The sequence below is a fragment of the Comamonas sp. C24C genome (assembly GCF_053345995.1).
The window spans coordinates 245,331-300,741 of record NZ_JBKFBC010000002.1; the positions used below are offsets into that span (position 1 = coordinate 245,331).

The 55,411-nt window shown below is 62.2% G+C and carries 55 protein-coding genes, 1 tRNA gene and 1 other RNA gene (1 of these 57 running past the window's edge); 35 read left to right on the plus strand and 22 right to left on the minus strand.

Features of this window, described 5'->3' with window-relative positions; translation table 11 throughout:
* The first annotated feature begins 213 nt into the window (after positions 1 to 213).
* From gspN to ACLBXN_RS04810, 5 genes are all read left to right on the plus strand, one after another.
* On the plus strand, positions 214 to 1,005 hold the full coding sequence (gspN, locus tag ACLBXN_RS04790; RefSeq protein ID WP_447611343.1) for a type II secretion system protein N: 792 nt from the start codon (positions 214 to 216) through the stop codon (positions 1,003 to 1,005).
* 3 nt (positions 1,006 to 1,008) lie between these two features.
* Positions 1,009 to 1,443 (plus strand): YbaN family protein, encoded by a 435-nt coding sequence (locus ACLBXN_RS04795; protein WP_447611344.1) that lies wholly within the window; start codon positions 1,009 to 1,011, stop codon positions 1,441 to 1,443.
* Between the two features lie 50 nt (positions 1,444 to 1,493).
* On the plus strand, positions 1,494 to 2,030 hold the full coding sequence (gene rrtA / locus ACLBXN_RS04800) for a rhombosortase (RefSeq protein ID WP_447611345.1): 537 nt from the start codon (positions 1,494 to 1,496) through the stop codon (positions 2,028 to 2,030).
* Between the two features lie 192 nt (positions 2,031 to 2,222).
* The gene (locus tag ACLBXN_RS04805; RefSeq protein ID WP_447611346.1) at positions 2,223 to 3,203 is read left to right on the plus strand and encodes an alpha/beta hydrolase fold domain-containing protein; all 981 of its coding nucleotides are present in this window, start codon (positions 2,223 to 2,225) and stop codon (positions 3,201 to 3,203) included.
* Positions 3,204 to 3,219: 16 nt separating this feature from the next.
* A complete protein-coding gene (locus tag ACLBXN_RS04810) occupies positions 3,220 to 4,077 on the plus strand; it encodes a GNAT family N-acetyltransferase (protein ID WP_003056855.1) in 858 nt (285 codons plus the stop codon).
* 310 nt (positions 4,078 to 4,387) lie between these two features.
* Here ACLBXN_RS04810 and ACLBXN_RS04815 read toward each other — a convergent pair whose 3' ends face one another.
* The 4 genes from ACLBXN_RS04815 to ygfZ all read right to left on the minus strand — a co-directional run bounded on the left by ACLBXN_RS04815 (position 4,388) and on the right by ygfZ (position 8,093).
* Entirely contained in the window at positions 4,388 to 4,879 is a 492-nt protein-coding gene (locus ACLBXN_RS04815; RefSeq protein WP_043007546.1) for a GlcG/HbpS family heme-binding protein, read from the minus strand.
* A gap of 119 nt (positions 4,880 to 4,998) precedes the next feature.
* Positions 4,999 to 5,580, minus strand: coding sequence for a response regulator transcription factor (locus tag ACLBXN_RS04820; RefSeq protein WP_447611347.1), 582 nt, complete (start codon positions 5,578 to 5,580; stop codon positions 4,999 to 5,001).
* Positions 5,577 to 7,070 (minus strand): sensor histidine kinase, encoded by a 1,494-nt coding sequence (locus ACLBXN_RS04825; protein WP_447611348.1) that lies wholly within the window; start codon positions 7,068 to 7,070, stop codon positions 5,577 to 5,579. Before ACLBXN_RS04825 ends, ACLBXN_RS04820 begins: the two co-directional genes overlap by 4 nt.
* A 66-nt stretch (positions 7,071 to 7,136) precedes the next feature.
* Positions 7,137 to 8,093: a CAF17-like 4Fe-4S cluster assembly/insertion protein YgfZ gene (ygfZ, locus tag ACLBXN_RS04830; RefSeq protein ID WP_447611349.1), complete on the minus strand. Its 957-nt coding sequence runs from the start codon at positions 8,091 to 8,093 to the stop codon at positions 7,137 to 7,139.
* A 44-nt stretch (positions 8,094 to 8,137) separates the two neighbouring features.
* On the opposite strand from ygfZ, the gene mltG reads away from it, so the two are divergent.
* From mltG to ACLBXN_RS04860, 6 genes are all read left to right on the plus strand, one after another.
* Entirely contained in the window at positions 8,138 to 9,130 is a 993-nt protein-coding gene (mltG, locus tag ACLBXN_RS04835; protein WP_043007538.1) for an endolytic transglycosylase MltG, read from the plus strand.
* 89 nt (positions 9,131 to 9,219) lie between these two features.
* Positions 9,220 to 9,909: a dTMP kinase gene (gene tmk / locus ACLBXN_RS04840; RefSeq protein WP_447611350.1), complete on the plus strand. Its 690-nt coding sequence runs from the start codon at positions 9,220 to 9,222 to the stop codon at positions 9,907 to 9,909.
* Positions 9,906 to 10,931: a DNA polymerase III subunit delta' gene (locus tag ACLBXN_RS04845; protein ID WP_447611351.1), complete on the plus strand. Its 1,026-nt coding sequence runs from the start codon at positions 9,906 to 9,908 to the stop codon at positions 10,929 to 10,931. Before tmk ends, ACLBXN_RS04845 begins: the two co-directional genes overlap by 4 nt.
* Positions 10,932 to 11,020: 89 nt before the next feature.
* A complete protein-coding gene (locus ACLBXN_RS04850; protein ID WP_003056839.1) occupies positions 11,021 to 11,377 on the plus strand; it encodes a PilZ domain-containing protein in 357 nt (118 codons plus the stop codon).
* Between the two features lie 202 nt (positions 11,378 to 11,579).
* Positions 11,580 to 12,410: a TatD family hydrolase gene (locus tag ACLBXN_RS04855; protein WP_211455796.1), complete on the plus strand. Its 831-nt coding sequence runs from the start codon at positions 11,580 to 11,582 to the stop codon at positions 12,408 to 12,410.
* Positions 12,407 to 13,135 carry an ankyrin repeat domain-containing protein gene (locus ACLBXN_RS04860; RefSeq protein ID WP_043007531.1) on the plus strand — a complete coding sequence of 243 codons (729 nt, stop codon included), beginning with the start codon at positions 12,407 to 12,409 and terminating at the stop codon, positions 13,133 to 13,135. The genes ACLBXN_RS04855 and ACLBXN_RS04860 overlap by 4 nt, the downstream gene beginning before the upstream one ends.
* A 111-nt stretch (positions 13,136 to 13,246) precedes the next feature.
* On the opposite strand, the gene msbA is transcribed toward ACLBXN_RS04860, so the two are convergent.
* On the minus strand, positions 13,247 to 15,103 hold the full coding sequence (gene msbA / locus ACLBXN_RS04865; RefSeq protein WP_343677794.1) for a lipid A export permease/ATP-binding protein MsbA: 1,857 nt from the start codon (positions 15,101 to 15,103) through the stop codon (positions 13,247 to 13,249).
* A gap of 300 nt (positions 15,104 to 15,403) precedes the next feature.
* Here msbA and tolB point away from each other — a divergent pair, with 300 nt between their 5' ends.
* The 5 genes from tolB (at position 15,404) to ACLBXN_RS04890 (ending at position 19,087) form a co-directional block, all read left to right on the plus strand.
* The gene (gene tolB, locus ACLBXN_RS04870) at positions 15,404 to 16,723 is read left to right on the plus strand and encodes a Tol-Pal system beta propeller repeat protein TolB (protein WP_167010709.1); all 1,320 of its coding nucleotides are present in this window, start codon (positions 15,404 to 15,406) and stop codon (positions 16,721 to 16,723) included.
* A 67-nt stretch (positions 16,724 to 16,790) separates the two neighbouring features.
* On the plus strand, positions 16,791 to 17,318 hold the full coding sequence (gene pal, locus ACLBXN_RS04875) for a peptidoglycan-associated lipoprotein Pal (protein ID WP_034356711.1): 528 nt from the start codon (positions 16,791 to 16,793) through the stop codon (positions 17,316 to 17,318).
* Positions 17,318 to 18,079, plus strand: a complete 762-nt coding sequence (gene ybgF / locus ACLBXN_RS04880; protein WP_043007525.1) for a tol-pal system protein YbgF — start codon at positions 17,318 to 17,320, stop codon at positions 18,077 to 18,079. Before pal ends, ybgF begins: the two co-directional genes overlap by 1 nt.
* A complete protein-coding gene (locus ACLBXN_RS04885) occupies positions 18,079 to 18,903 on the plus strand; it encodes a tRNA threonylcarbamoyladenosine dehydratase (protein WP_447611352.1) in 825 nt (274 codons plus the stop codon). The genes ybgF and ACLBXN_RS04885 overlap by 1 nt, the downstream gene beginning before the upstream one ends.
* A 108-nt stretch (positions 18,904 to 19,011) precedes the next feature.
* Positions 19,012 to 19,087: transfer RNA gene (locus ACLBXN_RS04890), tRNA-Lys, on the plus strand.
* A gap of 406 nt (positions 19,088 to 19,493) precedes the next feature.
* Here ACLBXN_RS04890 and ACLBXN_RS04895 read toward each other — a convergent pair.
* Positions 19,494 to 19,679 (minus strand): hypothetical protein, encoded by a 186-nt coding sequence (locus ACLBXN_RS04895; RefSeq protein WP_003056699.1) that lies wholly within the window; start codon positions 19,677 to 19,679, stop codon positions 19,494 to 19,496.
* A 464-nt stretch (positions 19,680 to 20,143) separates the two neighbouring features.
* Between ACLBXN_RS04895 and ACLBXN_RS04900 the strand changes: the two genes are divergently transcribed.
* The 4 genes from ACLBXN_RS04900 to rimO all read left to right on the plus strand — a co-directional run bounded on the left by ACLBXN_RS04900 (position 20,144) and on the right by rimO (position 25,456).
* Positions 20,144 to 20,578, plus strand: a complete 435-nt coding sequence (locus ACLBXN_RS04900) for a lipocalin family protein (RefSeq protein WP_447611353.1) — start codon at positions 20,144 to 20,146, stop codon at positions 20,576 to 20,578.
* A gap of 741 nt (positions 20,579 to 21,319) precedes the next feature.
* Positions 21,320 to 22,555 (plus strand): sensor domain-containing phosphodiesterase, encoded by a 1,236-nt coding sequence (locus ACLBXN_RS04905; protein ID WP_447611354.1) that lies wholly within the window; start codon positions 21,320 to 21,322, stop codon positions 22,553 to 22,555.
* A gap of 695 nt (positions 22,556 to 23,250) precedes the next feature.
* Entirely contained in the window at positions 23,251 to 23,583 is a 333-nt protein-coding gene (locus tag ACLBXN_RS04910) for a hypothetical protein (RefSeq protein WP_003056688.1), read from the plus strand.
* A gap of 466 nt (positions 23,584 to 24,049) precedes the next feature.
* Positions 24,050 to 25,456: a 30S ribosomal protein S12 methylthiotransferase RimO gene (gene rimO / locus ACLBXN_RS04915; protein WP_447611355.1), complete on the plus strand. Its 1,407-nt coding sequence runs from the start codon at positions 24,050 to 24,052 to the stop codon at positions 25,454 to 25,456.
* A 298-nt stretch (positions 25,457 to 25,754) separates the two neighbouring features.
* Here the strand turns inward: rimO and ffs are convergent.
* An RNA gene (gene ffs / locus ACLBXN_RS04920) (signal recognition particle sRNA small type) lies at positions 25,755 to 25,850 on the minus strand.
* 103 nt (positions 25,851 to 25,953) lie between these two features.
* Between ffs and dnaX the strand changes: the two genes are divergently transcribed.
* The 3 genes from dnaX to recR all read left to right on the plus strand — a co-directional run bounded on the left by dnaX (position 25,954) and on the right by recR (position 29,240).
* On the plus strand, positions 25,954 to 28,125 hold the full coding sequence (dnaX, locus tag ACLBXN_RS04925; protein ID WP_447611356.1) for a DNA polymerase III subunit gamma/tau: 2,172 nt from the start codon (positions 25,954 to 25,956) through the stop codon (positions 28,123 to 28,125).
* 27 nt (positions 28,126 to 28,152) lie between these two features.
* The gene (locus ACLBXN_RS04930) at positions 28,153 to 28,485 is read left to right on the plus strand and encodes a YbaB/EbfC family nucleoid-associated protein (protein ID WP_003056681.1); all 333 of its coding nucleotides are present in this window, start codon (positions 28,153 to 28,155) and stop codon (positions 28,483 to 28,485) included.
* A 164-nt stretch (positions 28,486 to 28,649) separates the two neighbouring features.
* On the plus strand, positions 28,650 to 29,240 hold the full coding sequence (recR, locus tag ACLBXN_RS04935) for a recombination mediator RecR (protein ID WP_043007509.1): 591 nt from the start codon (positions 28,650 to 28,652) through the stop codon (positions 29,238 to 29,240).
* 126 nt (positions 29,241 to 29,366) lie between these two features.
* Here recR and ACLBXN_RS04940 read toward each other — a convergent pair whose 3' ends face one another.
* Positions 29,367 to 30,890, minus strand: a complete 1,524-nt coding sequence (locus ACLBXN_RS04940) for a transglycosylase SLT domain-containing protein (protein WP_447611357.1) — start codon at positions 30,888 to 30,890, stop codon at positions 29,367 to 29,369.
* Entirely contained in the window at positions 30,890 to 31,663 is a 774-nt protein-coding gene (gloB, locus tag ACLBXN_RS04945; RefSeq protein ID WP_447611358.1) for a hydroxyacylglutathione hydrolase, read from the minus strand. The genes ACLBXN_RS04940 and gloB overlap by 1 nt, the downstream gene beginning before the upstream one ends.
* Before the next feature lie 19 nt (positions 31,664 to 31,682).
* Between gloB and ACLBXN_RS04950 the strand changes: the two genes are divergently transcribed.
* Positions 31,683 to 32,516, plus strand: coding sequence for a class I SAM-dependent methyltransferase (locus tag ACLBXN_RS04950; RefSeq protein WP_447611610.1), 834 nt, complete (start codon positions 31,683 to 31,685; stop codon positions 32,514 to 32,516).
* Complete coding sequence (gene rnhA / locus ACLBXN_RS04955; protein ID WP_003066200.1) at positions 32,513 to 32,962, plus strand: ribonuclease HI; 450 nt, start codon at positions 32,513 to 32,515, stop codon at positions 32,960 to 32,962. Before ACLBXN_RS04950 ends, rnhA begins: the two co-directional genes overlap by 4 nt.
* Positions 32,963 to 32,990: 28 nt before the next feature.
* On the opposite strand, the gene ACLBXN_RS04960 is transcribed toward rnhA, so the two are convergent.
* From ACLBXN_RS04960 to ACLBXN_RS04985, 6 genes are all read right to left on the minus strand, one after another.
* Positions 32,991 to 33,317 (minus strand): thioredoxin family protein, encoded by a 327-nt coding sequence (locus ACLBXN_RS04960; protein WP_447611359.1) that lies wholly within the window; start codon positions 33,315 to 33,317, stop codon positions 32,991 to 32,993.
* Between the two features lie 53 nt (positions 33,318 to 33,370).
* Positions 33,371 to 34,744, minus strand: a complete 1,374-nt coding sequence (moeA, locus tag ACLBXN_RS04965; protein ID WP_447611360.1) for a molybdopterin molybdotransferase MoeA — start codon at positions 34,742 to 34,744, stop codon at positions 33,371 to 33,373.
* A gap of 86 nt (positions 34,745 to 34,830) precedes the next feature.
* Positions 34,831 to 35,496: a molybdenum cofactor guanylyltransferase MobA gene (gene mobA / locus ACLBXN_RS04970; protein WP_447611361.1), complete on the minus strand. Its 666-nt coding sequence runs from the start codon at positions 35,494 to 35,496 to the stop codon at positions 34,831 to 34,833.
* On the minus strand, positions 35,489 to 36,631 hold the full coding sequence (moaA, locus tag ACLBXN_RS04975) for a GTP 3',8-cyclase MoaA (protein ID WP_447611362.1): 1,143 nt from the start codon (positions 36,629 to 36,631) through the stop codon (positions 35,489 to 35,491). The genes mobA and moaA overlap by 8 nt, the downstream gene beginning before the upstream one ends.
* Before the next feature lie 97 nt (positions 36,632 to 36,728).
* A complete protein-coding gene (locus tag ACLBXN_RS04980) occupies positions 36,729 to 37,313 on the minus strand; it encodes a DUF2889 domain-containing protein (protein WP_043007603.1) in 585 nt (194 codons plus the stop codon).
* A 184-nt stretch (positions 37,314 to 37,497) separates the two neighbouring features.
* Positions 37,498 to 38,310, minus strand: coding sequence for a Crp/Fnr family transcriptional regulator (locus ACLBXN_RS04985; protein WP_447611363.1), 813 nt, complete (start codon positions 38,308 to 38,310; stop codon positions 37,498 to 37,500).
* Between the two features lie 61 nt (positions 38,311 to 38,371).
* Between ACLBXN_RS04985 and ACLBXN_RS04990 the strand changes: the two genes are divergently transcribed.
* From ACLBXN_RS04990 to ACLBXN_RS05005, 4 genes are all read left to right on the plus strand, one after another.
* The gene (locus ACLBXN_RS04990) at positions 38,372 to 38,896 is read left to right on the plus strand and encodes an Mpo1 family 2-hydroxy fatty acid dioxygenase (RefSeq protein ID WP_447611364.1); all 525 of its coding nucleotides are present in this window, start codon (positions 38,372 to 38,374) and stop codon (positions 38,894 to 38,896) included.
* A 223-nt stretch (positions 38,897 to 39,119) separates the two neighbouring features.
* A complete protein-coding gene (gene ppa / locus ACLBXN_RS04995; protein WP_003056663.1) occupies positions 39,120 to 39,647 on the plus strand; it encodes an inorganic diphosphatase in 528 nt (175 codons plus the stop codon).
* Between the two features lie 138 nt (positions 39,648 to 39,785).
* A complete protein-coding gene (locus tag ACLBXN_RS05000) occupies positions 39,786 to 41,540 on the plus strand; it encodes a methyl-accepting chemotaxis protein (RefSeq protein WP_447611365.1) in 1,755 nt (584 codons plus the stop codon).
* Between the two features lie 431 nt (positions 41,541 to 41,971).
* The gene (locus ACLBXN_RS05005) at positions 41,972 to 43,741 is read left to right on the plus strand and encodes a methyl-accepting chemotaxis protein (protein ID WP_447611366.1); all 1,770 of its coding nucleotides are present in this window, start codon (positions 41,972 to 41,974) and stop codon (positions 43,739 to 43,741) included.
* 59 nt (positions 43,742 to 43,800) lie between these two features.
* Here ACLBXN_RS05005 and ACLBXN_RS05010 read toward each other — a convergent pair whose 3' ends face one another.
* Entirely contained in the window at positions 43,801 to 45,162 is a 1,362-nt protein-coding gene (locus ACLBXN_RS05010; protein ID WP_447611367.1) for a GNAT family N-acetyltransferase, read from the minus strand.
* Between ACLBXN_RS05010 and ACLBXN_RS05015 the strand changes: the two genes are divergently transcribed.
* Together ACLBXN_RS05015 and ACLBXN_RS05020 are read left to right on the plus strand one after the other, a co-directional pair.
* Complete coding sequence (locus tag ACLBXN_RS05015) at positions 45,161 to 46,807, plus strand: NAD+ synthase (protein ID WP_447611368.1); 1,647 nt, start codon at positions 45,161 to 45,163, stop codon at positions 46,805 to 46,807. The genes ACLBXN_RS05010 and ACLBXN_RS05015 overlap by 2 nt on opposite strands.
* A 51-nt stretch (positions 46,808 to 46,858) precedes the next feature.
* Positions 46,859 to 47,197: a P-II family nitrogen regulator gene (locus ACLBXN_RS05020; RefSeq protein ID WP_003056652.1), complete on the plus strand. Its 339-nt coding sequence runs from the start codon at positions 46,859 to 46,861 to the stop codon at positions 47,195 to 47,197.
* A 142-nt stretch (positions 47,198 to 47,339) separates the two neighbouring features.
* Here the strand turns inward: ACLBXN_RS05020 and ACLBXN_RS05025 are convergent, their stop codons facing one another.
* From ACLBXN_RS05025 to ACLBXN_RS05050, 6 genes are all read right to left on the minus strand, one after another.
* Positions 47,340 to 47,933, minus strand: a complete 594-nt coding sequence (locus ACLBXN_RS05025; protein WP_447611369.1) for an LOG family protein — start codon at positions 47,931 to 47,933, stop codon at positions 47,340 to 47,342.
* Entirely contained in the window at positions 47,930 to 48,328 is a 399-nt protein-coding gene (locus tag ACLBXN_RS05030) for a diacylglycerol kinase (protein ID WP_447611370.1), read from the minus strand. The genes ACLBXN_RS05025 and ACLBXN_RS05030 overlap by 4 nt, the downstream gene beginning before the upstream one ends.
* A gap of 12 nt (positions 48,329 to 48,340) precedes the next feature.
* Entirely contained in the window at positions 48,341 to 48,805 is a 465-nt protein-coding gene (locus ACLBXN_RS05035) for an RDD family protein (RefSeq protein ID WP_249333717.1), read from the minus strand.
* Positions 48,806 to 48,932: 127 nt separating this feature from the next.
* A complete protein-coding gene (locus ACLBXN_RS05040) occupies positions 48,933 to 49,748 on the minus strand; it encodes a DUF3106 domain-containing protein (RefSeq protein ID WP_043007482.1) in 816 nt (271 codons plus the stop codon).
* 21 nt (positions 49,749 to 49,769) lie between these two features.
* Positions 49,770 to 50,225 carry a DUF3619 family protein gene (locus ACLBXN_RS05045; RefSeq protein WP_447611371.1) on the minus strand — a complete coding sequence of 152 codons (456 nt, stop codon included), beginning with the start codon at positions 50,223 to 50,225 and terminating at the stop codon, positions 49,770 to 49,772.
* The gene (locus ACLBXN_RS05050; protein ID WP_447611372.1) at positions 50,222 to 50,791 is read right to left on the minus strand and encodes an RNA polymerase sigma factor; all 570 of its coding nucleotides are present in this window, start codon (positions 50,789 to 50,791) and stop codon (positions 50,222 to 50,224) included. The genes ACLBXN_RS05045 and ACLBXN_RS05050 overlap by 4 nt, the downstream gene beginning before the upstream one ends.
* A gap of 265 nt (positions 50,792 to 51,056) precedes the next feature.
* Here ACLBXN_RS05050 and ACLBXN_RS05055 point away from each other — a divergent pair, with 265 nt between their 5' ends.
* The 4 genes from ACLBXN_RS05055 to pssA all read left to right on the plus strand — a co-directional run.
* Positions 51,057 to 52,844 (plus strand): acetolactate synthase 3 catalytic subunit, encoded by a 1,788-nt coding sequence (locus ACLBXN_RS05055; protein WP_003066236.1) that lies wholly within the window; start codon positions 51,057 to 51,059, stop codon positions 52,842 to 52,844.
* Positions 52,845 to 53,002: 158 nt separating this feature from the next.
* Entirely contained in the window at positions 53,003 to 53,494 is a 492-nt protein-coding gene (ilvN, locus tag ACLBXN_RS05060; RefSeq protein ID WP_003056638.1) for an acetolactate synthase small subunit, read from the plus strand.
* Between the two features lie 72 nt (positions 53,495 to 53,566).
* Complete coding sequence (gene ilvC / locus ACLBXN_RS05065) at positions 53,567 to 54,583, plus strand: ketol-acid reductoisomerase (RefSeq protein WP_447611373.1); 1,017 nt, start codon at positions 53,567 to 53,569, stop codon at positions 54,581 to 54,583.
* 201 nt (positions 54,584 to 54,784) lie between these two features.
* Positions 54,785 to 55,411, plus strand: the 5' portion of a protein-coding gene (gene pssA / locus ACLBXN_RS05070; RefSeq protein ID WP_003056635.1) for a CDP-diacylglycerol--serine O-phosphatidyltransferase. Its footprint extends 243 nt past the window's final position; only the first 627 of its 870 coding nucleotides appear in the window; it begins with the start codon at positions 54,785 to 54,787; its stop codon lies beyond the right edge, outside the window.

Below are 55,411 nucleotides of genomic sequence, written 5' to 3' on the forward strand. Positions count from 1 at the left end.
GCGCCGGCGCTCGGCGATGCCGCAATCCAGGACAAGGTGATTGCCGGTGCCAATGCTGCCTATGACCGCTTTGGCAGCTTGCTGGAGCGCTATTTTCCGCAGCCTGCAGCCATCGATGCCTGAACACTGTTGCGTACCGTGGTAGCTGGAACGCATTGGCGCAGAAGCGGCCACTCAAGGCCTCCAACGGTCGGCTCGCCATGGCGCTGGGCCATGGCCGGAGGGCTGCTCGGCGGCGCGCTGTGCTTGCTAGCCTTTTTTCCCGCACACTGGCTTGCGGCCCAGGTCGCCATGGCGAGCGGCCAGCGCATCGCGCTGCAGGACGTGCGTGGCTCGGTCTGGAAGGGGTCCGCAGTGCTGATGCTGGCGGGCGGAGCGGGAAGCCATGATGCGCAAGCCTTGCCGGGGCGGTTGAGCTGGAGACTGCATCCGGCCCGCAGCAGCGAGGCGCAGGGCCTGCGCCTGCAGGACTGGGGTGTTGGCGTCGCTGTTGAGCATGCTTGCTGTCAGCGACAAGCGGCGCAGCTGCGCTGGCTGCCCTTGAAACGGGTGTTTCAGCTGTCAGGGCTGGACTGGCAGCTGCCGGCCCAGCTGCTTGCGGGCCTGGGGACTCCCTGGAACACGCTGGGCCTGGACGGCCAGCTTCAGCTGTCCTCGTCCTTTCTTCAATGGCCCGAGAGCATGGAGACTGACTCCATGCAGGGGCGTCTGGAGTTGAAGGCCTTGTCGCTGTCTTCCCGGCTCTCCACACTGCGCCCGCTGGGCAGCTATCGCATGGCACTTGCCGCTCAGCGCGCAGACGCGGGTCCGGTCTTTGAGCTGCAGACGCTGCAAGGTGCGCTGCAACTGAGCGGAAAAGGCCAGCAGCTTGCGGGTCGGTGGCGCTTTCAAGGACTGGCCGGGGCCGAACCCGGACAGGACGCGGCGCTGGCCAATATATTGAACCTGATAGGAAATCGCGGCGGCGATATCGCATGGAGTATCGTGCGCTCTCCGCCTCCCTGATCCATGACAGAACCATCCTCATCCGCCGACTTCCCGACCCCAAGGCCGGAAGCATTGCATAAGCGCCTTTCCCTGCCCCTGCGTTGTCTTTTGACGGTCTTCGCTGTTCTTTGCGTGATATTGGGCCTGATTGGTGCCGTGGTGCCCGGCATGCCTACGACCGTGTTTATCCTGATGGCCGCCTGGGCGGCGGTACGCAGCTCGCCCAGGCTTCACGGCTGGCTGTATGCCCACTCCCTGTTCGGCCCGATGTTGCGAAACTGGGATGATGGCGGGCAGGTAAGCCGTCGCGTCAAATGGATGGCCAGTGCCAGCATGGTGTTCAGCTCTGCGCTGATCTTTCATGTCGCCGAGAACCCGTGGCTGAGCGCGTCGGTGGTGGCAGTCATGGCCTGCGTGCAGATCTGGCTGTGGCTCAGGCCCGAGCCCCAGGCATGAAGTCCGGCCCGGTAGCTCTCTCACCGAGGCAGTGTGCGCTGCTGATGTGCATGCTGATGGCGTTGCTGCAGGCCCTGCCTGCTGCATGGCGAGGACTGCTGCGCTATGAGACAGCGGCACTTGCCGATGGGCAATGGTGGAGGCTGCTGTCGGCACACTGGGTGCACCTGAGCTGGGCTCACGCCGCAATCAATGCCTGCGGCTTGCTGCTGTGCTGCTCTTTCGCGGATGCCAGCTGGACGGCAAGGCGTCTGCTTGCCTGCATGGGCTATCTGGCCGTTCTGGTCTCTTTGCTGTTGTGGTCCACCTCGCCTCAGGTGAGCGACTATGTCGGCATGTCGGGCCTGCTCTACGGACTGATTGTCTGGATGCTCCTGCCGCAGGTCCTGCTTCACCGGGATCCCGCGGCCGCCACCGTGCTGCTGCTTGTCATGGGCTGGCTGGCCTGGCAGTCCTGGGTCGGCCCCGATCTGCGCGAACAGAAATTGATCGGTGGCTATATCGTCACCCAGGCGCACTGGTTCGGACTTCTGGGCGGAATCCTTGGCGCATTGAACAGCTGCCGCAGCCAGTTGGTTCAGCGATGAACCGCTGCCGCGAACTATCAGCCGCGATGCGATGTTGCCCACCTTGGCCGATGCCTTGAGCCTGCCGCCAGCATGGGCAGGCTCCCTGGAACGTCTGCGACGGTATCGATTCCGAACAATTGTCAGCATTGGCCTGCAGACTTCGGAGTTGCAACGCACAATGCCATCCTGTGTTTTTTTACCGTCGTGATCATGTCCGATTCTTCTGCGGCTTTGCCAGCCAGTCTGACACCATCCATGCGCGATGTGCTGCGTCGCATGGAGCGGGCCGCGCGCACTCCCATGCACGAGCTCGGCGCGGAAGCTGCCAAAGCGGCCTATGAGGCTGGCGCCGGCGTGCTTGAAATCCCCAAGCAGGCCTTGCCTCGTGTGGAGGAGCTGCAAATTCCTGCACGCGACGGCGCGCAGCTGCCGGCCCGCCTCTATGCGCCTGTGAGTCGCGATGAAGCCCCCGCCGCGGGCCTGCCTGTGCTGCTGTATCTGCACGGCGGCGGCTTTACCGTAGGCAGCGTGGCCACGCATGATGCGCTTTGCCGTCAGCTCGCGTATCTGGCGGGTTGTATGGTCGTGTCGCTGGACTATCGCCTGGCGCCGCAGTTCCGGTTTCCCGTCGCACATGACGATGCCTGGGACGCGCTGCAGTGGCTGGCAGCCCATGCGCAAAACCTGGGGGCGGACGGCAGCCGCCTGGCTGTCGGTGGCGACAGCGCCGGCGGTACGCTGGCGGCAGCCTGTGCCATCGAAGCACGCAACACCGGCCTCAAGCTGGCCTTGCAACTGCTGATCTATCCCGGCACCACGGCGCACCAGGACACCGACTCCCATCGCCGCTTTGCCCATGGACTGGTGCTTGAAGAGGCTTCCATCACCTGGTTTTTTGCGCAATATATCGCCAGGCGCCAGGACCGCGAGGATTGGCGCTTCGCTCCTTTGCTGGCACCCGATGTCGACGATGTCGCACCTGCCTGGATAGGTCTGGCAGAGTGCGACCCCCTGGTGGACGAAGGCGTGGAATATGCTGACAAGTTGCGCATGGCGGGCGTGGCCGTGGATCTGGAAATCTACAAGGGCGTGACCCATGAGTTCGTCAAGATGGGGCGCGTGATTGCCGAGGCGCGTCAGGCGCACCGGGACATGGCGCAAGCCTTGCGCGGCGCGTTTGGATTGAATTGAAACCAGAGTAAGAACTATGAATCGACAGGACTTTCGCAGCTTTACGCGTATCGAGGTGCGCTGGGCCGAGGTGGACGCGCAGAAGATTGTTTTCAATGCCCACTATCTGATGTATGCCGATGTGGCCATCACCAACTACTGGCGCCAGCTGGCCATCCCCTATGAGGCCGGCTTTGCATCGCTGGGCGGCGAGCTCTTTGTAAAAAAGGCCAGCACGGTCTATCACGGCTCGGCCACTTTGGGCGATGTGCTGGATGTCGGCATCCGCTGCGTCAAACAGGGCAACACCTCGCTGCAGTTCGAGGCAGGCATCTTCCGCGGCATGGAGCTGCTCAACACCGTGGAGCTGATCTATGTCTTTGCCGATGCGGCGACGCAGACCCCCAGGCCCGTGCCTCAGGCCATGCGGGATCTGCTCACGGCCTATGAAGCAGGGCAGGAGGTCGTCACGCTGCGCTCGGGCAGCTGGAACGACCTGGGGCGCGACGCCGAGCGCCTGCGCCTGGCCGTGTTTGTGCGCGAGCAGGGCGTACCGCGCGAGATCGAGATTGACGAGCTCGACCCCGTGGCGCGTCATGTGGTGCTGTTCAATGGCCTGAACCAGCCCGTGGCCACGGGCAGGCTGGTCAGCGATGCGCCGGGCGTGGGGCGTATCGGCCGCATGGCCGTGGATCGCAGCGTGCGCGGCGGTCGCTGGGGGCGTATGGTGCTCGAGAGCCTGATGGATGCGGCGCGCGATCGCGGCGACAAGGAAATCGTGCTGCACGCGCAGCGCCATGCCGAAGTCTTCTATCTGCGCGCAGGCTTTACGCCGGTAGGCGAGCCTTATGAGGAGGCCGGTATTCCCCACATCACGATGCGCAGAGTGCTTTGATACATCTGTTTTGATAGCTTGAAACGCTTTATCTGCAAGTGTTCAAGCCCGATTTGATGCTTGATGCAAAGGAGCGTCCATGGCAAGAATCATGACCGTCCTCTGTCTGATCGGGGTGGCGGCCGCTGCCTATGTGGCTTATCGCTACGGGGTGTTCTGAACTCGATCGGGCGAGGCCAGGGACAGAGGTAGCCGAGCGGCTGAAGGAGAGCGCAACCCGCTGGCGGGAGCGCTCTGCGGCGGCCTGCTTCGCAGGCCTTGTCGCACGCAGGCTCGAACTCTTTTCGTTCTCATCTGCGTGCTGGGGGCATTACTGCAACTGATCCTTCAGCGCGGTGATGGCCTTCTGGGCGCAGGCTTCGTCCAGATGGCCGCCAGGCGCACCGGCCACACCAATGGCACCAATGGTTTCATTGCCGATCTTCAGGGGCACGCCGCCGCCCAGTACCAGGAAGCCGGGGATATTTGCCATGCCGGCTGCATCGGGATTGGACTGAATGGCCTTGGCGATGCCGCTGGTGGGGTTGCGCGACGACGCCGAGGTGAAGGCCTTGGCGCGCGAGGCTTCGACGGTATGAGGGCCGGCGCCGTCGGCACGCACCATGGCCAGCAGCACTCCCGAGCGGTCCAGCACCGAGGCGCTGACGTTGTAGCCGTCGGCGCTGCAGGCCGCCACGGTCTGCTGGGCCAGCTGCAAGGCAGTGGCGCTGGCGATGCTACGGGTGGAAACGGTGGCTGCGGAAGCGGCGGCGGCGGCCAGGGTCAGGGTGCAGAAGGCGATGTTGCGCAGGCGTTGGTTCATGTCAAAGCTCCTTGTGGATTGGGGTGAACAAGCGATGACAGAACTTTAAGAAGGGCTGCTTTCGGCGCCCATTCGCAAGGCAACGGATGGCCATCGGTAATCCTACCGAGTCTGGCCGCTTACAAGGCTGCAGTCAGCAGCAGTCTTGTCTGTTCTGCGACCGAGCCAGTACCCAGCTTTTCGGCCAGCCTGGCGCGGTGTGTGTCCACGGTACGCACCGATATATCGAGCGCCGCTGCGATCTCCTTGCTGCCCAGGCCCTTGGTGATCAGCTCCAGCACCTCGCGCTCGCGCTCGGTCAGGCCGCGCAGGCTTTGGCGGGCTTCGTTGCGCTCGGCCTGCTGGTCAAGCCGTGCCTGCGCCGACTCGATGGCCTGCAGCAGGGTCTGCTCTTCGATGGGCTTGGTCAGAAAGTCGGTGACCCCCGCCTTGAAGGCACGGCGGCAGGCATGCAGATCGCCGTGGCCGGTGATCACGATCGTGGGCCAGTCCACGCCCTGTGCCATGAGCTGTTCGTGTAGCTGCAGGCCCGACATCATGGGCATGCGCAGGTCGGTGATCAGGATGCCGGGCTGGCTGCGGTCCAGATGGGCCAGGCAGTCGGCGGGAGATTCAAAGCAGGTCACGGGCAGCTCATAGGTCTGCAGCAGCAGATGCAGAGCATTGCGCACCGACGGGTCATCATCGATCAGATAAATCATGCGGGCAAATCGGTTCCATCCAGCGGCAGATGCATGACAAAGCGGGCGCCATGCGGGCCGGGCACATATTCCAGACGGCCGCCCATGCGCTCCATCAAGGTGGCGCACAGCGGCAGGCCCAGCCCCATGCCGTCGGACTTGGTGGTGAAAAACGGCTCGAAGATGCGCTCTGCCGTGGCCGCAGTCATGCCCGGGCCGTTGTCCTGCACCACGAGCAGGGCCTCGCCACCGCTTTGCTCCAGCGTGATGGCGATGGCGGCTTGCGCATCCTGCGCCTGGCCAAGCGCATCGAGCGCATTGCGCACCAGATTGTGCAGCACCTGCTCCAGCGCCACCGGGTCGGCCCAGGCGCTGCAGGGCTGCAGCGGTGCCTGCCAGCGCAGCGCCACCTTGGCCTGGCGTGCCGGGCCTTCCAGCAGCAGCAGGGCCTGATCGACGACCTGGGCCAGATCCAGCCTTTGCGGCTGGCTTGGGGCATTGCTCACATAGCTGCGCATGCGCTCCAGGATGGCGCCTGCGCGCCTGGCCTCGCGCACATTGGCCTGCAGGGCCGTCGCCAGCAGTTCGGTCTTGCCCAGTTCGTGGGCGCGCAATGCGGCCTGGCTCTGGCTGAGCAGGGCGGTGACGGGCTGGGCCAGCTCATGTGCGATGCCCGAGGCCATCTCTCCCATGCCGTTGACGCGCGAGGCATGGGCCAGCTGTGCTTCATTGGCCAGCAGCTGGGCGCGCCGCTGGTGGCGTCTGGCCTGCTGGCGGCTTTGCCAGATCAGATGAGCTGCACCGACCAGCATGGTGCTGATCAGGGTACTGATCAGCACCATGCTCCAGCTCACCAGACTGCGGGGGCGGCTGAGCAGTTGCACCTGCAGAGGCTGGTCATAGCCGGCGAGTGTGAATTCGCCAAATTTGTGGCTTTGCTGCAGCTGTGCAGCGGGCTCCAGCAAGGTGTGGTCATGAAGGCGTATGCGCAGCCCGCTGTCATCGGGCAGGACCTTGTCATCCAGCAAGTGAGAGGAATCAATGCGAACGCAAAGCCAGCCTTCGGGGTCTGCTATCTTTTTGAGAAAAAGATAATGACCCGGGTGCAGGGCGTCAGGCAGGCTGGCGCTGGCTCGCGGTGCCAGCGGAGCGGCAGTCTGCACCACGGCCGGGTCCCGGCAGCTGCCGGAGGCGGGCGTGGCAGCAGTGACCAGCTGGATTTCCTGGACGCGCGGGTAAATGGTCTGCACCGACTGCGCAATATGCTGCAGAGCCGATGACTCCTTGGCTGCATCCAGCGGTGCCACGGCAGTCAGGGCGGTAAGGTGGGCCTTGTGCTGGGCCACCTTCTCCAGCATCTGGCGTTGTACGGTCTGGGTCAGCTGCAACTGCTCCTGCTCCTGGCGGGCATGAGCCTGCCACCACTGCAGGGCCAGGATCAAGGCGCAGAGCAGCCCCCAGGCCAGGGCCAGCAGCCAGCGGTGGCGGTAGTCCGGGGAAGAGTTGCTCATGCGCCGAAGTGTAGCGGTGGCCTGGCTGGCAATGCCGGGTCAGCGGCACTGCGGGCCCGAGGACGCTTAGATATCCGTCAGCAGCTCGTAGGGCAGGGGCAGGACCTGAAGCGCAATGCCCTTGCCTGCATCGGCGCTCTGGCCTTCGGCCAGCGCCGCATGGGCAAACAGATCGTCGCGGGTGGAGGAGGCAATCTGCATGGAAACGATGGCATCCCAGCCGCCTTGCGGAGTTGCTGCTGCCTGGACCACGGTGCCGGTTGCCTGCTCCAGGTCTTCGGCGCTGAAGACTTCCTGGCCCACGCTCAGAGCCTGCTCGGCATGAACCAGATAGGCGCGGCGCTTGAGTGTGCCGCGGAACTGGCTGCGGGCCACCACTTCCTGGCCGGGGTAGCAGCCCTTCTTGAAGTTGACGCCGCCCAGGGATTCGTAGTTCAGCATCTGGGGCACGAAGGCATCCACCACCGGGGCCGACAGCGTGGCCACGCCGCTTCGGACTTCGGACCATTGCCAGAGATCTTCGCTCAGCAGCTGTCCTTCGGGGGCCTGACCCGCAGGGCCGATCCACAGCGCACGCTGGTTGCCTGCAGCGGGGTAGAGCGCCAGCACATGGGCATCGCCTTGCTGGCTCAGAGTCCAGGGTGCGGCTGCCGCGCCCGCATAGTTCTCGGCGGCCTGGCCGGTCAGTCCGTAAAGAGCAAAGTCAGCCGTCGCATCGCTGAGCTTGCACTGGGCGCGCAGCACAAACATGGATAGGCGCTTGAGCGTGGGAGCCAGCAGGCTGCGGTCACAGATCAGCACAATTTCGTCAGCGCTGCGCCTGAAGCCGATGAAGCTGGCCAGCATGCGGCCCTTGGCCGTGCAAAAGGCTGCGAGGCGGGCCTGATCGAACTTGAGCAGCGCGAAATCGTTGCTCAACTGGCCATGGAGAAAGCTGGCTGCGTCGGCGCCAACGGCGCGGATGACACCAAAGTGGGAAATGGGGGTAATGCCGTTCAGGGGCAGCGTCTTGGGCTGGGTCATGGCTGAATTATGATCGTCGCTCTGTGTACTGATGGATCTAGCTTGTGCGTGCCCTTATTCGAGCACTGATATTTTTGCTGCTGCTGGCTGCCCTGGCGGCAGGCGGCGCCTGGTGGTGGCTGAACCAGCCGCTGCAGCTGTCCGAACCCAATCTGGAGCTGGAGATCGAGCCCGGCACCACGCCGCGCGGCGTGGCGCAGAACGTGGTCAAGGCTGGGGTGCAAACCGATGCGCGTCTGCTCTATGCGTGGTTTCGCTTCTCGGGCAAGGACCGCGCCATCAAGGCCGGCAACTACGAACTGAGCACCGGTCTCACACCTTATGTGCTGTTGCAAAAGCTGGCGCGCGGCGAGGAAAGCCTGCGTGCGCTGACTCTTGTCGAAGGCTGGAACTGGCGCCAGGTGCGAGCGGCGCTGGCGCGTGAGGAATTCCTCAAGCAAGACAGCGCAGGGCTCAGCGACGAAGCCGTGATGACGGCCCTGGGCCGGGTGGGCGTGCCGCCCGAAGGCCGTTTCTTCCCCGACACCTACACCTATGCCAAGGGCAGCTCGGACATGGCCGTGCTGCGCCGTGCACTGCACGCCATGGATCGCCGTCTGGCCGATGCCTGGGCCATGCGGGCGGCCAATACCCCGCTCAAATCTGCCGATGAAGCCCTGACCCTGGCCAGCATCGTGGAAAAGGAAACCGGCCGCGCTGCAGACCGGGCGCAGATTGCCGGCGTTTTCTCCAACCGCCTGCGCATAGGCATGCGCCTGCAGACCGATCCTTCGGTGATCTACGGCGTGGGGGCCAGCTTTGACGGCAACCTGCGCAAGCGCGATCTGCTGGAGGACACGCCCTGGAACACCTATACCCGTGCAGGCCTGCCCGTCACGCCGATCGCCATGCCCGGCAAGGCGGCGCTGATGGCGGCAGTGCAGCCCGATCAGACCAAGGCGCTGTACTTCGTGGCCAGGGGCGATGGCACCAGCCATTTCAGCGCCTCGCTGGACGAGCACAATAGGGCCGTCAACCGCTACCAGCGCGGTCAGTAAGCAATCCTTGAGGGCGGCAGGTCATGGCCTGTGCCCTGTGTCGAATCAAACAACTGGTGTCGCCATGCGCTGCACTAGAGGAAATATCAGTGAGTACAGCTTTACCCAAGGGTCTGTTCATCAGTTTTGAGGGCATCGACGGTGCGGGCAAGTCCTCGCATATCGAGGCACTGGCCCAGGCTTTTCGCGATCAGGGCCGAGTGGTCACGCTCACGCGCGAGCCCGGTGGCACGCCGCTGGCCGAAAAGCTGCGCGCCCTGATGCTGCATGACGCCATGGACCCGCTGACCGAGGCGCTGATCGCCTTCGCGGCCCGGCGCGACCATCTGGTGCAGGTCATAGAGCCGGCGCTGGCGCGCGGCGAGGTGGTCATCAGCGACCGCTTTACCGATGCCACGTTCGCCTACCAGGGCGCGGGCCGTGGCTTCAGCTGGGAGCAGCTGTCGGTTCTGGAGCGCATGGCGCAGAGCGGCACGGCGCTGCAGGCAGGGCAGGCCCCGGATTTCATGCGCGAGCCCGACATGACGCTCTGGTTTGACCTGCCCGCCGAAGTGGCGGCCGAGCGCCTGGCCACGGCCCGTGTTCCCGACCGCTTCGAAGCCCAGCCCGGCGAGTTCTTTGCCCGAGTGGCCCAAGGCTATGCCGAGCGCGCCCGGACGGCGCCTCAGCGCTTTGTGCGCATCGACGCCCATGCCAGCCGCCATGCCGTGTGGCAGCAGATCATCCAGGCCGTGGTGCGCAAGGGCTGGCTGGCCATCATGGTGGGTAGCAAGCCATGAGTGCACCCGATCTCGAAGCGCCCTGGATCGCCGCACAGCGTGGCCGCTTGCTGGCCCAGCGTGGTCATGCCTGGCTGCTGCAAGGGCCTTCGGGTCTGGGCCAGTACGCACTGGGCCTGTCGCTGGTGCGCGCCTGGCTCTGCGAGCAGCCGTCTGCGCAAGGTGCTTGTGGGCACTGCGCCAGCTGCCATGCCATAGATGTGCGTGCCCATGCCGATCTGTGCGTGCTCATGCCCGAGGTGCAGATGATGGAGCTGGGCTGGCCGCTGCCGGAAAAGGCCCAGGCCGACATCGACGACAAAAAGCGCAAGCCCAGCAAGGAAATTCGCGTGGAAGCCATGCGCGATGCCGTGGAGTTCTGCCAGCGCACCAGCGCGCGCGGACGCGGCAAGGCCGTGCTGGTCTACCCGGCCGAGCAAATGAATGCGATTACCGCCAACGCCCTGCTCAAGACGCTGGAGGAGCCGCCCGGAGACACCCGCTTCGTGCTGGCCAGCGAGGCCGCGCACCAGTTGCTGCCCACCATTCGCAGCCGCTGCCTGACGCACACCATGACCTGGCCTGTGGCGGCCGAGGCCGCGCAGTGGCTGCAGGCGCAAGGTTTGAACGAACCGGATGCCGCAGCGGCCCTGCAGGCTGCCGGCGGTCGACCCGGCGATGCGCTGCGCATGGCGGCGGACGCGGGCAAGGCCGCTGCCTGGGCCCAATTGCCAAGGCAGCTGGCCAAGGGGGATGTGGCGGCGCTGGCGGCTTTTGCGCCGGTGGATGCCGTGCAGGCGCTGCAGAAAATCTGCCACGACCTGATGGCGCTGGCCGGTGGCGGCGAGCCCCGCTATTTCTCGCCTGCCGATCTGCCGGGCAAGCCGCTGCCCATGGCGCTGCTGGCCGAATGGTCGCGCGAGCTGGTGCAGGCGGCGCGCACGGCCGATCACCCCTTCAACGCCGGGCTGATGATGGAGGCTCTGGCCTCCAGGGCGCGGGCGGTGCTGATCTCGGGCAAAGCCGCAAGAGCCGTGCGCTAGGTCATGAAGCACGGTTTGGTCAAAATATTCCCGGGTGTTAACCTCGCCACTACCGCCGCCCGGCTGCCACAAGAATTCCGCTACCCACTATGAACGCAACTACCACCCCTCGTCCCAGCGTGATGCAGCTGGCGATCAAGGAAAAGGCGGCACTGTATGCCGCCTATATTCCGTTGTTCGCCGAAGGGGGGATTTTTGTGCCCACGCAGCGTGACTATCGTTTGGGCGATGATGTCTATGTTCTGCTCACCTTGCCCGACGATCCGCAGCGCTATCCGGTCGCGGGCCGGGTGGCCTGGGTGACGCCGGAGCGTGCTTCCGGCAACCGGACCCAGGGTGTGGGCATCCAGTTTCCCAAGGATGCCAAGTCTGCCGAGCTCAAGGCCAAGATCGAGCAGATTCTGGGCACGGCCCTGAGCTCCGAGAAGCCGACCCAGACAATCTGATTTAGGACTTACGCAAACAAGAACTCAACTACAGCCTGTCTTCTGCGGCAGTCAGCTTGCCTAAACCTGTTTTGCGTAAGTCGTGTGATTTTTAATACTGGCGCGCTCTCACACCAGAGGCGCCGAGCAAGAGCCGTCTCGCAGCGATGGCGTCGTCCCCCGGGGGGAAGCGGCGCAGCCGCTCAGGGGCGGTCCAATTTCTATGTTTACCGATTCCCACTGCCACCTGAATTTCCCCGAGCTGAGCGCCAATATCGCGCAGATCCGCGAGGCCATGGCTGCCGCCAAGGTCACGCGCGCGCTGTGCATCAGCACGACGATGGAAGAGTTTCCCGAGGTGCACCAGCTGGCGCTGGACTATGACAATTTCTGGGCCACCGTGGGCGTGCACCCCGATACCGAAGACATGACCGAGCCCAGCGTGCAGGATCTGGTGGAGCGCGCCGCGCTGCCGCGCGTGGTGGCGATCGGCGAGACCGGGCTCGATTACTACGGCATGGAAGACCGCAAGGGCGGTCGCACGATTGCCGATCTGGAATGGCAGCGCGAGCGTTTTCGCACGCATATCAAGGCCGCGCAGATCACGCAAAAGCCGCTGGTCATCCACACCCGCAGCAGCTCCGACGACACCCTGGGCATTTTGCGCGAGTGCGGCGAGGCCGATTCCGGCACCCAGGCCGGCGGTGTCTTTCACTGTTTCACCGAAACCGCCGAAGTGGCCCGTGCCGGTCTGGACATGGGTTACTACATCTCCCTGTCGGGCATCGTGACCTTCAAGAATGCCCAGCATCTGCGCGATGTGGCGGCCTTCGTGCCGCTGGACCGGCTGTTGATAGAAACCGACAGTCCCTATCTCGCGCCCGTGCCCTACCGAGGCAAGACCAATAATCCTTCCTACGTGCCTTTTGTGGCCAGGCAGATTGCCGAGGTGCGCGGCATTTCCATCGAGGAGGTGGCTGCTGCCACCAGTGCCAACTTTGACCGCCTGTTCAAGGGCGTGACCTTGTCCGTGAACTCTGGAGCGAGTGCATGAGTCTTTTTGCTGCCCCATCGATTGCATCGTCATTGAACCGCCGCCAGAGCCTGCGCTGGGCGGGGGCTGCTGTCGTCGGGGTGGCGGGCCTGCCAGGGCTGGCCCTGGCCAATGACTACGAGGACTATTCGCGGGCGCTGGTCAGCGACAACTCCAGTGCCATGGTGAATCTGATCTTTCGCGGCTTCAACGCCAACACCCTGGACTCGCGCGGGCGGCCGGGGCTGGTGGCGGCTTTGCATCAGGACTCGCTCAAGGTCTTTGACGTGCTGCTCAAGGCTCCGCGCATCGATGTCAATCTGGCCTCACGCCAGAACGAGACGCCGCTGATGATGGCCTGCATCAAGGGCCACCTCGATATCGTGCGCGAGCTGATCAAGCGCGGCGCCGACGTGAATCGAGAGGGCTGGGCGCCGCTGCACTATGCGGCCTCCGCCGATACGCCGCAGACGCTGGAGATCATCAAGCTGCTGCTCGAAGAAAGCGCCTATATCGATGCTGCATCGCCGAACGGAAGCACGCCGCTGATGCTGGCCGCCCAGTACAGCAGCGAAGCCGTGGTCAGGCTGCTGCTGCAGGAGGGAGCGGACGTCACGCTGCGCAACCAGCGCAATATGACGGCAGCGGACTTCGCCAGGCTGGTGGATCGGCAGTACATGGTCGATCTGCTGGGCAAGGCGCTGCAGCATGAGCGCCGTACCCAGCCCCCGCGCGGGAGCTGGTAGCGGACGGGTTCAGTACCGGGCTAGCTATTTTGATAGCTTCTAGCGCCCAATGAAAAAGGACTTCAGGGCCATTTGACTCTGAAGTCCTTTATTTATATGCGGTAGCAGCTCTTAAATTTGAGGCTCGCCAGGGGTCGAGCTGCGCACCTGGTTGTGCAGGCGGGCGTAGAGGCCGCCCAGTTCCATCAGTTGTTCATGCGAGCCTTGCTCGGCAATCTGGCCGCGCTCCATGACGACCACGCGGTCCGCATGCTCGATGGTGGACAGGCGGTGGGCAATCACCAGCGTGGTGCGGCCCTGCATCAGTCGGTTCAGCGCCTGCTGGACCAGTCGCTCGGACTCGTTGTCCAGTGCCGAAGTGGCTTCGTCCAGGATCAGAATCGGCGCGTCCTTGTAGAGCGCGCGGGCAATGGCCAGGCGCTGGCGCTGGCCGCCTGAGAACTGGCTGGCATTGTGGCCCACCAGGGTGTGCAGGCCCTGGGGCAGATTGCGCACGAAGTCGCCCAGATTGGCGGCCTCCAGAGCGGACCAAACGCGGGTTTCGTCAATATCCCTGCCCAGAGCCACATTGGCCGCGACGCTGTCGTTGAGCATGACCACGTCCTGGCTGACCATGGCGAACTGCTGGCGCAGCGTGTTCAGGTCCCAGTCGGCCACGGGAACGCCTTCCAGCAGGATCTGGCCGCTGGTGGGCGAGAAAAAGCGGGGCAGCAGATTGACCAGCGTGGTCTTGCCGGCGCCGGACGGGCCGACCAGGGCCACGACTTCGCCGGCCTTGACGTCCAGGCTCAGGTGCGAGAGGGCCGGAGCCTTGTCCGGGCCGAACTGCACGCTCACATCGCTCAGCTGCAGTGCGCCGCTGACCTTGGCGGAGGGCTTGAAACTGCCGCCTTGCTCGTCGGTGGAGCCTTCGAGCAGGGCCAGGCCACGCTCCAGTGCGGCCACGCCACGCGTGATGGGGTTGGCCACATCGGCCATGCGGCGAATGGGCGCAATCAGCATCAGCATGGCCGAGATGAAGGCGGCAAAGCCGCCCACGGTCACATCCTGCACGCTGGCCGAGCCGATGGCGGCGCCACCTTCGCGGCTTTGCCACAGGGCGATGCAGAGAATCACCGACAGCGCAATCGCCGCCAGCACCTGGGTCAGCGGCGTCATGGCGGCCGAGGCGATGGTGGCCTTGGTGTTCAGGCCGCGCAGCTGGCGGCTCAGCTCGCCAAAACGCGACTGCTGCGAAGCCTGTGCGCCATGCAGGCGCACCATGCGGTGGGCCAGAACGTTCTCCTCCACCACATAGGCCAGTTCGTCGGTGGCCGTCTGACTGGACTTGGTGATGCGGTACAGGCGGCGCGACAGCGTCTTCATGACCCAGGCCACGCCGGGCACCATGAAGGCCACGATCAGCGTGAGCTGCCAGTTCAGATAGATCAGATAGCCGAGCAGGGCGATCAGCGTGAAGCCGTCGCGAGAGATGCTCATCATCGCCTGCACCAGTTGCTGGGCACCGGTCTGCACCTCGTAGACGATGGTGTTGGACAGCGCCGATGCCGATTGCCTGGAAAACAGGCTCATGTCGGCGGCCAGCAGGCGCTCGAAGAGTTTCTGGCGCAGACCCAGCATGCCGTCATTGGTAATGCGTGCCAGCGCGTACTGCCCCGTGAACTGGGCCAGGCCGCGAATCACGAACAGGCCGATCAGAAACACGGGCACCGTCCACAGCGGCAGCGACCCTGCCGTGAAACCGCTGTCGAGCAAGGGCTTGAGCAGCGCCGGCATGGCAGGCTCGGTCGCCGCACCCACCAGCGTGGCAAAAATGGCCAGACCCCAGGCCCAGCGCTGGCCCGAGAAATAAGGCGTCAGGCGCTTGAGGCGCTGCATCAGCGGCAGATCGGATGGATGGGCGGGGACAGCTGGAGCGGGAGCGGCCTTGGCGGTCTCGCTCGGCGATGGGGACGGTGTGGCTTGCATAAGCGCGTGATTTTAGGGCTTGTGCTTTTGGAGTCCGCACGGATCTCAATAGATGAAATTTGGGATGAAGTTGTAACCAACTATGCCTGTTTGAATATAAAGCGCAAGCCTGCGGCAGAATTGGTCCGGGGCTTGTCTCTGCAGACATGCAGACTCTGGCATGCTCCCGATCTGAAAATTTTGTGGCACTTGCGTTTGATCACCCTACTGAGCACGTTCTTACATCAGGAATCCGTCAGTGTGTGTAACATTCGCGCTTGTGTTTGTACCGGGCAATTCCGGAAATTTTGATGGCTGCCAATGACTATTGACCGACTTCCATCCCTGACAACCTGGGCGGCAGGGCCGCGCGCTTCCCGTAGAGCCATGCTGGCAACGCTAGCCGCCACGCCGGCCCTTCCGGCACTGGCCCAGTTCAGGGTTGAGGTAACAGGCGTGGGCCTGACACAGCTGCCGATCGCAATCGCCCCGTTCAAGGGGGAAGGTTCGGCCCCGCAGAAGATTTCCGCCATCATCCAGGCCGACCTGGAGCGCAGTGGCCAGTTCCGCGGCGTGGACGCTTCCGGCGTCGCGCTGGACGAGACCTCGCGTCCCGACGTGGCGCAGTGGCGCCAGAAGGGTGCCGATTCGCTGGCCACCGGCAGCATCACCCGCCTGGCCGATGGCCGCTGGGATGTGCGCTTCCGCCTCTGGGATGTGGTCAAGGGCCAGGATCTGGGTGGTCAGGGCTTTGCCGTGACCACCGGCGACCTGCGTCTGGTGGCGCACCGCATTGCCGACTACATCTACGAAAAGCTCACGGGCGAGAAAGGCATTTTCTCCACCCGCATTGCCTATGTGACCAAGGCCGGCGCCCAATACCGCCTGTGGATTGCCGATGCCGACGGTGAGAATGCCCAGTCGGCGCTGTCCAGCCCCGAGCCCATCATTTCCCCCGCCTGGGCGCCCAACGGCACCCAGCTGGCCTATGTGTCCTTCGAGTCACGCAAGCCCGTGGTCTATGTGCACGACGTGGCCAGCGGCCACCGTCGTCTGCTGGCCAATTTCCGCGGCTCCAACAGCGCTCCGGCCTGGTCGCCCGACGGCAGCCGTCTGGCCGTGACACTGAGCCGCGATGGCGGCTCGCAGCTGTATCTGCTCAGCGCCCAGGGCGGCGAGCCGCGCCGCCTCATGCAAAGCAGCGGCATCGATACGGAGCCCTGCTTCTCCAGCGATGGCCGCACCATCTATTTCGTCAGCGACCGTGGCGGCGCCCCTCAGGTTTACAAGGTCTCGTCCTCGGGCGGCAGTGCCGAGCGCGTGACCTTCAGCGGCACCTACAACATCTCGCCCGCCATCAGCCCCGACGGCAAATGGCTGGCCTATGTCTCCCGCGTGGGCGGTGGCTTCAAGCTGCAGGTCATGGATCTGGCGACAGGCACCGTGAACTCCGTCACGGACACCACGGCGGACGAGAGCCCGAGTTTTGCGCCCAACAGCCGTCTGATTGTTTACGCCACCATCCAGGGCGGCCGCGAAGCACTCATGACCACCACCCTGGACGGCAAGATCAAGGCGCGCCTTGCAGGGCAGGGCGGTGACATACGCGAGCCCGACTGGGGCCCGTTCCAGAAACACTGATCTGAAGTTTGCGTTCCCTCTTTCTTTCTAGTGATGAAGTCCGTTGTGGACTGTTCGGAGAAATCTCATGTTGACTATCAAACGTCTTTCTTTGGCTTTGGCTGTGACCGCTCTGGTCGCTGGTTGCAGCTCGGGCGTCAAGCTCGACGACAAGCCTGTTGACGGCTCGCTGTCGAGCCAGGGTGCCGGCGCAAGCGGCCAGGGCCAGAGCGGCGTGTCCGGTGTGGACCTGACCGGTTCTGCCGCCTCCAAGGCCGGCCCTCAGGGCGTCAGCCGCATCGTGTATTTCGACTTTGACAGCTACTCTGTCAAGGCCGATGCACAGCCTCAGATCGAAGCCCATGCCAAGTTCATCAAGGCCAATCCTGCGGCCAAGGTGCAGCTGGAAGGCCATACCGACGAGCGCGGCGGTCGTGAATACAACCTGGCTCTGGGCCAGAAGCGTGCCGAAGCCGTGCGCCGCTCCCTGGGTCTGCTGGGTGTCAACGACGCTCAGGTTGAAGCGGTGAGCTACGGCAAGGAAAAGCCCGCTGCCGAAGGCCATAGCGAAGACGCTTACGCCCAGAACCGTCGCGTTGAAATCAACTACCGTTAATGATGAAGCAGGCCTTGTTGACTCTCCGTCACGCAACGCTGCCTCGCCTGGTGGTGGCCGGCCTGCTGGCCGGCTCCGCCATCAGCGCCCATGCAGCCCTGTTTGGTGATGACGAGGCGCGCCGCGCCATCATCGAACTGCGCCAGCGCGTTGACAGCCTGCAGCAATCGCAGGAGCAAACCCGTCGCAGCCTGCTGGATCTGCAGTCGCAGATCGAGTCGCTCAAGTCCGACCAGGCCAAGCTGCGCGGTCAGAACGAGCAGCTGACACGCGACGCTGCCGAGTTGCAGCGCGGTCAGAAAGATCTGGCCAAAGGCTTTGACGAGCGTCTGCGCCAGTTCGAACCTGTCAGCGTGACCGTGGACGGTGTGGAATTCACTGCCGATCGCAACGAGCAACAGGACTTCGAGCAGGCTCTGGGCATGTTCCGTTCGGGCAAGTTCCCCGAGGCCGGTCAGGCGTTTGCCGCTTTTCTGCGCCAGTGGCCCAAGAGCGGCTATACGCCGTCGGTGCGCTTCTGGCTGGGCAACTCGCAGTACGCCACGCGCGACTATAAGAACGCCATCGCCAATTTCCGCTCGGTCATGACCACGGCTCCCATGCATGCCCGCTCGCCCGAAGCGGCCTTGTCCATCGCCAACTGTCAGGTGGAACTCAAGGACACCAAGGCGGCGCGCAAGACCCTGGAAGAGCTGCTGCAGGCCTATCCGAATTCGGAAGCCGCAGGGATTGCCAAGTCCAAGCTGGCGACGCTCAAGTAATGGCCGGATATTCACAGCCTCAAGCGGAAACAGCGCCCCCATCCGGCGCTGTTTTTTCTATGGAAGAAGCAGATGTGCAGCGCCGCTTTGGCGGTCTGGAGCGCCTCTACGGCGTGCTGGGCGCGGCCCGGATTCGTGCCGCCCATGTGGTGGTGGTCGGTGTCGGCGGAGTCGGCTCGTGGACGGCCGAGGCCCTGGCGCGCAGCGGTGTGAGCCGCCTGACCCTGATCGATATGGACCATGTCGCCGAGTCCAATATCAATCGCCAGATCCATGCGCTGACCAGCACGGTGGGTCAGGCCAAGATTGAGGCCATGCGTGATCGCATCGCCGAGATCAATCCGGCTTGCGTGGTCAATTGCATTGACGAGTTTGTCGATTCGGACAACTGGCTGCAGCTCTTGCCGGCCGGTGCCGATGCGGTGATCGATGCCTGCGATCAGATCAAGGCCAAGGCCGAAATGGCTGCGCATGCGCGCAAGACCCGGCAGTGCTTCATCTCCGTCGGCGCTGCGGGCGGAAAGCGCATGGCCCATCTGGTGGATATTGCCGACCTCAGTGCGACGACTCATGATCCGCTTCTGTCGCAGCTGCGGTACCGACTGCGCAAGCAGCATGGCGCTCCCAAGGATGGCAAGCGCATGGGCGTGACCTGCGTGTTCAGCCGGGAGGCGGTAGCTCCTCCCGATGCGTCTTGCTCCATCGAGGGCGGTGATGGCAGTCTCAACTGCCATGGCTACGGCTCGGTCGTGGCCGTGACGGCAACCTTTGGTCAGTGCGCTGCAGGCTGGGTGCTCGATCAATTGGCCCGGCAGTCGAACTAATCGTGAACTGAACCAACTAATTCGCGTTTTCGGCAGCGGGCCGGAAAAAAATAGATTACAATAACGTTATTCCACTGATTAGGCAACTACTGCTTTTGAGGTGTGGCAGGGTCTTTAGCTCAGTCGGTAGAGCAGCGGACTTTTAATCCGTTGGTCGCGAGTTCGAATCTCGCAGGACCCACCAAAGATAACAAGGCCCCGTAGCAATACGGGGCCTTTTTCTTTTGCTATCAATTAAGTAGCGGGAATCAGATTCAAGCTGCTTTTTCTTGGCATGTGTGCGGGCTTTTTTGGCAACCAACGAAGCAGCGCCTTGCAGGACCTGCGCAGTCAATGGGCTATGGCGGAAGCAATCCAATGCCAATCAGAATTGGTGTCTGGGCTCACTGCTCTTTCGGGTCCAAGGGCTTTTTCCTCAGTGTGTTGCCGGCTTTAGGAAGTGGCCTGCAGTACTTCCACTCGGGATCATTGAATCGGGGGAGTAGGCCCAAGCTTGCAGTGTGCGTCGCCATTTGTTCATTCCCCAAAACGGGCCCCCGCTTGCTTCGGCTGTGACAGGGTTTGTGCTGCAGTTCGGGCCGGATCTGCTGCTACGGGGTTTTACTTCTCCCGCGGTAGTTCAGGTCGGTGGCCGAGTAGTTCTCGCGCTTGCGCCAGTCCATCTGAATCGGGCCGGCATGGTTGGCAGGATAGGTGATGCGCTCTTTTTCGCGATTGAGTTCCCACTGCTTTGCATCCACGATGTGATGGACGGTGGACTCTTTGGATTTGCTCATGGGGCAGGCGGCCTTCAATCAAGTTGCTGAACCAAAAGACGACGGTACAGCTGCCGCGATGGCGCGTCCAGCGAATTCGCAGGGTGACCGATGGTTCGCTCGAATTGCGTTGGAATCACGACTACATCAAGTATTTCTAGGGTAGATGTGGATAGTTGCAGCAGGAGACATATGTTCGCCTGAGTGTCTTCCTGGGTGGCCAACAGGAAATGACACGGCCTTTGCTCGCGCATCAAAGCTGCTAACGGAGCTGTCTTCCAGCTTGATTCCGCCGGAATCGGGAAAGCCCGCTTTGCATGGCGGGCAGGAGCATGAATGGTTGAATGAGGCTTTCAACTTCAGGAGCAACCATGCGTTTTTCGAGAAGTTCGCTGATTCGCTGTGCCGCTTTGACGGCGGTTGCGGCGGGAGTTGTCTCTGCATTCTGGGGCTGTGCTGTCTCGGTCCCTCAAGGCTTGCAGCCTGTGAGTGGCTTTGATGTCAAGCGCTATACGGGCACCTGGTACGAGCTTGCGCGGATAGAGCACCGTTTTGAAAAAGGACTCAGCCAAGTCTCCGCGCAATACAGTCTCAACGAAGATGGGACTGTGACCGTCATCAACCGGGGCTATGACTCGGCGAAGCAGGAGTGGCGGCAGGCCCAGGGCAGGGCACGCTTTCTGGGCGACCCCGGTGTGGCAGCGCTCAAGGTTTCCTTCTTTGGTCCTTTTTATGGCGGCTACAACGTGGTGAGCCTGGATGACGAATATCAGACGGCCATGGTGATAGGCGGAAGCCTGGATTATTTCTGGCTGCTGTCGCGCAGCAAGACCCTTCCCGAGCAGCAATTCAGGCGCCTGCTTGAAAAAGCCAGCTCACTTGGGGTTGACCTGAGCCGCGTGCAGGTGGTCGCACAGTAGTACCTTCATGTGCAGAGCCATCTGCGCAGCAGCGGAGCGCTCAGAAAGTTCTCTCATGGACGAGCTGGAGTGGCCGGCGGGGGGCGCCATATGCGCGCTCGCTGGGGTGGACAAGGCTTTACGAGATCCATGCGAGCCATGTTTAGTGCAGTAACGAGTGGTTGAGCGTGAGAGATGCTGCTCTGACGCTGATCGTGGTGGCACCGGGAAAGCGCTTCATTGCGTCTTCAAGAGCGGCGCATGTGCTGGGGAAGAGGGCCGTGTAATAGGCTCCTGCCACTTTGATGATGCACCGTCTCATTGATCTCTCCTCGAACCCAAACAGTAATTAACTGGTTATCGGGCTATTTGTATCAAACTGAAACATAATTTTGTAAAGTCCGTCGATCTTGATGCAGTCATTGGTTCGGCCCAGACTTTCTACCCGTAAATGCATCATGCGAAGTTGGACGTGACTCCAGTTCGATTGCTGTCCGTTGCGGTGTGATGAAGAGACCTGGAGATGGGCGTTTGGTCAATGCCACCTGACAAGGTGATCAGGCCCGGTTTGGTGGAAAAGCGTGGTTGTAGCGGTGGCTGAAATCGAGGCAGATTGCGGAATTTGCCGGGTTGATTGACATTTTTTCCACGCTCGCTGCTGAGAAACTGGCTGCGCATCGAGGCTTATCGCTTCACATCGAATGCTGTTTTGTATTAAAAAGTGACAAAAGTCATGTGAGTCGACTGTATGTAAGAGGGGGCATGCAGATGAACGATCTGGAGCTTGAAGGAAATCGCCATCTCAATCACTTGATGAGATCTGGTGTGTGCGCCGAAGGTGTTGATCGCATACTTCGTGCGGTTCGCAAGCACCTTGGAATGGATATCGCCTTTGTCTCGCACTTCGGAGCCGCTGACCGGGTGCTCAAGCATTTGGACAGTGTTTCGGGCGGACCGCTATATCAAGGTCAGAGCATTCCCATGCAGGAGGGGTATTGCCTGAAGGTGGTCCACGGCGAGTTGCCTGAATGCATTCCGGACACCAGTAGTGTGCCGGCTGCTCAGCAGATTTCTGCAACCCATGCCATTCCAATCGGCTCCCATCTGAGTGTTCCGGTCCGGCTCACGGACGGGCATGTCTACGGCACGCTTTGCTGCTTCAGCTTTCTCCCGAACCCCACGCTGGGCGAGCGTGACATGCAGTTGCTACGGGCATTCGCCGAGATCCTGGCTGACCGCATCGAAGAGCAGGCCGCAGAGGAGCGGATCAAGGCACAGCTGGTTGGCGAAGTGCGTTCCGCTTTGGCGCACGGCGATCCGAGAATGGTGTTCCAGCCGATCTGCAGTCTGCGCGACAAGGCCATCTGCGGCTTTGAGAGCCTTTCGCGTTTTGATGTCGAGCCCAGACATACGCCGGATTACTGGTTCGACGTGGCAGACAAGGCAGGGCTTGGCGTTGATCTGGAGTTGTGCGCGATTGCCAAGGCACTTCCTGCGCTGCAGCGATTGCCTGCCAGCAGCAGCGTCAGCGTCAACTGCTCGCCACAATTGCTGCTGAGCAGCAAGTTCCACCAACTGCTGGATGGCATCGATGATCTCTCCCGCCTGGTCCTGGAGATTACCGAGCATGCAGCGGTCAAGGATTACAAGGCACTTGCCGTTGGACTGGAGCCCTATCGTGGCCGGGGCGCGAAACTGGCGGTTGACGATGCCGGCGCGGGCTATTCCAGCATGCGGCACATCCTCAATCTCGAGCCGGAAATCATCAAGCTGGATATGAGTCTTACCCACTCGATCGACACCGACGAGAAGCGGCGTGCGCTGGCCAGAGGCCTCATCAGTTTCGCGCATGAAATCGGAAGCCTCGTGATTGCCGAGGGCGTTGAGCGACCGGAAGAGCTGGAAATGCTTCAGAGGCTTGGGGTGGATTGTGCTCAAGGGTATCTGCTTTCCAGGCCGCTTGAGATTGATGCAGCGGCTGTGTTTTCACTGCACTGACAGGCAGCGACGGCTGCATCGACTGCTACACCGTCTGAGTGCCGATGAATTTGCCAGTGGCTTGCCGGATCAACTGGCCCAGTGCACCTGCATTGAGCCGTATTGACTCCACCTCATGCCCTTCTTGGCGAGGCCAGGGGAGTTTCTGAGGCCTTGGTGCGATGAAGCCTGCCTGGCCTGTACAGGCCTAGCGTAAACATCTATTCAGCGTTATCAACTGGTGCATTCATGCTGTTAAAAAATGTAAATCACAGAGGTGCAACTATGAAATGGCTGCTCGTCAGTTTCGCGTTCGTGGCGCTCACACTCTGTATGAGTTTTTTTTGCATCAATCGTGGATGACCTGAAGAAGGCCAGCGACCAGAATTGATCGGGAAGCTGTTTTGACAGCTCCCATGCAAAAGCATTTTCATCGGTCGATCGTGACCATCGTATTCATGGTGTTGGGTCAATTTCCATAGTTGCTCCCGCTATCGCATCGGGTTTTCAAAGGCGTTTTGATTCTTTGACAGCCGTTTGACAAGTCCGAGGTGAACGTTGCGGAGGGCCTTGCAGCGCGTCCGAGAAGGCTGCTGTGACGGGCGCGGCGGGTTGGAGTAGTGGGCAGGGCCTGCGACCCGCAGCCGACAGTTGACCCCTGTAAACACGTTCGACTATGCTTGTTGCATTTGGTCACATTGCATGGGGAGGGCGCTTTGCCAAGCATTGAAGTTTTCGAAAAACTCACTGGCCGCAAATTTTCCAATGCGGAGCTCTTGCACACCAAAGTGCTCGCTTTTCCTGAGGAGGGGAAAAGGAGGGTTGTTTACGGGCTGCTGGCCGAGGCCATAGACATTGACTACTCCCAGAAGTCGCTTTCCGCGCTGGGTGAGCAAATCAAGCTGGCACTGTGCAATATCGAGCGTGTTGTGCCCAGAGCTTTCGTGGGGCAGAACATTCGTGTGTACGAGGGCGGCAACCACCTGGACATCATCAATGATGGTGTAGGGAGCATGGGATGGTTGATCGTCGAAGAATATTCAATCTGATCGGCCAGCGCTTTCGGGAGTCTGAGAGGTCTGGGCTGGAGGGGGCGCAGGTCCTATTTTCAGTCAGCGTGATCTATGCAACTTTTTCGTCTCCACTTCAGTCAGCGAGCTTTGGGGTCTCGATGGGACCGGGCCACCACCTCATACCTGAGCTGTGGGGATAAAGACCAGGAGGGCGTGAGCAGCCCGGATGCGTAGCTGGTAAAATAGATAGATTGACCTGTTTGGGCCCGCGTCGATGTTTGACGGAGACACGGGCTTTTGATTTGTTGGTCGCGAGTATGCATCTCGCAGGACCCACCAGAATACAGGCGCTACAGCCATGGAAACTGTAGCGCCTTTTTCGTTTACCGGTTTTCTCATCGTGCGCGCAGCGGGCTCGAGCCACAGAGTCGAGTCTGCTGATCTGGCCGTTGAAATAAAATTGCTGCTTGGCGCGTAGACGCTGCGCTGCTGGAAAAATCAAATGAAATCAATCGACTCCGATAGCCCCACGCAAACCGCTATCCCCAAGGTAGGCTTTGTTTCGCTGGGCTGCCCCAAGGCCTTGACTGATAGCGAGCTGATTCTCACGCAGCTCAGCGCCGAGGGTTACCAGACCTCCAAGACATTTGAAGGCGCTGACCTGGTCATCGTCAATACCTGCGGCTTCATCGACGATGCCGTCAAGGAAAGCCTGGACACCATTGGCGAGGCTCTGGCTGCCAACGGCAAGGTGATCGTGACCGGCTGCCTGGGCGCTAAGGCTGGCAAGGAAGGCGGCTCCAGCATGGTGGCTGAAGTACACCCCAGTGTGCTGGCCGTCACCGGCCCCCATGCCACCCAGGAGGTGATGGACGCCGTGCACACCCACCTGCCCAAGCCGCACGATCCGTTCGTGGATCTGGTGCCTGGCAGCTTTGGCGACGCGGGCATCAAGCTCACACCCAAGCACTACGCATATCTGAAGATTTCTGAAGGCTGCAACCACCGCTGCACTTTCTGCATCATCCCCAGCATGCGCGGCGATCTGGTCTCGCGTCCGATCGGCGATGTGCTCAAGGAGGCCAAGGCGCTGTTCGAAGGAGGCGTCAAGGAACTGCTGGTGATCAGCCAGGATACCTCGGCCTATGGCGTGGATGTGAAGTACCGCACCGGCTTCTGGGACGGCAAGCCGGTCAAGACCCGCATGCTGGAACTCGCCGACGAGCTGGGCAAGCTGGCACAGCAGCACGGCGCCTGGGTGCGTCTGCACTATGTCTATCCCTATCCCACCGTGGATGCGGTCTTGCCCCTGATGGCCGAAGGCAAGATCCTGCCCTACTTGGACGTGCCCCTGCAGCACAGCCATCCCGATGTGCTCAAGCGCATGAAGCGACCCGCGTCGGGCGAAAAGAACCTGGACCGTATTCGCGAGTGGCGCAAGATCTGCCCCGAGCTGGTGATTCGTTCCACCTTCATTGCCGGTTTTCCCGGCGAGACCGAAGAAGAGTTTGAGCATCTGCTTAACTTCATTCGCGAAGCCGAGATCGACCGTGCCGGCTGCTTTGCCTACAGCCCCGTCGAAGGCGCCACCGCCAACGAACTTCCCGGCATGCTGCCCGAAGAGATCCGCGAGGCGCGCCGTGCGCGCTTCATGGAGGTCGCCGAGGAAGTCTCCACCCAGCGTCTGCAGCGCCGCGTGGGCCAGGTCATGAAGGTGTTGGTGGACAAGGCCGTCAGTCTGGGCAAAAAGGGCGGTGTGGGCCGCACCTATGCCGATGCTCCCGAGATTGACGGTGTGGTTCACATCCAGCCGCCCGAAAAGGCCAGCAAGACCTACAAGGTGGGCGAGCTGATCAGCGTGCGCATTGTGGGCACGCAGGGACATGATCTGGTGGGCGTTCCGGTTTGAGCTTCCATGGCGTCCCTGCACGGCGCCATGTCAATCCGGTAAAAATAGAAAGGTCGCAATTGCGGCCTTTTTTGCATCCGATTGCTTGGTTGCCGCTTTTGTCTGCCGGAGGCCTGCGGAAGACCTCGACGCAATGGCGGACTCAGGTTCGGCTTTGAACGGTGCCGCCTCCCCAGGCATGGGGCGTCGATGCGAAACACTTATTCTGGGCAAAGCGCCGCAGCATGGTGTTGTTCATGGTGAAGAATGGCCTTTCTCGGAAGACAGCCTCTTGTCTGTAAAGAGGTTTCCATCGAAAGGTGACGAGCCTGATCTCGGCACTGTATCCACAGTTAGGGCTGCTTGGTTCCCCACCTGACCCGGTTGGCTGCTTCCCCATGCGAGGAGGCCCGTCACTCTCGATTATAGATGCAAATCCGACACAGTTCCGCGAGCTGTGAAATGAGATTCCAGGAGCAGGCTTGTTGGCATGTCCCGGCCCCGTAGAATCAGAGGCTATGTCTTATTTAGTGCTTGCTCGCAAATACCGGCCCCGTACCTTCACTGAAATGGTGGGGCAGGAGCACGTGGTTCAGGCTCTGACCAATGCGTTGACCCAGCAGCGCCTGCATCACGCCTATCTGTTCACGGGCACACGGGGCGTGGGCAAGACCACGGTGTCGCGCATTCTGGCCAAGTCGCTGAATTGCCAGGGCCTGGATGGCAATGGTGGAATCACTGCAACCCCTTGCGGGGTATGCGCAGCATGCACTGAAATCGATAGCGGTCGTTTCCCCGACTACACCGAGCTGGATGCTGCATCCAACCGCGGCGTGGATGAGGTGCAGAGCCTGCTGGAGCAGGCGGTGTACAAACCGGTGCAGGGGCGCTTCAAGGTCTTCATGATCGACGAGGTGCACATGCTGACGAACACGGCGTTCAACGCCATGCTCAAGACGCTGGAGGAGCCTCCGGAGTATCTGAAGTTCGTGTTGGCCACGACCGATCCGCAGAAAGTACCGGTCACCGTGCTCTCGCGCTGCCTGCAGTTCAATCTGCGCCCGATGGCGCCCGAAACGGTTCTGGAGCACCTGACCCATGTGCTCGACAAGGAAAGCGTCCCGGCAGAACCTCAGGCGCTGCGATTGCTGTCGCGCGCCGCGCGCGGCTCCATGCGCGATGCGCTGAGCCTGACCGACCAGGCGATTGCCTTTGGCAGCGGGCAGCTGCAGGAGGCGACGGTGCGCCAGATGCTGGGCAGCGTGGATCGAAGCCATGTCTTTCGCCTGATCGATGCCCTGGCGCAGGGGCACGGGCGCGCGGTGGTTGAAGTCTCCGAAGAGCTGCGCCACAACGGTCTGTCTGCTGCATCGACACTGGAGGAAATGTGCGCTGTTCTGCAGCGCATGGCCGTGTTGCAGGCCGTGCCCGACATGCCGCTGGATGCCAGTGACCCGGAGGCTGCCGAAGTAGACCGACTGGCCTGTCTGATGCCACGCGACGAGACGCAGCTGCTCTACAGCATCTGTCTGCACGGACGCGTCGAGCTGGGACTGGCCCCGGATGAATATGCGGCGCTCACCATGGCACTGCTGCGGCTGCTGGCCTTCAAGCCGGAAAATGCCGAAGCCGGCACGGCTGAAAAAAAAACTCCGGCGCTGAGGCCTAGCCGGCCTGTTGTCCAGGCTCCGGCTCCGATTCAGCAGCCTCCGGCTTCACAGCCGGTGGCGAAGGAGGCGCCAGCGACCGAGGTCCAGTCCTTGCCGTCTGTGCCGCAGCCTGTTGTGCAAGCCGTACCGGAGCCCGCACCGGAGTCGGCACCAGCGCAAGAGCCTGCGTCAGTTGCCGCAATGGCCGAGCCAGAGCAGATTCAAGCGGTTGCTGATCGCTCTGATTCAGTTGCGTATTCCGTTGCAAGGCCGGTGATGCAGGCAGCCCCGGAGCCGACCCGGTCGCCAGCTCTTGTGGTGACGCCGGAGCCTGCTGTGGTTCAGCGAAACATGGCTGCTGCGAATCAGGAGGCCGCTGCCGAGGCAGGCCAGATGCCTGCCGACGATGCGTCCGAGAGCGCCGAGGCCGATGCTCCCGAAGAGCAGGATGCCGGCGAAGCGGCCTGGGCAGGCATGCCCGATGAGGGTTGGGCTGATGATGGGCGCTGGGGCGATGATGCCGAACTGGATGTCGGCCAGCCCCTGCATGCCATGCCGCCCATGGAGTCGGACGAACCGACAGCGCAGAGCGCAAGTGGCGGTTATGCCAGCACGGCCCAGGATGCAGCCCCCGTGGAACGTACCCCTGAGGGCGATCTGTGGTTTGACGTGGTGCAGCAATTGCTGCAGAGCGAAGCCGTGGTGGCCGTGGCGCGGCAGCTGGCGCTGCAGTCGCAACTGCTGGGTCGTGAAGGCGATCTGTGGCGATTGCGTGTGGAGTCCAGCTCGCTCAATCAGGCTGGCACACGTGATCGTTTGCGCGCTGCGCTGGAAGCGGCCGGTCATGCGCGACAATTGCAGGTCGAGCAAGGGCCGGTGACGGACAGTCCTGCCCGCCGACTGGCCCTGGAAAGACAAGCCAGCCAGTTGCTGGCCGAGGACATTGTCAAAAGCAATCCGCAGGTGCAAACCTTGATGCGAGACTTTGGCGCGAAAATCGTGCCCGGTAGCATCAAGCCCATATCTATTCAGCCTGAATAAGGCGTTTCAACAAAAGAAGGAATTCTCATGTTCAACAAAGGACAACTCGCCGGTTTGATGAAGCAAGCTCAGGCCATGCAGGACAACCTGAAGAAGGCTCAGGATGAGCTGGGCAATATCGAAGTCGAAGGCGAATCCGGTGCCGGTCTGGTCAAGGTCGTGATGACCTGCAAGCATGACGTCAAGCGCATCACCATCGACCCCAGCCTGTTGGCCGAAGACAAGGACATGCTGGAAGACCTGGTGGCTGCCGCCTTCAACGCGGCTGTGCGCAAGGCCGAAGAGACCTCCAACGAGAAGATGGGCAAGATCACTGCCGGTATGCCCGGCCTGCCCGGCGGGATGAAGTTCCCCTTCTGAGGGATTTCCCCCTGAGCGGCCGTGCCGCTTCCCCGGCCAAGGGATGGCTGCGATGCCGCGACGCGGCTCCTGCTTGCTGTCCCAGGCCGGGGTGTGCAGGGGAGTGAATGGCGATCTGCGCAGTGGCAGATCGCCTTTTTTCTGGTGACTGAAAGGACAAACCCGTGTCTGATGTGCAATCTCTGGATGCCTTGATCGAGGCCTTGCGCCGGCTGCCGGGCGTGGGCATCAAGTCGGCACAGCGCATGGCGTTTCATCTGCTGCAGCGCGACCAGGCCGGGGCGCTGCAACTGGCGCGGGCGCTGGACTCTGCGGTGAACTCGGTGCATCACTGCGAGCGCTGCCACACGTTTACCGAAGGCGCCATTTGCAGCATCTGTGATGACGCCGGGCGCGATGGCGCGCGGCTGTGCGTGGTCGAGGCACCGGCCGATCTGGCTGCCATGGAGCGCACGGGGGCCTATCAGGGCTACTACTACGTGCTGATGGGGCGGCTGTCGCCGCTTGATGGCGTGGGCCCCAAGGAAATCGGCATGAAGCAGTTGCTGGAGCGTGCCTGTGACGGCGTGGTGCAGGAGGTGATTCTGGCCACCAGCTTCACGGCCGAGGGCGAGGCCACGGCCCATGCCATCAGCGAGGCGCTCAAGTCGCGTGGCATCCTGGTCACGCGGCTGGCGCGCGGCGTACCCATAGGCAGCGAACTTGAATATGTGGATCTGGGCACGATTGCCCACGCGCTGGTGGACAGGCGCTAAAAATATTGCTTGAATTGGCTTTAATCGCCTATCCATAAAGCGTTTTTTGCTATCTTTTTTGAAAGAGCAGAAATAGAAAAGCCCGCTGGTTCTGCGAACAGCGGGCTTTTTTGTGGGTGGTGAGGCTTATTTGCGCTTCTTGGCAGGTGTACCGCCGCGAGCCTTGGGTTCGCTCTTGCCGCCACGGGGAGCGGGCGCACTGCTGCTTCTGGCGTTCTTGCTGGCGGCTGCCACCTTGCTGCTGCCACGGGTGTTGCGGGCCGAGCTGTCATTGCTTTCGGCGCGTGCGCTGCGGGCTGCGCGGCTTGGCAGGTAGGCAATCAGCGACTGGCCGGGGCGCAGGGATGCCGTCGACTTGAGGTCGTTCCAGTCCGCGAGGTTGGAGACGCTGATGCCATAGCGGCTGGCCACGCTGACCAGGGTATCGCGCTTGCGCGCCTTGACCGTGGTGCGCACGGTCACGACTTCAGGGGCGAAGGAGATCTGGCCGTTGTCTGCCACATGGCCGGGCACATCGGTCTTGACATTGGCATCGCGCGGCACCATCAGGGTCGAGCCGGCCTTGATCAGCATGCGCGGCGGGATGTTGTTGATGGCGCGCAGATCGGCTTCGCCCAGGCCTGCGCGCTGGGCGGCTTCGGCCACGGTGATGGTGGTGGGCACGGTCCATACCGTCCAGCTGGCAAACTGGCCTTCGCTATAGGCCTGCAGATTGCGGCGGAAGACCTTGGCATTGTCCCAGGGCAGCAGCACCTGCGGCGTGGCACGCGCAAAGATCACCGGCTTGTGAAAGCTGGGGTTGAGCGCCTTGAAGTCATTGACGCTGACATCGGCCAGCTTGGCCACCAGCTCCACATCGATGTCGTGCGGCAGATCCACGGCCTGGAAATAGGGGTGGTTTTCGATGATGGGAAGCTCGGTGTTGAACTTCTCGGGCTCGGCCACGATGTTCTTGACGGCTTGCAGCTTGGGTACGTAGTTGCGGGTTTCGGCCGGCATCTGCAGATCGAGGTAGCCCGCAGGCTGGCCTAGCTTCTCATTGCGCTTTATGGCGCGGCCCACGCTTCCCTCGCCCCAGTTATAGGCGGCCAGCGCCAGATGCCAGTCGCCGAACATGTTGTAGAGCTTTTGCAGATAGTCGAGCGCGGCGCGGGTCGAGGCCAACACATCGCGGCGATCGTCGCGGAAGACATTCTGCTTGAGGTCGAAATAGGTACCGGTGGCCGGCATGAACTGCCACATGCCGGCGGCCTTGGCGCTGGAGACCGCCTGAGGGTTGAAGGCGCTTTCGATGAACGGCAACAGCGCCAGCTCTGTCGGCATGTTGCGGCGCTCCAGCTCCTCGACGATGTGGAACAGATACTTGCTCGATCGCTCCGTCATGCGCTGGATATAGTCGGGGCGGGTGGCATACCACTGCTCCTGGTTCTGGACGAGATCCTGCTCCAGGTTGGGCATGGCAAAGCCCTTGCGGATGCGAACCCAGAGGTCGCCAGTGGCTTCCAGTTCAGCGACTTCGGAGCTGCCGACTTTGCCCTGGCCCAGGGGTTTGAGCGGGCCGTTCGGATACATGGGGTCGACGCTGCTGGTGGTGGCGCAGCCGGTCAATATCAGTGCGCTTGTCAGCAGCAGGGTGGATAGCAGCTTCATCAGAAAACGTTTTTCCATTGGCGCAGGGTGGCCAGCACGCTGGCGGGGTCCTCGGGCCTGGTTTGAGGATCATGGTGCACGGCGGCTGCGATCACATCGGCAGCGCGGCTTCGCATGAACGGGTTGATGGCCAGCTCGGTCTGCAATGTGGAGGGCAGCGTCGGCTGCCCGCTCTTGCGCAGTTGCTGGCAATGTTCCAGATACTGAGCCAGTTCTGGATTGTTTGGTTCCACGGCCTGCGCAAATCGCAGGTTGGAAATTGTGTACTCATGTGCGCAGCACACCAGCGTGTTGCCGGGCAGGCCGGCCAGTGCGTCCAGCGAGGCCTGCATCTGTGCTGCCGTGCCTTCGAAAAGGCGGCCGCAGCCGCCCGAGAACAGCGTGTCGCCGCAGAACAGCAGGGGCTGGCTTTGCGCCCGGGTGCTGAAGAAGGCAATATGACCGCTGGTGTGTCCGGGCACATCGATGACTTGCCAGGGGCCGCCGAGCAGCTCGACGCTGTCGCCGCCCTGCACGCGCGTGACGGGCTCGGGCAGGGACTCGTAGGCAGGGCCCCAGACGGGGGCGCCGGTGGCCGCGCGAATGGCATCGATGCCGCCCACATGGTCGGCATGATGATGGGTGACTAAAATGCCCAGCAGTTTCAGACCCCGCTGTGCCAACGTGCTCAGCACAGGCTCGGCCTGACCCGGATCGACGACCACGGCGTGTTCCGCATCGTGGAGCATCCAGATGTAGTTGTCGGAAAAAGCGGGAATGGGCAACAGGTTCATGAGCTGCAAAATTATAGAGATGCATCACTGGACGGATTCAGCCCTAGGGCACTACCTCCTGGAATGGGAGCAGCAGCGCTTTGACGAGGCGGTGGCCGATATCTTTGGCTACCACGCCTTGCAACTGGGCTTGCCGCAGCTGCAAGGCCTGCGCGGCAACCGCATGCCCCATCGCTGGCTGGCGCTGGAGGGCCTCGATCCCGTTCCGGATGCAAAAGCAGGCACTGTAGCGCAAGCGGCGGCGGCCGGAGTGTCGCAGGTGCAGCCGCCCGCCGATGAAACGCAGAATTTTGCCCCGTTGATGCCGGCGCTCAGGACCGCTCCGGAAGCCCTGCCTTTTGCCGAGGCCAGTCTTGACCTGCTGCTGATGCCGCATACGCTGGAGGCTTCGAACGACCCGCATGCCGCGCTGCGCGAGGCTGCGCGCGTGCTGGTGCCGGAAGGTCGGCTGGTGATCAGCGGGCTGAATCCCTCCAGTCTGCTGGGTCTGCAGCGTAGGGTGGAGCGCAGCGCGGGCTATTTGCCGGACCTGAGCCTGGGCGTGGGCTACTGGCGTTTGCGCGATTGGCTGCGATTGCTGAGCTTCGAGATCGAAGCCGTGCAATTTGGCTGTTATCGTCCTGCCACTCAAAGTGAGAAGTGGCTGAGCCGCTGGCAGTTCATGGAAGGCCTGGGCCACCGCTGCTGGCCGGTGATGGGGGGCGTCTATTGCGTGGTGGCCGTCAAGCGCGTGCAGGGCATGCGTCTGATGAGCCCGAGCTGGCGCAAGAGCAGCGTGCCGACCGGCATGAAGGCGCCCGTGACCCAGAAGCAGCCGCCGGACATGTTCTGGCGTAACAAGGAAGAAAATTGAATCAAGTTGTGATCTATACCGATGGCGCCTGCAAGGGCAATCCCGGGCCTGGAGGCTGGGGCGCATTGCTGCAGGCCGGATCGGCGCAGAAGGAGCTCTTCGGTGGTGAACTGGGAACCACCAATAACCGCATGGAGCTCAAGGCCGTGATCGAGGCGCTGTCCGCGCTCAAGCGTCCCTGCGATGTAGTGCTGTATCTGGACAGCCAGTACGTGCGCAAAGGCATTACCGAGTGGATACAGGGCTGGAAGGCCAAGGGCTGGGTCACCGCTTCCAAGGAGCCAGTCAAGAATGTCGAACTCTGGAAGCAGCTGGACGCGCTGGTGCAGGGCAGCGGTCACCGTATCGACTGGCGCTGGGTCAAGGGCCATGCCGGGGACCCTGGCAATGAGCGCGCCGATGCGCTGGCCAACAAGGGCGTGGAGCTGGCGCTCAAGAAGGGCTGAGCCAGGCAGCCGGGCCAGTTGCGCTGGCTCAGTTCGTGATCTGCGCCAGTGCTTCTTGGATCTGCTGCTCGGACTCGGGGCGGACGATGCGCGCCACCTCCTTGCCGTCACGCAGAAAAATCAGCGTGGGCCAGAGCTTGACGCGATAGCTGCGCCCCAGCGGCCGGCCGGGGCCGTCTTCCACCTTGATGTGCGCCACTTCCGGCTGGCCAGCCAGCGCGGACTGCAGCAGCGGCTGAGCGCGCTGGCAGTGCCCGCACCAGGGGGTGCCGAATTCCAGCAAGTTCGCGCCCTTGAGCGCATCGATGGCCTGCCTTGTGGGTTCTGTGGCCCAGTGGGTGGCTTGGTATGGCATGAAATATTTCCCAGAATGGATCGAGGGTCGAGGATCAGACGGCAAGTCTGTCTTCAGATCAGACCCTGCAGCAGCAGGATGTTGACGGATTCTCCGGGCTGGACATCGCCGCGCGCATCGTCCAGCACGATGATGCAGTCGGCTGCGACCATGGAGCTGAGCACGCCCGAGCCTTGCGGGCCCGTGGTGCGCACGGCGGCCTGGCCCTTCTCATTGAGTTCGAGCACGCCGCGCAGATACTCGGTACGGCCCGGGCGTTTGCGCAGGCGCTCGCCGCTGATTGCCTGCAGCAATGGCACGGGGGCGTCGCGTTCGCCTGCCAGCATGGCCAGGGCCGGACGCACAAACATGAGAAAGCTCACCATGGCGGCCACCGGGTTGCCGGGCAGCCCCAGCAGCACCGCCGGGCGTTGGGTGGGTGGTGTATTGCCCTGACTGTGGGAGACGCCTGCGCTTGTCTTGATCGGGATGCCTGCCGATCTGGTCAAGGAGATTCCGCCTGCGGGAGCTAGCAGACCCACCGCCAGTGGTCGACCGGGGCGCATGGCCACACGCCAGAACTGCACGGTGCCCAGGCGCTGCAGCATCGCGCGGGTGTGATCGGCCTCGCCGGTACTGATGCCGCCACTGGTCAGTACCACATCGGCCAGGGTGGCTGCTTCGCGCAGGCGCTCTTCCAGGGCGGTTGGCTCATCGGGCACGGCTCCCAGGTCCAGCACATGGGCCCCCAGACGGCGCAGCAGCGCCTGCAGGCTGAAGCGGTTGCTGTCGTAGATGGCGCCCTCGCGCGGCTCGGCGCCGGGGCTCAGCAGCTCGTCGCCGGTGGAAAAGTAAGCCACGCTGAGCCTGCGCTGTACGTTGACCTGGCCCAGTCCCAGGCTGGCCAGCAGGCCCAGAGCGGCTGGTGTGAGACGCTGGCCGGCCTGCAGCGCCACGGAGCCTTGCTCCAGGTCTTCGCCGCGCAGGCGACGATTGGCCCCTGCGCGCATGGCATGGCCGTCAAATTGAATGCATTCCTGGTCAGCGCTGGCCTGCTCATGGGCTACTACCGTGTCTGCGCCCACAGGCATGACCGCACCCGTCATGATCTTCACGCATTGGCCAGCGCCAAGCCGGCCTTGCCACGGCCCTCCGGCCAGAGCAGTCCCCACCACACGCAGCATCAGTGGCTGGCCGGGCCGTGCCTGCTCCAGTTCGCTGCCGGCGAAGGCATAGCCATCCATGGCGCTGTTGTCATGGGGAGGGACGTTGACGGGACAGATCACATCGGCTGCCAGCACACGATCCAGAGCATCGGGCAGGGCGACGGTTTCCACTTCGGCGACCGCACCAAGCGGCTGCAGCAGGGCCTGCAGCTGTTGCAGTACCTGGTCAGTGGTCAGCGTCTGGGCGCTGGTGGAAGCGGCAGGTTGAAAAGTCGCGGTCATAACGGCAAAAAATAAAAAACCTCATGACGGGATGCGGCCATGGGGCTGCGTGGCACTTTACGCTTTTGGCTTGACGTGCCGATAAATCAGGATTGGCGTTCGGTGGCGATTTGCTCCAGATCAAGCAACTGGGCCAGCGTGTTGGCGTTGCTGAAGGCCTGCTCATCCCCTGGGCGGTCAAATAGGGCCTGGGCGCTGCGATGCTGGCCGGTCCAGGCGTCTATCTTGCGGCCGCCGCCGGTGATGAAGCGCTCCAGGCTGGAGGCGAGCTGGGCCCGCAGCAGGCAGAACACGGGCTGGGCGCGCAGCTGCGGCGGCTGGCCCGGCTTGGCGTGCTCGGTATCCCAGCCGTGAGCGATGACGATATCGGCATCGCCGCGCGACGCCAGCATTCGCGTCGTCAGATCGAGGGGCAGCAGCGGCGTATCGCAGGGCACGCAAAGCAGCCATGGCGTGCGGCAATGGGCGAGGCCGGCCATGAAGCCCGCCAACGGGCCGGGGTAGTCGGGCAGGCTGTCGGCGCAGACCTCGGCAGCCAGTGGCTGGCCCAGGGCGGCATAGGCCGCTGCATTTCGATTGGCATTGATGAGCAGGGGGCCGACCTGTGGGGCCAGGCGCTGCAATGCATGCAGTGCCAGCGGCAAGCCTTGAAAGCGCTGCAGGCCCTTGTCCACGCCGCCCATGCGCGCGCCGCGTCCCCCGGCCAGCACGCAACCGGTGATCTGCTCAGCGGTGATGCGTGAGTCAGCCACCGATATAGCTCATCTCAATACGCCGACCTTGCCGCACCGGCGCCACATCGGGCGGCATCTCGCTGCGCAGCTGCGAGTAGCGATCGTCGCGCTGTTGCCAGATGGGGGCAATGGCAGCAGCAATCTCGGCATCGCTGGCACCGGTGCGCAGCAGGCTGCGCAAGTCCCAGCCCTGGCTGGCGAACAGGCACAGATAGAGCTGGCCCTCGGTAGACAGGCGTGCGCGGTTGCAGTCGCCGCAGAAAGCGTGGGTCACGCTGCTGATGACACCCACCTCGCCCAGCTGCGGGTCATATTGTCCGCTGGCATCGGCATAGCCCCAACGCACGGCGGTCTCGCCCGGGGCGCTGGGCGCCAGCGGGATCAGCGGCAGCTCGGCGCGTAGACGCGCTATCACCTCGTCCGAGGGCAGTACCTCGTCCATGCGCCAGCCGTTGGTGGCACCCACGTCCATATATTCGATGAAGCGCAGCGTTACTCCCGTGCCGCGGAAATAGCGGGCCATGGGCAGGATCTGGTCGTCATTGGTGCCGCGCTTGACCACCATGTTGACCTTGATGTGCGACAGACCTGCGGCCTGCGCAGCCTCGATGCCGGCCAGTACATCGGTCACGGGAAAATCCACATCGTTCATGCGCCGGAACACTGCGTCGTCCAGCCCGTCGAGGCTGACGGTCACGCGGTTCAGGCCGGCGTCCTTCAGGGCGCGGGCCTTGCGTGCCAGCAGCGAGGCGTTGGTGGTCAGTGTCAGGTCCAGCGGCTGGCCATCGGGCGTGCGCAGCTGGGCCAGCTGGGCGATCAGGGCTTCGATGTTCTTGCGCAGCAGCGGCTCGCCGCCGGTCAGGCGCAGCTTGCGCACGCCATGGGCGACAAACAATCTGGCCAGGCGCGTAATTTCCTCGAAGCTCAGCAGCGAGCTGTGGGGCAGATATTGGTAGTTCTTGTCAAAAACTTCCTTGGGCATGCAGTAGTTGCAGCGGAAGTTGCAGCGGTCGGTGACGCTGATGCGCAGGTCGCGCAAGGGCCGTCCCCATTGATCCTGCAGCAGCCCGGTAGGGGCCTGCAGGGGGCTGGGGACGATTGCGCTGCGGGATGCCGCACGCTCATCGACCAAGGGGATCACACGTTCTGCCATGGACTCGATTGTGCCGCAAGAGCGAAGTCCGGGCCGGCTGCGGGCTTGTTGTGGGCTATCAAAATTGATAGCTGTTAGCGCTTGTCGGTGTTGTGGATCAGGCTTGTGTAGTGGTTTCCCTGGGTTGCTGCTGAGCCTGCGGCTTCCAGTCTTTGAACTCGGGGTAGAACTCCGCCACGCCGGGGCCGTTGAAGTCCCAGCCCAGACACTGGCCCAGGTGGCGTGGTGGCAGGCCCGAGCCATTGGTGCCGAACTGGTTGAGCACGGTGTGAAAAGCGGGCGTTGCCATATTGAACAGCAACTCGCGCAGATGCGTGCAGCCCACCACCCCGCCCAGATTGTCGGCAATCGCGCGGCGCCAGCCGCGGGCTATGCAGCAGCCCACCATCTTCTGCATGGACTTGGTGGCCTGGGGGCAGTGGCCCAGGGGATGGTCGTCCATGGCAGCCTCTATGCCGTGCACCACCATGTCGGCATCGATGGTCAGGCGGATCCACATATGGTGAATCGGCTTGCCTGCCGGCACTTTGCGGCGGCCGTGCAACTCGATGTCATAGGTTTTCTGGTCGATCAGCTCGGCTTCCACGTCCCACATGCCGTCATCACGGGCATAGCCCCGGTATTTGACGTCGCGCATGTGGATAGGGGCTGGCGTGCGGCTGGCACTGGGAGGCAGGGGCATGGGGTATCCGTTGTTATGGCGGGCGACGACGGCATGTCGGAACCTGACTGGATCGCCCGCGATGATCTTGAACCGGGTCTGGTGCGCCAGACCCGATTTCATTATCAAAGAGATAGCAGGCTTGTCCAGCACCAAGCGGACAGCGGGGCGGCAGAGGGGCGACTCCGAGCCAGGCGGCGAGTGTCTAGCTGCCCGCGGGTATCTGCCCGGTGAGTGCTGCGGCCTTGAGTGCGGCCAGGTCCAGAACTTCCAGCTTGCCGCGCCGCAGTTGCAGCCAGCCGGCCTGCTGCAGCTCCTGCAGGATCTGGTTGGTGGTCTGGCGTGACAGGCCAAGCATGCGTGCGATCTGCTCCTGCGAGACGGCCAGCTCGCGGTGGGTGCGCATGCGGTCGGCCCATTGCTCGTGGCCCATGGCCATCTGCACCAGACGGCACATCACGCGCTGCGGTGCAGGCAGCACGGTCTGCTCCTCCAGGGCAATCAGGCTGGCACGTAGCTTGTGGGTCAGCAGCAGGGCCATGTGGCGCCAGCAATGCGGATTGGCATCCAGCCACTCGCGCAGCGGCGGTATCGGGATATGCAGCAGGGCGCAGGCGGTGTTGGCGCAGGCGTCGTGGGTGCGGGGCTCGCCGTCGAAGAGGGCGATCTCGCCTAGCCAGCTCGGCGGCTCGATCAATGTCAGCAAGGCCGTGCGGGTGTTTTCCTGAAGCGCTGCCGTGCCGGAGATGCTGAGCGAGCCCCTGGCCACTGCATACAGGCCGCAAGGGGCATCGCCGCGGCGAAACAGCCATTCGCCGGCGGCCAGCAGCCTTGGCTGGGCCAGTTGCTGCATCTGGGCGGTCAATTCCGGCGGCAGCGAGCGGAACCAGCGACCGGCCTGCACGATGGCCCAGAGGTCATTGGAGTTGACATGCTCGAAGCTGCCGCGCTTGCGTGCAGAGGGCACGGAGGCCAGTGCAGGCCTGGGTGAGGGTATTAGCGCTTGTGTCGGTGGCATGACAGACGGCAAGGTTGATGCTGCGCCACCATGCTCTGACAAGCGACCAGGAGATACAGCGATGAAAACCCTAATCGATCAACTGTCCAACTACGCCGACTACCACCGCGACCCGCGCAATATCGTCACGCACTACATTGGCGTGCCCATGATCATGCAGGCGGTGGTCATTCTGTTGGCCAGGCTGCAATGGGGTGCGCTGGGTGGTATGCCGATCTCGCTGGCCCTGCTGGCAGCGCTTGCCGCCGCGGTGTATTACTGGCGGCTGGACGGGCGCTACGGCCTGTTCATGAGCGTGGTGCTGGCCATCATGCTGGCGCTGGCTGCTCCCATTGCCGCGCAGCCCATGGGCAGCTGGCTGGTCTGGGGGCTGGGCCTGTTCGCGCTCGGGTGGGTGATCCAGTTTGTCGGTCACTACTGGGAGGGACGCAAGCCCGCATTTTTTGACGATGTGATGGGCCTGGTGATTGGCCCGCTGTTCGTGGCGGCCGAACTGGGCTTTGCGCTCGGGCTGCGCAAGGAGGTGCAGGCGGCAGTGGAACAGCGCAGCGGCCCCGTGCGACGTCGCCAGCCTGTGAATGCATGATGCTCTGTTTGTGAGATCTAAAAGCATTGTCTGGTAAAGGGGAAATAGTCTTTTTTATGGATATTCCAGCCACTGCGGTCGCCTGTAATACAGCGCTGCGGACCCAGCTTTCAAACATGTAATGCCAGCGTTAGGGTCATGCGCCTAAAATCGCGGGCTGACCCTCAGGTGCCGATGCTTCGTCGGCGCTGGCGGGCTTTTTGTATTACTTCTCCCAACCATCATGTCTCTGAACAATGTGACCCCCGGCTCCAAGACGCCTGAAGTCTTCAACGTCGTCATCGAAATCTCGGCCAACTCGGCTCCCGTGAAGTACGAAGTGGACAAGGAATCCGGCTGCCTGTTCGTGGATCGTTTCCTGGGCACCGCCATGCACTACCCCGTGAATTACGGCTATGTGCCCCAGACCCTGTCTGGCGACGGCGACCCCGTGGACGTGCTGGTGATGACTCCCTTCCCCCTGCCCAGCGGCGTGGTGGTGCCCTGCCGTGCCATCGGCATCCTGGAGATGGAAGACGAGTCCGGCGTCGACGGCAAGGTTCTGGCTGTTCCCACACAGAAGCTGCTGCCTTCCTACGACAAGATCAACCACCTCAGCGATATCCATGAGCTGACCCTGCAGCAGATCGCCCACTTCTTCGAGCACTACAAGGATCTGGAAAAGGGCAAGTGGGTCAAGGTTCTGGGCTGGAAGGGCGTGGACGCGGCACACAAGGAAATCGTGGACGGTATCGCCAACTACAAGGGCTGATCCAAACTAGTAAAGGGTCTCTAACCTTTACTTGCAGAGAAGCCTCGCCATCTGCATCTATACAATTTGAAACGCACCCGGCGGACCTCGCTTGGTGCGTTTTTTATTGCCTGCATCGATATATACGAGGGGATGCGCATGAGTTGGAAGATTTCGGACTGGCGCGTGGGGACCAAGTTGGGCATCAGCTTCACGGCGCTGGTGCTGTTGTCTGCATTGCTGGGGCTGGTGGCCTGGCTGCAACTGTCCAGCATTCATGCGGCGGGCCGCGAGGTATCCGAGGTGGCGCTTCCCAGCGTCTACAACGCGGCTTCCATGCGCTCCGAGTACAACCGGCTGCGCCGCCATGAGGCAGGCATCGCCACCGCGCGCACGCTGGTCGAGATCGAAGGCTACGAGCAGCAGATCCAGCAGCGCCTGAAGACCATTGCCGAGCAGGAGAAGGTGGTCCATGAGCTGATTGCCAGCCAGCCGCTGCGCCAGGCCTATGAGGGCTATCAGGCCAACAAGGCGAATTTCCTGAAACTGCACGAGCAATTGCTGGCGCGGGCGCGCGACGGCGACTACAACACCGTGGACAGCCAGGCCGGCATGGCCGATGAACTGGGCCTGTTCTTTGCCGGGCTGTCCGAGCAGGCCTTCAGCCAGCTGGCGGAAAGCACGGGCAAGCTGATGACGCTGCAGCTCGAGAACGCGGCCCAGGCCCAGCAGGCCGAAAAATCCAGTTTCGAGCTGGCCCGCTACTGGCTGCTCGGCACGCTGGCGCTGGTGGTGCTGTTTGCCGCTGTGGTCGGTATTGCGATGACACGCGCCATCACTGCGCCCGTGGCCAAGGCTGTCGAGCTGGCGCAGGCCGTGGCGGCCGGCAGGCTGGGCATGGTGGTGAAGAACCAGCGCCGCGACGAGATGGGCTTGCTGCTCAACGCGCTGGAGGACATGCGTCGCCAGCTGTCATCCGTGGTTCAGGATGTGCGTGGCAATGCCCACGGCGTGGCCCTGGCGTCCAGTGAAATCGCGCAGGGCAATGCCGATCTTTCATCGCGCACCGAAAGCCAGGCCAGCGCTCTGGAGGAAACGGCCGCATCCATGGAGCAGTTGGGCTCGACCGTGCGTCAGAACGCCGACAACGCCCAGAGCGCCAACCAGATGGCCAGGAACGCCTCCGATGTCGCGGGCCGCGGCGGTGCCGTGGTGGCCCAGGTGGTGGACACCATGAAGGGCATCAACGACAGCAGCCGCCAGATTGCCGACATCATCGGCGTGATCGACTCCATCGCCTTCCAGACCAATATCCTGGCCCTGAACGCAGCCGTGGAGGCCGCGCGTGCCGGTGAGCAGGGCCGTGGCTTTGCCGTGGTGGCGGGCGAGGTTCGCACGCTGGCCCAGCGCAGTGCCGAAGCCGCCAAGGAGATCAAGCAGCTCATCCATGCCAGCGTGGAGCGCGTGGAGCAGGGCTCGCAACTGGTGGACAAGGCCGGGGCCACGATGGCCGAAATCGTGACGGCCATCGGCCGCGTGACGGACATCATGGGCGAGATCAGCGCCGCCAGCAGCGAGCAGAGCCAGGGCGTGGCCCAGGTCGGCGAAGCCATCACCCAGATGGATCAGGCCACGCAGCAGAACGCGGCCCTGGTGGAGGAAAGTGCTGCGGCGGCAGACTCCCTGCAGCGCCAGGCCAAGGCCTTGGTCGATTCGGTGGCGATTTTTCAGCTTGGCAATCAGGCACAGAGCTTTGCCACGGCAGCTCTGCGCAACCGGACAGAACCCACAGTTGCCAAGGCCGCAAAGAGCGCAGGCCCGCAAGTCGCTGCGTTGGCCGGCCAGGGGCAGGTCAAGGCGGCTCCCGCGGCTCAGCCCGCTCTGGGAAGCGACCAGGACTGGGAGCAGTTCTGAGGATTTCCGGTTTCAATGACCTTTGTCTCAAAACCCCGATAGCGAAAGCTGTCGGGGTTTTTTTACAAGCTTTCTCCAAACTGTCTTGATATTGATCAAGAAGAAGGGTGGCTTGGTGCTTTTTCAAAGCTATGTAACTTGTGGCGGCATCGAGAATCCCTAGTCACGGCCATTGGTAACTAATAGTAACTAATGGCGTGATGTAAGTGGTTGCCTACGTATTTGTAGGCTCTTGAAGATAGGCAAGGATTATGAAACTGGAAACAATTGAAAACATATAAGCCGGTATCCGGTTCATTTCATCTCTTGTGTGCCATTCAGAGAGATATTTTCCGATCGAGCAGAAAAAAGTGAATTCGTGTGCTTCGCAGGCCTGGATTCAGCAGAAGTATTTATAAAAAACTAATTGGTAATAGAGGGAGGTGCAATCAATGAAAAGCATCAAAATCTCCACGCGGATTCTCGGCACATTCGGGATTCTGGTCGTGTTGCTGGTCGTGGTGGTCGCCATGGCTTTGCTGCAGCTGAGCTCCATGCGCTCCAGTGCCGAAACCATCACCGGCAACGCCCTGCCCAGTGTGGAAGTGATCAATACCCTCAATACCGACCTGGCGCGCACCCGCTTGCTCGAATTGCGGCATGTCAATAATGACGAGCCCGGTTATATGGCTCAGGTGGAAACCCAGTTCGATCAGCTGCAAAAACATCTGGCCGAGGCCAAAAAGCTCTACGAGCCTTTGATTCTCACGGCCGAGGAGCGCGAGCTCTACACGCAGTTCCTGCACGAGCGGGAGCGTTATGTCGAGCTGAACAAGCGGTTGTTTGAAGTTTCGCGCAGCGGCGACAAGGAGCAGGCCAAGCAATTGCTGGGGGGCGAGTCTCTCAAGCTCTACGACGCGTCTTCGGCGACCTTGCAGAAGCTGATCAAGTTCAACAGTGATGTGGCAAGAAGCGAGACGCTGGCTTCGGAGCAGGTTTACGACCGCGCCGTGAGCTTGCTGGTCGTGGCTGCAGCAATTGCGGTGCTGGTGGCCCTGGGCGCCGGCATCTGGCTGGTGCGCTCCATCCGTGCGCCGCTGGAGCAGGCGGTACAGGCCGCGGACCGCGTGGCCAATGGCGATCTGAGCGGCGTCATTCGCGTGGAGCGAGAGGATGAAACCGGTCGCCTGCTGGGCGCCCTGGAGCGCATGCAAAGCAGTCTGGTGCAGACCGTGCGCACGGTACGCCAGAACGCGGAAGGCGTGGCCTCGGCCAGTTCGCAGATTGCCTCGGGCAATGCCGATCTGTCCAGCCGCACCGAGGAGCAGGCCAGTGCGCTGGAGGAGACGGCGGCTTCCATGGAGCAGCTGGGCTCCACCGTGCGCCAGAACGCCGACAACGCCCGTGCCGCCAATCAGATGGCCGTGAACGCTTCCCAGGTGGCAGCGCAGGGCGGAGCCGTGGTGGCCGAAGTGGTGGAGACCATGAAAGGCATTAACAACAGCAGCCAGCAGATTGCCGACATCATCACCGTCATCGACTCCATCGCCTTCCAGACCAATATCCTGGCGCTGAATGCGGCCGTGGAAGCGGCGCGCGCCGGCGAGCAGGGCCGTGGCTTTGCCGTGGTGGCGGGCGAGGTGCGTACCCTGGCCCAGCGCAGCGCCGAAGCCGCCAAGGAAATCAAGGCCTTGATCAACACCAGCGTGCAACGTGTGGAGCAGGGCACGCAACTGGTGGACAAGGCCGGCGCCACCATGGCCGATATCGTGTCCGCGATCAGCCGGGTGACGGATCTGATGACCGAAATCAGTGCCGCCAGCCAGGAGCAGAGCCAGGGTGTGGCCCAGGTGGGCGAGGCGGTGACGCAGATGGATCAGACGACGCAGCAGAATGCGGCGCTGGTCGAAGAAAGCGCCGCCGCCGCCGGTGCGCTGCGCAAACAGGCGCAGGATCTGGTCCAGGCCGTGGCAGTGTTTCAGCTGCCTGGCGCAGCGGCTTACGATCAGTCGCCAAAGACTGTCTCCCGTACCGCGGCGCCAGTCAAGGCCGCTGCTGCCGCACCAGCGCGCCAGGCGCCTGCCCGTCGTGTGGCCGCCCAGCCGGCACCCAGGCAGGCGGCTCCGCGCTCCTTGATGGGCGGGTCCATGGCGAGCGAATCCGCGCCTGCCCGCAATGCCCCCAAGTCCTCGCTGAACGAGGATGACTGGGAAACCTTCTGAATGTCTCCAAGGGCCCGGGATTCAAGGCCGCTGCAAAGCGGCCTTTTTTGTATCCGCCTTCAGACCTTGCGCAGCGGGCTATGGGACTGCAGCTCTTCCACATACTGGGCCATGCCTTCGCCTTCGCGCTGCAAAAAGCGCTCGATGGCATCGGCAAAAGCCGGGTGGGCCACCCAGTGGGCGCTGGGGGTCTCCACGGGCAGCAGGGCGCGGGCCATCTTGTGCTCTCCCTGGGCGCCGCCTTCGAAACGGTCAAAGCCGTTGGCAATGCACCATTCGATGGGCTGGTAGTAGCATGCCTCGAAATGCAGGCTGTCGACCCGCTCCAGAGCACCCCAGTAGCGGCCATAGGCGACCTTGTTATTGATAGCAGCTTGCGCTTGACTGTCCTCAAAAAACAATAGATTTGATGCTGAAATCATTGACTGAAAAGCGGTAATAGCTATCAAACTTGAGGCGATCGGTTGCCCGTTGCGCTCGGCGATGAACATCACCCAGTTTTCGGGCATGGCCGAGGCCATGGCGGCAAAGAACTCTGGTGTCAGATAAGGCGGGTTGCCATGCTCCAGGTAGGTGCGCTCATAGCAGCGGTAGAAGAAGGACCAGTCCGCCTCACCGATGTCGCAGCCCTTGATGCCCCTGAAGCTCACGCCGGCTTCGCGAACCTTGCGTCGCTCCTGGCGGATCTTCTTGCGCTTTTCCTGGTTCAGCGAGCCCAGAAAGTCGTCGAAGTCCTTCCAGCGGGACGGTGTCGCCGCAGTGCCCGCGCAGGCCTGCAGGCTGGCGGGCTCTGCCTCTACAGGCAGAGTGGCTCCCGCAGCGGGTAGCGCCGGCGGCGTGTTCGTCCAGTGAAACTGCACCGTGCTGCGCTGCATCCAGCCGGCCGCAGCGCAGGCGGCAAGATCGTCGGCATCGCCGAAAAGCAGGTGCAGCGATGACAGCTGCTGCTCGGCGGCCCAGGCCTGCACGGCCTGCACCAACGCCACGCGCAGCGCCTGGCTGCGTGCCAGCAGGCGGGAGCCGGGCACGGGCGTGAAGGGGACGGCCAGCAAACCCTTGGGGTAGTAAGGCAGGCCATGCTGCTGATAGGCACGCGCCCAGGCCCAGTCAAACACATATTCGCCGTAGGAGTGGGTCTTGATATAGAGGGGGCAGGCCGCCAGCAGCTCCTCGCCGTCCCAGACGGTGATGACCCGGGCGATCCAGCCTGTATCGGGCGTGGCGCTGCCGCTTTGCTCCATGGCAGCCAGGTATTCGTGGCGCATGAAGGGCGTGGGCGTGGATTGAGAGGCCAGCAGCACATTCCAGGTTTGTGCGTCCAGCTGCTGCACGCTGGCAAGCACGCGAGTGATAATCTTGTTTTCGGCCATGCCCTGATTGTCGCGGGGGCTGGTGGCCTCACCGCCTAGCTTGCATTTCATGACGCTTTCCATCTGCTGTGCCCAACGCAATTTTGTTGTGGGAGACCTCTCTGGCAATGTCCAGAAAATCATTGCCGCTGCCGAACAAGCTTATGCCAACGGTGCCCGCCTGCTGCTCACGCCCGAGCTGGCCCTGTGTGGCTATGCGGCCGAAGACCTTTATCTTCGTCCGGCTTTTCTGGATGCCTGCGACGAGGCCTTGAAGCAGCTGCAGCAGGCCAGCAGCCAATGGCCGGGGCTGGCCCTGGTCATCGGTCACCCGCAGCGCGATGCGCAGGCCGGGACTTTGTTCAACGCTGCCAGCGTGCTGCGCGACGGCCAGCTGGTGGCGAACTATTACAAGCAGTTGCTGCCCAATTTTGGCGTGTTTGACGAACAGCGCTACTTTGCGGCCGGTAAGGAAAGCTGCGTCTTCGAACTCGACGGCATCCGTATCGGTCTGCTGATTTGCGAGGACGCCTGGCATGCCGGCCCGGCCCGTGCCGCCGTGGCCGCAGGCGCCCAGTTGCTGCTCGTCATCAATGCCTCGCCATTCCATAGCGGCAAACCCCTGGAGCGCGAGGCGGTGATCGCACAGCGCGCCGTGGAAAACGCGGTTCCTCTGGTCTATGCCCATCTGGTGGGTGGCCAGGATGAAGTCGTGTTCGACGGCTGCTCGTTCGCGGTGCAGGCCGACGGCCAGGTGGCGGCGCGTGCGGCGGCCTTCGAGGAAGATTTGCCCATGGTGGCTGCGCACCCGGGCAATGGCAGTGTGACGCTGATGGGCGAAGTCAGGCCCCTGCCGGGCCACCATCAGGCACTCTGGTCTGCGCTGGTGCTGTCCGTGCGCGACTATGTGGGCAAGAACCGCTTTCCGGGCGCGCTCATCGGCCTGTCGGGCGGCATGGATTCGGCCCTGGTGTTGGCCATTGCCGTGGATGCGCTCGGCGCGGACAAGGTGCGCACGGTCATGATGCCTTCGCCCTATACGGCCGATATCAGCTGGCTGGACGCGCGCGAAATGTCCGAGCGCGTGGGCGTGCAGCACGAAGAGATCGATATCGCGCCGCAGTTCGAGGCCTTCAAGGCGGCGCTGGCCGGCACGTTTGCCGGGCGAGCCGAGGACACGACCGAGGAAAATCTGCAGGCCCGTATTCGCGGCACCCTGCTGATGGCCATGAGCAACAAGTTTGGCTCCATCGTGCTGACCACGGGCAACAAGAGCGAGATGTCCACCGGCTACTGCACGCTGTACGGCGACATGGCCGGTGGCTTTGCGGTCATCAAGGATGTGTTCAAGACCGAGGTGTTTGCGCTGGCGCGCTGGCGCAATGCCAACGACCCCTTTGGCACCGGGCTTGACCCCATCCCCGAGCGCATCATCACGCGCCCGCCCAGCGCCGAGCTGCGCCCCGATCAGAAGGATCAGGACAGCCTGCCGGACTACGAGGTGCTGGATGCCATCGTGTCCCGCTACATGGAAAACAACGAGAGCATAAGTTCCATCGTCGCCGAGGGTTTTGCGCCGGCGGACGTGGAACGGGTCACGCGTCTGATACAAATCAACGAGTACAAGCGCCGCCAGGCTCCGGTCGGTCCGCGCCTGACGATGCGCAGCTTCGGCAAGGACTGGCGCTATCCCATCACCAACAAATTTCGCGCCTGAGTCTTTGGCTCCGGTGTTTTGCCGATTTCAATCCATTGAGGAACTAGCCCCATGAAAATGATTACCGCCGTCATCAAGCCCTTCAAGCTCGAGGAAGTGCGCGAGGCCCTGGCCGAGTGTGGGGTGAACGGTCTGACCGTGACCGAAGTCAAGGGTTTTGGCCGCCAGAAAGGCCATACCGAGCTCTACCGTGGCGCCGAATATGTGGTCGATTTCCTGCCCAAGGTGAAGATCGAAGTGGTGGTGCGCGACGAAGACGTGGATCGCTGCGTGGACGCCGTCGTCAATGTCGCGCGCACCGGCAAGATTGGCGATGGCAAGATCTTCATCACTCCCGTGGAGCGCGTGGTGCGCATCCGCACGGGCGAGCTGGACGATACCGCTGTCTGAGCGGGCTGCCGCGCTCCGGTCATGTGCCCCAGGCATGTGCCCCAATCAAAAAGCCAGACCCTGAGTCTGGCTTTTTTCATGGCCCGGAGCCGGGTCTGTGGCTTGCCTGAAGGACGGCAGTCCGGTGGATGCCGTCCAGGGCTCAGATCACGGAGCGCAGAGGTGGCGTGTCCAGCTGGCTGCCAGCATTCTGGACGAGATTTTGCAGCAGGGCCGGGGTGTCGCTGCTGCTTTCGACCAGTCCCATCTGCCACTCGCCCATGAAGCCGTTGCCCACGCAGGACTGCAGAAACTGCAGCATGGTGTCGTAATAGCCATCCACATTGAGAATGCCGATGGGCTTGTCGTGGTAGCCCAGCTGGCGCCAGGTCCAGACTTCGAACAGCTCCTCAAACGTGCCGATGCCACCGGGCAGGGCCACGAAGGCATCGCTGCGCTCGGCCATCATGGCCTTGCGTTCGTGCATGTTCTTGACGATGTGCAGCTCGTCGCAGGCTTGGTTCGCCAGTTCCTTGTCGACCAGTGCCTGAGGGATGATGCCGACGACACGGCCGCCAGCTTCGCGCGTGGCTTCGGCCACCACACCCATCAGGCCGCTGCGTCCGCCGCCATAGACCAGCTGGCCGCCGCGCGAGCCTATCCACTGGCCAACGGCCTTGGCGATTTCGGTGAATTGAGGGTTGGTGCCGGGGCGTGAGCCGCAGTACACGCAGATGGAAAAAGCGGGTTGAGTCATACGATGAAACGGTGATAAAGAGCGGCAGCCCAGACGGCGCCGCACAGGCACAGGGCCAGGAATACAGCGGCGCTGCCCATGTCCTTGGCTTTCTTGGACAGCTCATGCCATTCGGGGCCGATACGGTCTATGGCAGCCTCTATGCTGGTATTGAGCAGTTCCACAATGAGAACCAGGATGACGCTGCCGGCCAGCAGCGCTGTCTGCTCCCAGCTTTGCCCCAGCCAGAGTGCCAGCGGGATCATGACAAATGCGCAGACAGCTTCTTGCTGGAAGGCTTTTTCATGCCAGCCGGCCCTGAGGCCAGCCAGCGAATAGCCGCCGGCATGCAGCACCCGGGACAGTCCGGTACGGCTTTTCTGCGGATTGACGGGGTCGGGTGATGAGGTGCTCATGAAAAGATCGGGTCAGCGGATGCGTTTGGGTGCAGGGGCCTGATGTATCAGCTGGGTGCCGGCCCAGGCGTCGTGCCAGAACTGCTTTCGGGGGTGAAAACGGCTCAGCAGCGCCCAGCTCAGAATCCAGCCCGTGAGTAGCACCAGTACCTCCAGTGGCGGCAGGCCCAGCGGGTAGAGCAGGGCCAGTGGCGGCAGCCACCACATCCAGCTGGCAGCGTAGCGCAGCAGGGCACGGGTTTGTGTCAGGGGGCGACCCTGGGTGTCGACCACGCGGATATGCCAAGTCTTCATGGCCAGCGTCTGTCCCTTGCTCCAGAACCAGACAAAGTAAATGCCCAGCACCACCAGCATGAAGGCCTGCAGCAGATGACGGTTGTCGAGTGCGTTGCGCGTCTGCGACAGCGTGCCGAACAGATAGCCGGCGATAAACACCACGCCAAACAAAAGCATGCCTTCATAAAGCCAGCAAGCCATACGGCGGCGCAGGCTTGGAGCTATGAAATCAGGAGTGGATGACGGTGCTGCCGGGGTGTCTTGCTGCATGAGGGCATTGTAGGGCTCAGGTCAGCGGGCTTGGCGCTCGGTTGCCGCACCGACACTGTCATTGGTGCGTGTCTTGACCTGGAGCATCCAGCGGCGGCAGGGTGATGGGGGTGGCGCGTGGAATGTCCACGGGTGCTGTCTCCACAATCACCGAAGGCGTGCGGACCGGGTGGGTTTCCACCATGGCTGGCGTGGAAGGCACGGGTGGCGGTGGGTGGTGAATGGTCGCGGGCGGAATCTTGGGCAGATTGGGCACCGTATTGGGAGAGGCGGTGGCCGCAGGAATGCGGGCCAGCTTCTTGGTCGGCACGGGCTTGATGGCGGGTGCGGCGGTCACCACCTTGGGGGTGGCACGGGCTGCCAGCAGTCGCTTTTCCTCATCGCTCAGGGCCTGATAGGCCTCCCACTGGGCCTGCTTGTCTGTCGCGAGCTTGTTGGTGATGGCGAAGTTCAGGCGTGCCTGATTGCGCTGGGCAGCGCTCAGGCCGGACCAGTCTTCCATGCGGTCGTGAAGCTTTTGCTGTTCGCGCTCGCTCAGTTTGTCAAAGCCATCGGCCAGGGCAATCCAGCGGCGCTTCTGCACCGAACCTATCATGGCCCAGCGCTCTTCCAGGGGCTGCAGGATTTCGCGCTGGTGGCTGCTGAGCTCGCCCCAGCGGGGACCCGAGGCCTGGGCCGAAGCTCTCTGGCGTGTCGAGGGGTCGGCATGCATGGACCTGGAGGAAGCGACCGTGGCCGGCGGCACGGAACTGGGTGCCAGCCTGACTTGCTGCACGACATTCCACCCCGTCCAGCCCAAGGCCACCAACAACAGCGCCGCCATGACGGCGGCGGTGTTCTCGGGTTTCAGGAGGGAGCGCTTCTCAGTGGGCATCAATGCAGGGCGGCAGGCTGTTTAGTGTTCTGATGGGGTAGCGGCCGAGGTCTTGAGGTACTGGATGAAGCCAGGGTCAGAGTAGGCGGCAGGAGGCAGATCGTCGGTCAGCAAGGCGGTATCGACCTCGGTGACTTCGCTCAGCATACTTTGTTCGGTGTCGGAGTTGTAGATCACCAGGCCCGCAATGAGTGCAAAAACCGGAATCGCCGAGACCAGGGTGCGCCACCAGCCATTGCCCTCGTCGGGGTTGCCCAGTGTCAGGGTATTACCCTGGGCCGATGCAGCGCTGCTGGTCTGAACGCGCAGCACGGACGCTTCGCGGCGGCGTATGGACACTGCCTGCTCACGCGAGGCGCGCAGACGCTCGGTGACTTCATAGGGGAGCAAGGCTTCGCCCTCACTCAGTCGGGCAGTGATCTGACGGGCGATGCGGTCGACGGCCTGTTCTTGCCGGAGGGTGGGCACGGTTTTCATAACTCGATTCCTTTGGCCTTGAGTGCCTTGCTCAGTGTTTGGATGGCGCGGAAGCAATGGGTTTTGACGCTGCCTTCTGAACAACCCATGGCGGCAGCCGTCTCCGCGACATCCATCTCTTCCCAGTAACGCATGAGAAAGGCCTCGCGTTGACGCGCCGGCAGCTCCTGTATCTCTTTTTCTATGCTTTGCAAGGTCTGCTTGCGTTCGGTCAGGCTTTCGGCGTTGCTGGAGGCCGATTCGCCGCTGTTGGTGGCATAGGTTTCCAGCCAGTCGAAGTCGCTGTCTGCGTCTACGGAGGACTCCAGGTCGCTGAAGTGCGTGAAGACTGCTTTCTGGGTCTTCTGGCGGCGAAACCAGTCCAGCGTGCTGTTCGACAGGATGCGCTGGAACAGCATGGGCAGCTCGTTGGCGGGCTTGTCCCCGTAATGCTGGGCCAGTTTGAGCATGCTGTCCTGCACGATATCCAGGGCGGCCTCCTCGTCGCGGACATGGAAAACGCTGCGTTTGAAGGCGCGCTTTTCAACGTCTTTGAGGAATGCAGACAGTTCTTGTTCTGTGGCCAAGAGAGAGTAACCCTGGAAAAAGCGGGAGTTGTTTGGTGATGAAAGCCGCAGATTATCGCATTCGATGATGTTTTTTTGTGTACTGCAATTGAAGGTCTTGTTGCAGTGCGATAATGATCTTCAACTTAAAGAAGCAAACGGATCACGGTCCGACGTACACACAAACGTCCATGGCATGTGGTCTTAAGTCCTAAACCGGCCTCACAAGGGCTTCAGGCTAAGGGCACCGAAGGTTTTTCGTTAGAGAAATTCACAAAGGTTGATCATGGAAATCTCCAAAGCCGAGCTGGCCTCTGCAGCCGCCGCATCGTCCCCCAAGGGCGCCCAGGAACTGATGGGCTCCGAAATCCTCATCAAGTCGCTTCAGGCTGAAGGTGTCAAGCACCTGTGGGGCTATCCTGGCGGGGCAGTTCTCTATATCTACGACGCGCTCTACAAGCAAGACAGCATTCAGCATGTGCTGGTGCGCCACGAGCAGGCGGCCGTGCATGCTGCCGACGGCTTTGCGCGTGCCACCGGCGAGGTGGGCGTGGCGCTGGTGACATCCGGCCCCGGTCTGACCAATGCGGTGACGGGCATTGCCACCGCCTATACCGACTCCATCCCCATGGTGGTGATTGCGGGCCAGACATCAACCAATTACATCGGTACCGACGCGTTTCAAGAGTGCGACACCGTGGGCATCACGCGTCCCATCGTCAAGCACAACTTCCTGGTCAAGGACGTGCGCGAGCTGGCCGAGACCATGAAAAAGGCTTTCCACATCGCCCGCACCGGCCGTCCCGGCCCTGTGGTGGTGGATATTCCCAAGGACGTGTCCTTCAAGAAGGCGCTGTACACGGGCTATCCCGAAAAAGTGGAAATGCGCTCGTACAACCCCGTCAAAAAGGGGCATGCGGGCCAGATTCGCAAGGCCTTGCAGCTGTTGCTGACGGCCAAGCGTCCCTATATCTATACCGGCGGCGGCGTGCTTCTGGGCAATGCCTGCAACGAGCTGCGCCAGCTGGTGGACATGCTGGGCTACCCGGTCACGAATACGCTGATGGGCCTGGGCGCCTATCCTGCCAGCGACAAGAAGTTCCTGGGCATGCTGGGCATGCACGGCACCATCGAAGCCAACAATGCCATGCAGAACTGCGATGTGCTGCTGGCCGTGGGTGCTCGCTTTGACGACCGCGTGATCGGCAATCCCAAGCATTTCATGTCGGTGGAGCGCAAGATCATCCATATCGACATCGATCCTTCCTCCATCTCCAAGCGCGTGAAGGTGGACGTGCCCATCGTGGGCGATGTCAAGGATGTGCTCAACGAGCTGATCGCCATGCTGCGCGAGTCGGCACAGCGCCCCGATGAGGCAGCTCTGGGTCAATGGTGGAACACCATCGAAGGCTGGCGCAGCCGCGACTGCCTGAGCTACGACAAGTCCAATACCGAAGTCATCAAGCCCCAGTACGTGGTCGACACGCTGTGGAACATGACCAAGGATGCCGACGCCTACATCACCTCCGATGTGGGTCAGCACCAGATGTGGGCGGCGCAGTATTACCGCTTTGATGAACCCCGTCGCTGGATCAACTCTGGCGGTCTGGGCACCATGGGCGTGGGCCTGCCTTATGCCATGGGCATCAAGCTGGCCAAGCCCGACTCCGAAGTCTTCTGCATCACGGGCGAAGGCTCGATCCAGATGAACATCCAGGAGCTGGCCACCTGCAAGCAGTACAACACCCCGGTGGTCATCTGCGCGCTGAACAACCGCTTTCTGGGCATGGTGCGTCAGTGGCAGGAAATTGAATACTCGGGTCGCTACTCGAGCAGCTATATGGATTCGCTGCCCGACTTCGTGAAGCTGGCCGAGGCCTTCGGCCACCGCGGTTTGCTGATCGAAAAGCCTGCCGATGTCGAGGCCGCGCTGCGCGAAGCGCGCCGTATCGTGCGCGAGGAAAGCAAGACCGTCTTCCTGGACTTCCGCACTGATCCGACCGAGAACGTGTTCCCCATGGTGCAGGCCGGCCGTGGCATCACGGAAATGCTGCTGGGCGCCGACGACCTGTGATGCGTAGGGCGCCGATTTTCTAGTGAAATCGGCCTCAAACGCTTACATGTCAACCGCAGGCAGCTATATTTTAAATAGCATCTTTTGACGAATCTATTGTCCGCCGAGCCTGGCACTTACCGGTGTCAGGGGAGGGCGGCGAAAAGAGGAATCTCCCAATGAAACACATTATTGCCGTGCTGCTCGAGAACGAGCCTGGAGCACTGTCGCGCGTCGTGGGCCTGTTTTCTGCCCGTGGCTACAACATCGAATCCCTGACTGTCGCACCAACCGAGGATCCCTCGTTGTCGCGCATGACCATCCTCACCACAGGTTCGGACGATGTGATTGAGCAAATCACCAAGCACCTGAACCGGCTGATTGAAGTGGTTAAAGTGGTGGACCTGACCGAAGGTGCCTACACCGAGCGCGAGCTCATGATGGTCAAGGTGCGTGCCGTGGGCAAGGAACGTGAAGAAATGAAGCGCATGGCGGACATCTTCCGCGGCCGCATCATCGACGTGACCGAAAAGAGCTACACCGTGGAGCTGACCGGCGACCAGTCCAAGAACGACGCCTTCCTGCAAGCCATTGATCGCACTGCCATCCTCGAAACCGTTCGCACGGGCGCCTCGGGTATTGGTCGTGGCGAACGCATTCTGCGTGTCTAATGGCTGTTTGCACCCAATTTGAATCTGAACAAACCTTTTCAACCCCCTCAAGATAAGAGACCTGGAGCCATCATGAAAGTTTTCTACGACAAGGACTGTGACCTGAGCCTGATCAAGGGCAAGACTGTTGCCATCATCGGCTACGGCAGCCAAGGCCACGCACATGCTCAAAACCTGAACGACAGCGGCGTGAAGGTTGTGGTCGGTCTGCGCAAGGGCGGCTCTTCCTGGGACAAGGTCGGCAAGGCCGGCCTGACCGTGATGGAAGTCAACGAAGCCGTGAAGGCCGCTGATGTGGTCATGATGTTGTTGCCCGACGAAAACATCCCTGATGTTTACAACAACAACGTTGCTCCCAACATCAAGGCTGGCGCTGTGCTGGCGTTTGCTCACGGCTTCAATGTGCATTACAACCAGGTTGTGCCTCGTGCCGACGTGGACGTGATCATGGTCGCCCCCAAGGGCCCTGGCCACACCGTGCGCTCCGAATACCTGAAGGGCGGCGGCGTGCCTTCGCTGATCGCTGTGTACCAGGACGTGTCCGGCAAGGCCCGTGACGTGGCCCTGTCCTACGCTTCCGCCAACGGCGGCGGCAAGGGCGGCATCATCGAAACCAATTTCAAGGAAGAAACCGAGACTGACCTGTTCGGCGAGCAGGCCGTGCTGTGCGGCGGTGCCGTTGAATTGGTGAAGATGGGCTTCGAAACCCTGACCGAAGCTGGCTACGCTCCCGAAATGGCCTACTTCGAGTGCCTGCACGAGCTCAAGCTGATCGTTGACCTGATGTATGAAGGTGGCATCGCCAACATGAACTACTCCATCTCCAACAACGCGGAGTATGGTGAGTACGTGACCGGCACCGAAGTCATCAACGACAAGTCCCGCGAAGCCATGCGCAACGCCCTCAAGCGCATCCAGAGCGGTGAATACGCCAAGATGTTCATCAGCGAAGGTCGCCTGAACTACCCATCGATGACTGCACGTCGTCGCCAGAACGCCGAGCACGCCATCGAGCAAGTGGGCGGCCAGCTGCGCGCCATGATGCCCTGGATCTCCAAGAACAAGCTGGTTGACCAGACCCGCAACTAATGCAGGCAAGAGTCATTCGGCGTGAGCCGGATGACTTCGCTTGGGCAAGAGGCCACCTTCGAGGTGGCCTTTTTTCATTCCGGAGGCGATCTGTGTGGCGGGTACACTGGTGGCAGGGACATGGTCATGATGGCCGTGCTTGAAATACTATCGTTTTAATAGCTGCATGCATTTGACATGCAAGCACTGGAGGTCTGTTTGATGCAAAACAGCAATGATTCTGCCGATCTGAGTGGAATGCCGCGCAAGCCGCGCAAAGGCATTTATGTGCTGCCCAATCTGTTCACGCTGGCAGCGCTGTTTGGCGGTTTCTACGCCATCGTCATGGCCATGAACAACAAGTTCGAGCTGGCGGCCGTGGGTGTTTTCTGCGCCATGGTGCTCGACAGTCTTGACGGTCGCGTGGCGCGCATGACGCACACGCAAAGCGCGTTCGGCGAGCAGATGGATTCGCTCTCCGACATGGTGTCCTTCGGTGCTGCACCCGCGCTGATTGCTTATGAATGGGCTTTGCGTCCCCTGGGGCGCTGGGGCTGGATTGCCGCCTTTGTGTATTGCGCCTGCGCGGCGCTGCGCCTGGCCCGCTTCAACGTGAATACGGCCGTGGTGGACAAGCGCTATTTCCAGGGCATGCCTTCGCCCGCGGCTGCGGCCCTGGTCGCCGGCTTTATCTGGCTGACCAGTGCGCTGATGGTTTCCCATCGCGATGTGCCCATCTTTGGCGATGTGATTTCCTGGTTTGGCGGCTATCCCACGGATCGGGCCGATCTGTCCTGGATCATGTTCGCCATCACGCTGTTCGCGGGTCTGACCATGGTCACAAATATT

Bases quoted from the DNA above. Each gene is read 5' to 3' on its own strand.
- gspN (WP_447611343.1), top strand. From the start codon at position 214: ATGGCCGGAGGGCTGCTCGGCGGCGCGCTGTGCTTGCTAGCCTTTTTT.
- ACLBXN_RS04795 (WP_447611344.1), top strand. From the start codon at position 1,009: ATGACAGAACCATCCTCATCCGCCGACTTCCCGACCCCAAGGCCGGAA.
- rrtA (WP_447611345.1), top strand. From the start codon at position 1,494: ATGCTGATGGCGTTGCTGCAGGCCCTGCCTGCTGCATGGCGAGGACTG.
- ACLBXN_RS04805 (WP_447611346.1), top strand. From the start codon at position 2,223: ATGTCCGATTCTTCTGCGGCTTTGCCAGCCAGTCTGACACCATCCATG.
- ACLBXN_RS04810 (WP_003056855.1), top strand. From the start codon at position 3,220: ATGAATCGACAGGACTTTCGCAGCTTTACGCGTATCGAGGTGCGCTGG.
- ACLBXN_RS04815 (WP_043007546.1), bottom strand. From the start codon at position 4,879: ATGAACCAACGCCTGCGCAACATCGCCTTCTGCACCCTGACCCTGGCC.
- ACLBXN_RS04820 (WP_447611347.1), bottom strand. From the start codon at position 5,580: ATGATTTATCTGATCGATGATGACCCGTCGGTGCGCAATGCTCTGCAT.
- ACLBXN_RS04825 (WP_447611348.1), bottom strand. From the start codon at position 7,070: ATGAGCAACTCTTCCCCGGACTACCGCCACCGCTGGCTGCTGGCCCTG.
- ygfZ (WP_447611349.1), bottom strand. From the start codon at position 8,093: ATGACCCAGCCCAAGACGCTGCCCCTGAACGGCATTACCCCCATTTCC.
- ACLBXN_RS04845 (WP_447611351.1), top strand. From the start codon at position 9,906: ATGAGTGCACCCGATCTCGAAGCGCCCTGGATCGCCGCACAGCGTGGC.
- ACLBXN_RS04850 (WP_003056839.1), top strand. From the start codon at position 11,021: ATGAACGCAACTACCACCCCTCGTCCCAGCGTGATGCAGCTGGCGATC.
- ACLBXN_RS04855 (WP_211455796.1), top strand. From the start codon at position 11,580: ATGTTTACCGATTCCCACTGCCACCTGAATTTCCCCGAGCTGAGCGCC.
- ACLBXN_RS04860 (WP_043007531.1), top strand. From the start codon at position 12,407: ATGAGTCTTTTTGCTGCCCCATCGATTGCATCGTCATTGAACCGCCGC.
- msbA (WP_343677794.1), bottom strand. From the start codon at position 15,103: ATGCAAGCCACACCGTCCCCATCGCCGAGCGAGACCGCCAAGGCCGCT.
- tolB (WP_167010709.1), top strand. From the start codon at position 15,404: ATGACTATTGACCGACTTCCATCCCTGACAACCTGGGCGGCAGGGCCG.
- pal (WP_034356711.1), top strand. From the start codon at position 16,791: ATGTTGACTATCAAACGTCTTTCTTTGGCTTTGGCTGTGACCGCTCTG.
- ybgF (WP_043007525.1), top strand. From the start codon at position 17,318: ATGATGAAGCAGGCCTTGTTGACTCTCCGTCACGCAACGCTGCCTCGC.
- ACLBXN_RS04885 (WP_447611352.1), top strand. From the start codon at position 18,079: ATGGCCGGATATTCACAGCCTCAAGCGGAAACAGCGCCCCCATCCGGC.
- ACLBXN_RS04895 (WP_003056699.1), bottom strand. From the start codon at position 19,679: ATGAGCAAATCCAAAGAGTCCACCGTCCATCACATCGTGGATGCAAAG.
- ACLBXN_RS04905 (WP_447611354.1), top strand. From the start codon at position 21,320: ATGCAGATGAACGATCTGGAGCTTGAAGGAAATCGCCATCTCAATCAC.
- rimO (WP_447611355.1), top strand. From the start codon at position 24,050: ATGAAATCAATCGACTCCGATAGCCCCACGCAAACCGCTATCCCCAAG.
- dnaX (WP_447611356.1), top strand. From the start codon at position 25,954: ATGTCTTATTTAGTGCTTGCTCGCAAATACCGGCCCCGTACCTTCACT.
- ACLBXN_RS04930 (WP_003056681.1), top strand. From the start codon at position 28,153: ATGTTCAACAAAGGACAACTCGCCGGTTTGATGAAGCAAGCTCAGGCC.
- ACLBXN_RS04940 (WP_447611357.1), bottom strand. From the start codon at position 30,890: ATGAAGCTGCTATCCACCCTGCTGCTGACAAGCGCACTGATATTGACC.
- gloB (WP_447611358.1), bottom strand. From the start codon at position 31,663: ATGAACCTGTTGCCCATTCCCGCTTTTTCCGACAACTACATCTGGATG.
- ACLBXN_RS04950 (WP_447611610.1), top strand. From the start codon at position 31,683: ATGCATCACTGGACGGATTCAGCCCTAGGGCACTACCTCCTGGAATGG.
- ACLBXN_RS04960 (WP_447611359.1), bottom strand. From the start codon at position 33,317: ATGCCATACCAAGCCACCCACTGGGCCACAGAACCCACAAGGCAGGCC.
- moeA (WP_447611360.1), bottom strand. From the start codon at position 34,744: ATGACCGCGACTTTTCAACCTGCCGCTTCCACCAGCGCCCAGACGCTG.
- moaA (WP_447611362.1), bottom strand. From the start codon at position 36,631: ATGGCAGAACGTGTGATCCCCTTGGTCGATGAGCGTGCGGCATCCCGC.
- ACLBXN_RS04980 (WP_043007603.1), bottom strand. From the start codon at position 37,313: ATGCCCCTGCCTCCCAGTGCCAGCCGCACGCCAGCCCCTATCCACATG.
- ACLBXN_RS04985 (WP_447611363.1), bottom strand. From the start codon at position 38,310: ATGCCACCGACACAAGCGCTAATACCCTCACCCAGGCCTGCACTGGCC.
- ACLBXN_RS04990 (WP_447611364.1), top strand. From the start codon at position 38,372: ATGAAAACCCTAATCGATCAACTGTCCAACTACGCCGACTACCACCGC.
- ppa (WP_003056663.1), top strand. From the start codon at position 39,120: ATGTCTCTGAACAATGTGACCCCCGGCTCCAAGACGCCTGAAGTCTTC.
- ACLBXN_RS05000 (WP_447611365.1), top strand. From the start codon at position 39,786: ATGAGTTGGAAGATTTCGGACTGGCGCGTGGGGACCAAGTTGGGCATC.
- ACLBXN_RS05005 (WP_447611366.1), top strand. From the start codon at position 41,972: ATGAAAAGCATCAAAATCTCCACGCGGATTCTCGGCACATTCGGGATT.
- ACLBXN_RS05015 (WP_447611368.1), top strand. From the start codon at position 45,161: ATGACGCTTTCCATCTGCTGTGCCCAACGCAATTTTGTTGTGGGAGAC.
- ACLBXN_RS05010 (WP_447611367.1), bottom strand. From the start codon at position 45,162: ATGAAATGCAAGCTAGGCGGTGAGGCCACCAGCCCCCGCGACAATCAG.
- ACLBXN_RS05020 (WP_003056652.1), top strand. From the start codon at position 46,859: ATGAAAATGATTACCGCCGTCATCAAGCCCTTCAAGCTCGAGGAAGTG.
- ACLBXN_RS05025 (WP_447611369.1), bottom strand. From the start codon at position 47,933: ATGACTCAACCCGCTTTTTCCATCTGCGTGTACTGCGGCTCACGCCCC.
- ACLBXN_RS05030 (WP_447611370.1), bottom strand. From the start codon at position 48,328: ATGAGCACCTCATCACCCGACCCCGTCAATCCGCAGAAAAGCCGTACC.
- ACLBXN_RS05035 (WP_249333717.1), bottom strand. From the start codon at position 48,805: ATGGCTTGCTGGCTTTATGAAGGCATGCTTTTGTTTGGCGTGGTGTTT.
- ACLBXN_RS05040 (WP_043007482.1), bottom strand. From the start codon at position 49,748: ATGCCCACTGAGAAGCGCTCCCTCCTGAAACCCGAGAACACCGCCGCC.
- ACLBXN_RS05045 (WP_447611371.1), bottom strand. From the start codon at position 50,225: ATGAAAACCGTGCCCACCCTCCGGCAAGAACAGGCCGTCGACCGCATC.
- ACLBXN_RS05055 (WP_003066236.1), top strand. From the start codon at position 51,057: ATGGAAATCTCCAAAGCCGAGCTGGCCTCTGCAGCCGCCGCATCGTCC.
- ilvN (WP_003056638.1), top strand. From the start codon at position 53,003: ATGAAACACATTATTGCCGTGCTGCTCGAGAACGAGCCTGGAGCACTG.
- ilvC (WP_447611373.1), top strand. From the start codon at position 53,567: ATGAAAGTTTTCTACGACAAGGACTGTGACCTGAGCCTGATCAAGGGC.